General features: G+C 40.9%; 33 protein-coding genes, 1 tRNA gene and 1 riboswitch (1 of these 35 cut by a window edge). Of the genes, 18 read left to right on the forward strand and 16 right to left on the reverse strand.

Features of this window, described 5'->3' with window-relative positions; all coding sequences use genetic code 11:
- The 4 genes from NMU02_RS09530 to NMU02_RS09545 all read left to right on the forward strand — a co-directional run.
- Positions 1–271: the 3' portion of a hypothetical protein gene (locus NMU02_RS09530; RefSeq protein ID WP_255027621.1), read on the forward strand. The gene continues 221 nt to the left of window position 1, outside the view; the window shows 271 of its 492 coding nt (coding positions 222–492); its start codon lies beyond the left edge, outside the window; it ends in the stop codon at positions 269–271.
- 162 nt (positions 272–433) lie between these two features.
- On the forward strand, positions 434–3,406 hold the full coding sequence (locus NMU02_RS09535) for a SusC/RagA family TonB-linked outer membrane protein (RefSeq protein ID WP_255027622.1): 2,973 nt from the start codon (positions 434–436) through the stop codon (positions 3,404–3,406).
- A gap of 43 nt (positions 3,407–3,449) precedes the next feature.
- A complete protein-coding gene (locus tag NMU02_RS09540; protein WP_255027623.1) occupies positions 3,450–5,057 on the forward strand; it encodes a RagB/SusD family nutrient uptake outer membrane protein in 1,608 nt (535 codons plus the stop codon).
- Between the two features lie 19 nt (positions 5,058–5,076).
- Entirely contained in the window at positions 5,077–5,859 is a 783-nt protein-coding gene (locus tag NMU02_RS09545) for a SusE domain-containing protein (protein WP_255027624.1), read from the forward strand.
- 65 nt (positions 5,860–5,924) lie between these two features.
- Here NMU02_RS09545 and NMU02_RS09550 read toward each other — a convergent pair whose 3' ends face one another.
- From NMU02_RS09550 to NMU02_RS09565, 4 genes are all read right to left on the reverse strand, one after another.
- Entirely contained in the window at positions 5,925–6,548 is a 624-nt protein-coding gene (locus NMU02_RS09550; protein WP_255027625.1) for a hypothetical protein, read from the reverse strand.
- Positions 6,545–7,597, reverse strand: a complete 1,053-nt coding sequence (locus tag NMU02_RS09555) for an asparaginase (RefSeq protein ID WP_255027626.1) — start codon at positions 7,595–7,597, stop codon at positions 6,545–6,547. The genes NMU02_RS09550 and NMU02_RS09555 overlap by 4 nt, the downstream gene beginning before the upstream one ends.
- Before the next feature lie 125 nt (positions 7,598–7,722).
- Positions 7,723–8,646: a DMT family transporter gene (locus tag NMU02_RS09560; protein ID WP_255027627.1), complete on the reverse strand. Its 924-nt coding sequence runs from the start codon at positions 8,644–8,646 to the stop codon at positions 7,723–7,725.
- A 148-nt stretch (positions 8,647–8,794) separates the two neighbouring features.
- Positions 8,795–10,681 carry a helix-turn-helix domain-containing protein gene (locus tag NMU02_RS09565; RefSeq protein WP_255027628.1) on the reverse strand — a complete coding sequence of 629 codons (1,887 nt, stop codon included), beginning with the start codon at positions 10,679–10,681 and terminating at the stop codon, positions 8,795–8,797.
- A gap of 194 nt (positions 10,682–10,875) precedes the next feature.
- Here NMU02_RS09565 and NMU02_RS09570 point away from each other — a divergent pair, with 194 nt between their 5' ends.
- From NMU02_RS09570 to thrC, 4 genes are all read left to right on the forward strand, one after another.
- The gene (locus tag NMU02_RS09570; RefSeq protein ID WP_255027629.1) at positions 10,876–11,985 is read left to right on the forward strand and encodes a helix-turn-helix domain-containing protein; all 1,110 of its coding nucleotides are present in this window, start codon (positions 10,876–10,878) and stop codon (positions 11,983–11,985) included.
- Positions 11,986–12,640: 655 nt separating this feature from the next.
- On the forward strand, positions 12,641–15,076 hold the full coding sequence (thrA, locus tag NMU02_RS09575) for a bifunctional aspartate kinase/homoserine dehydrogenase I (protein ID WP_255027630.1): 2,436 nt from the start codon (positions 12,641–12,643) through the stop codon (positions 15,074–15,076).
- Between the two features lie 62 nt (positions 15,077–15,138).
- Positions 15,139–16,350, forward strand: coding sequence for a cofactor-independent phosphoglycerate mutase (locus NMU02_RS09580; RefSeq protein WP_255027631.1), 1,212 nt, complete (start codon positions 15,139–15,141; stop codon positions 16,348–16,350).
- Between the two features lie 5 nt (positions 16,351–16,355).
- Entirely contained in the window at positions 16,356–17,657 is a 1,302-nt protein-coding gene (thrC, locus tag NMU02_RS09585) for a threonine synthase (RefSeq protein WP_255027632.1), read from the forward strand.
- Between the two features lie 67 nt (positions 17,658–17,724).
- Here the strand turns inward: thrC and NMU02_RS09590 are convergent, their stop codons facing one another.
- Positions 17,725–17,952, reverse strand: a complete 228-nt coding sequence (locus NMU02_RS09590; RefSeq protein WP_255027633.1) for a hypothetical protein — start codon at positions 17,950–17,952, stop codon at positions 17,725–17,727.
- On the opposite strand from NMU02_RS09590, the gene NMU02_RS09595 reads away from it, so the two are divergent.
- The 5 genes from NMU02_RS09595 to NMU02_RS09615 all read left to right on the forward strand — a co-directional run bounded on the left by NMU02_RS09595 (position 17,951) and on the right by NMU02_RS09615 (position 23,352).
- Entirely contained in the window at positions 17,951–18,592 is a 642-nt protein-coding gene (locus NMU02_RS09595; RefSeq protein WP_255027634.1) for a response regulator transcription factor, read from the forward strand. The genes NMU02_RS09590 and NMU02_RS09595 overlap by 2 nt on opposite strands.
- A gap of 43 nt (positions 18,593–18,635) precedes the next feature.
- Positions 18,636–18,838: riboswitch (cobalamin riboswitch) on the forward strand.
- Positions 18,839–18,973: 135 nt separating this feature from the next.
- On the forward strand, positions 18,974–20,026 hold the full coding sequence (locus NMU02_RS09600) for a YncE family protein (protein ID WP_255027635.1): 1,053 nt from the start codon (positions 18,974–18,976) through the stop codon (positions 20,024–20,026).
- Positions 20,027–20,117: 91 nt separating this feature from the next.
- Positions 20,118–21,251 carry an ABC transporter substrate-binding protein gene (locus NMU02_RS09605; RefSeq protein ID WP_255027637.1) on the forward strand — a complete coding sequence of 378 codons (1,134 nt, stop codon included), beginning with the start codon at positions 20,118–20,120 and terminating at the stop codon, positions 21,249–21,251.
- On the forward strand, positions 21,248–22,291 hold the full coding sequence (locus tag NMU02_RS09610; protein ID WP_255027639.1) for an iron chelate uptake ABC transporter family permease subunit: 1,044 nt from the start codon (positions 21,248–21,250) through the stop codon (positions 22,289–22,291). Before NMU02_RS09605 ends, NMU02_RS09610 begins: the two co-directional genes overlap by 4 nt.
- Positions 22,291–23,352, forward strand: a complete 1,062-nt coding sequence (locus NMU02_RS09615; RefSeq protein ID WP_255027640.1) for an ABC transporter ATP-binding protein — start codon at positions 22,291–22,293, stop codon at positions 23,350–23,352. Before NMU02_RS09610 ends, NMU02_RS09615 begins: the two co-directional genes overlap by 1 nt.
- On the opposite strand, the gene lpxB is transcribed toward NMU02_RS09615, so the two are convergent.
- Positions 23,303–24,442, reverse strand: a complete 1,140-nt coding sequence (lpxB, locus tag NMU02_RS09620; RefSeq protein ID WP_255027641.1) for a lipid-A-disaccharide synthase — start codon at positions 24,440–24,442, stop codon at positions 23,303–23,305. The genes NMU02_RS09615 and lpxB overlap by 50 nt on opposite strands.
- A 158-nt stretch (positions 24,443–24,600) precedes the next feature.
- Here lpxB and NMU02_RS09625 point away from each other — a divergent pair, with 158 nt between their 5' ends.
- Positions 24,601–26,013, forward strand: a complete 1,413-nt coding sequence (locus NMU02_RS09625) for a choice-of-anchor Q domain-containing protein (protein ID WP_255027642.1) — start codon at positions 24,601–24,603, stop codon at positions 26,011–26,013.
- A 10-nt stretch (positions 26,014–26,023) separates the two neighbouring features.
- On the opposite strand, the gene NMU02_RS09630 is transcribed toward NMU02_RS09625, so the two are convergent.
- The gene (locus NMU02_RS09630) at positions 26,024–27,811 is read right to left on the reverse strand and encodes a DNA polymerase III subunit gamma/tau (protein ID WP_255027643.1); all 1,788 of its coding nucleotides are present in this window, start codon (positions 27,809–27,811) and stop codon (positions 26,024–26,026) included.
- A gap of 839 nt (positions 27,812–28,650) precedes the next feature.
- Here NMU02_RS09630 and NMU02_RS09635 point away from each other — a divergent pair.
- A complete protein-coding gene (locus NMU02_RS09635; RefSeq protein WP_255027644.1) occupies positions 28,651–29,535 on the forward strand; it encodes a hypothetical protein in 885 nt (294 codons plus the stop codon).
- 774 nt (positions 29,536–30,309) lie between these two features.
- Here the strand turns inward: NMU02_RS09635 and NMU02_RS09640 are convergent.
- Positions 30,310–30,792 carry a cytidine deaminase gene (locus NMU02_RS09640; protein WP_255027645.1) on the reverse strand — a complete coding sequence of 161 codons (483 nt, stop codon included), beginning with the start codon at positions 30,790–30,792 and terminating at the stop codon, positions 30,310–30,312.
- Between the two features lie 60 nt (positions 30,793–30,852).
- Here NMU02_RS09640 and NMU02_RS09645 point away from each other — a divergent pair, with 60 nt between their 5' ends.
- The gene (locus NMU02_RS09645; RefSeq protein ID WP_255027647.1) at positions 30,853–31,782 is read left to right on the forward strand and encodes a glucosaminidase domain-containing protein; all 930 of its coding nucleotides are present in this window, start codon (positions 30,853–30,855) and stop codon (positions 31,780–31,782) included.
- 63 nt (positions 31,783–31,845) lie between these two features.
- Here NMU02_RS09645 and proB read toward each other — a convergent pair whose 3' ends face one another.
- The 7 genes from proB to NMU02_RS09680 form a co-directional block, all read right to left on the reverse strand.
- Positions 31,846–32,949, reverse strand: coding sequence for a glutamate 5-kinase (gene proB / locus NMU02_RS09650; protein WP_255027648.1), 1,104 nt, complete (start codon positions 32,947–32,949; stop codon positions 31,846–31,848).
- 16 nt (positions 32,950–32,965) lie between these two features.
- On the reverse strand, positions 32,966–33,397 hold the full coding sequence (locus NMU02_RS09655) for a DUF695 domain-containing protein (RefSeq protein WP_255027649.1): 432 nt from the start codon (positions 33,395–33,397) through the stop codon (positions 32,966–32,968).
- A gap of 29 nt (positions 33,398–33,426) precedes the next feature.
- Entirely contained in the window at positions 33,427–35,082 is a 1,656-nt protein-coding gene (locus tag NMU02_RS09660; protein WP_255027650.1) for an AMP-binding protein, read from the reverse strand.
- Between the two features lie 46 nt (positions 35,083–35,128).
- A complete protein-coding gene (locus NMU02_RS09665) occupies positions 35,129–35,683 on the reverse strand; it encodes a helix-turn-helix domain-containing protein (protein ID WP_255027651.1) in 555 nt (184 codons plus the stop codon).
- A 132-nt stretch (positions 35,684–35,815) separates the two neighbouring features.
- Positions 35,816–36,280 carry a hypothetical protein gene (locus tag NMU02_RS09670; RefSeq protein ID WP_255027652.1) on the reverse strand — a complete coding sequence of 155 codons (465 nt, stop codon included), beginning with the start codon at positions 36,278–36,280 and terminating at the stop codon, positions 35,816–35,818.
- Positions 36,281–36,288: 8 nt separating this feature from the next.
- Positions 36,289–36,657 carry a hypothetical protein gene (locus NMU02_RS09675; RefSeq protein ID WP_255027653.1) on the reverse strand — a complete coding sequence of 123 codons (369 nt, stop codon included), beginning with the start codon at positions 36,655–36,657 and terminating at the stop codon, positions 36,289–36,291.
- Positions 36,658–36,694: 37 nt separating this feature from the next.
- Positions 36,695–37,246, reverse strand: coding sequence for an RNA polymerase sigma factor (locus tag NMU02_RS09680; protein WP_255027654.1), 552 nt, complete (start codon positions 37,244–37,246; stop codon positions 36,695–36,697).
- 201 nt (positions 37,247–37,447) lie between these two features.
- Between NMU02_RS09680 and NMU02_RS09685 the strand changes: the two genes are divergently transcribed.
- Positions 37,448–39,814 carry a TonB-dependent receptor gene (locus tag NMU02_RS09685; RefSeq protein ID WP_255027655.1) on the forward strand — a complete coding sequence of 789 codons (2,367 nt, stop codon included), beginning with the start codon at positions 37,448–37,450 and terminating at the stop codon, positions 39,812–39,814.
- 104 nt (positions 39,815–39,918) lie between these two features.
- Positions 39,919–40,006 (forward strand) — tRNA-Ser (locus NMU02_RS09690).
- A gap of 102 nt (positions 40,007–40,108) precedes the next feature.
- Here the strand turns inward: NMU02_RS09690 and NMU02_RS09695 are convergent.
- Positions 40,109–41,799 (reverse strand): fimbrillin family protein (locus NMU02_RS09695; protein WP_255027656.1); only part of this gene is annotated, 1,691 nt, incomplete at its 5' end.

A 41,799-nucleotide genomic window follows, 5' to 3' on the forward strand; every position in this document is an offset into this window, starting at 1 on the left:
AAAAAATATGAATCTGTTTTTCGACTCTCACGAAATAAATAAATTACAGGGATTACTCGAATCAAAACAATTCGAATACCTGCAAAAATTGAAACCTGCAGAAGGAAACAAAGCCGGAGTCAGACTCGATCTTCTTGTATCAGAAGATAAAAAATTCGCCGCAGCACAGGTATTTCAGTTTATCCCGTTTAAATACGAACCAGCCAGTGATTTAATAAATTTCTATGACGAAGACGCTGCAACTTTATCTAAATACATTCCCGCACAATAAGTAGGGAATTCACAACCTTATTTTTTTCCAATTCCACCCGAGCTTTACAGTCAGGGTGGAATTTTATTTTAATACTCCGAATCTTAAAAAGAGACCGAACAAAAACAAATTGTAACAACCAAATGTTTATGTAGGAAAAACAACCCATAAAACTTTTCTTACATGGAACACGTACATTTAAAAACGGGCTGGAAGATGTTCCTTACCCTGTTAGCAGGACTTTTCTTCGCCCTCGATGTCTCCGCCCAAAAAATTACCGTACAGGGTACGGTAAAAGATCAGGCTGGCGAGCCGGTTACAGGAGCAAATGTTATTGTAAAAGGGGAGACACACGGAACAATGACGGATATCGATGGTCATTTCCGCATCGATGCTCCGGGAAACGGTATTCTTACATTCTCCTTTATAGGTTATACAACAAAAGATGTTCCTATAGAAAACCGTACCCAAATAAATGTTATACTGGAAGAAAACGTATTCTCGCTGGGAGAAGTCGTTGCGATAGGATACGGTACAGTGAAAAAAAGTGATGCTACCGGAGCTGTAACAACAATAAAACCCGATGAGGTGAACAAAGGTCTGGCCACCTCAGCTCAGGATCTTCTCGTAGGAGCAACTCCGGGTGTTGTCGTCACCCTGAATGGGGGTAAACCCGAAGGAGGGGGCGATATCCGTATTCGTGGAGGATCATCACTGAACGCTACTAACGACCCACTAATCGTTATCGACGGAGTACCGGTAGATAATTCGGGTATTACGGGTATGTCTAATGCTCTAAGCATGATTCCCCCTGACAACATCGAATCGTTTACGATTCTCAAAGATGCGTCAGCTACTGCTATTTACGGTTCTCGCGCATCGAACGGAGTAATTATAATTACGACCAAAAAAGGGACCAGCGGACGACCGCAAATCAATTTTAACGCAAATGTTTCGGTAAATACTCCTCGAAAAAAAGTCGGAGTTTACGACGCATCGGAATTCAGAGGTATCGTTGCCGAACGATACGGAATGGGAAGTCAGGCTTACGCTTTACTGGGCAATTATAACACAAACTGGCAGGATGAGATATTGCGTACGACTGTCAGTTCAGACTATAACCTGAGCGTTGGCGGACAGTATAAGATACTTCCTTATCGCGTATCGGTAACCTATACCAATCAAAACGGTATCCTAAAAACTTCATCGATGAACCGTACTACTGCATCGATAACTCTTACGCCTAAATTTTTTAATAATACATTAAGTGTAACTGCCAATGTAAAAGGGATGTACATACGTAACCAATTCGCTGACGAAAATGCAATCGGAGTCGCTCCCAGTTTCGATCCGACTCAACCGGTTAAAGTCCCCGAACAAGAAATCGGTAACGGTTATTTTATGTGGTTGCGTCCCAACGGGTCGGTAATCGATATCGCACCTCTCAACCCAGCTTCGTTACTCGACGAACGTTCGATGGTTGCTAAAGTATACCGAAGCGTAGGTAACCTACAACTCGATTATGTCATGCCGTTCCTTCCCGAATTAAGGGCAAACCTGAATTTAGGATATGACGTATCAAAAAGTAACCAACCGAATAAAATGTATCCCAACTCACCCATTACTTACAAAGAGAATAAAAAATTGGGGCTGGGACAAACCGAAAAATTAAAACAATTCAAACGAAACGAATTACTCGATTTTTATCTGAACTATAAGAACTCATTCGATCAGATACGAAGCGACCTCGACGTAATGGCCGGTTATTCATGGCAACGTTTTTATAAAGACGGCAGTACCAACACGACCTTAATGCCCGACGATGAACCGTGGTTTTATAGCAGTTACGCCGACCATTTACAATTATTATCGTTCTTCGGACGTATCAACTATACATTTAAAAATACATATTTGTTAACGTTCACTTTACGTGGTGATGCCACTTCCCGTTTTTCGAAAGACCACCGCTGGGGAACTTTCCCATCGGTAGCTTTGGGATGGAAAATAATAAACGAACCGTTTATGCAGCGTGCCACCGATGTAATGAACGAGTTGAAACTCAGACTAGGCTACGGAGTTACCGGTCAGCAGGATATAAGTAACAGCTATTTCCCTTATCTTCCTTTATATTCGCTGGGTTACCCGACTGCCGCCTATCCTTTCGGAGACACGTATTATAATACCTTACGCGCCGACGGATTCGATCCGGATATTAAATGGGAAGAAACCACAACCTATAATATCGGCCTTGATTTCGGATTCTTAAATAATACCATCAATGGTTCTATCGATTATTACTATCGTAAAACAAATGACCTGATAAGCCAAATACCGGTACCAGCAGGTTCAAACCTGACAAACGAAATTTATACCAACATCGGTAGCTTGCGAAACGAGGGTATCGAATTCAGCATTAATGCCAAGCCTATCGTGACAAACAATGTACAATGGGATGTAGGATTTAATATTGCTTGGAACTCGAACAAAATTACCAAATTGAACCGGAACAACGATCCCGATTATTACATCCCGGTAGGTGGTATCAGTGGAGGAACAGGCAATACGGTACAGGCGCACAAAGTTGGTTATCCGGCATTCAGCTATCTGCTATACGAACAAGTTTACGATAAAGACGGGAAACCTATCGAAGGATTATATGTCGACCGTAATGGAGACGGGATTATCGACGAAAACGATAAACGTTTATATAAGAGCCGCGACCCGAAAGTCATCATGAGTTTCACGACAAAAGTAAATTTTTATCATTTCGACTTCAGTCTCGCTTTACGTGCCAACCTCGGGAACTATGTTTATGACAATGTATTGTCCAACAATTCGAGCTACTCGGCCATTTATAACAGTGCAGGATATTTAAACAACCTGGTAAAACGAGGACAAAAATTCCAGGGTCCACAATATATGAGCGACTATTATCTTAAAAATGCGGGGTTCCTTCGCTGCGATCATATCACGCTCGGATATACCTGGGATAATTTGTTGAAAAATAAGATGAACCTGAGATTGTACGGAGCCGTACAAAACCCGTTCGTAATCACAAAATACAAAGGACTCGATCCTGAAGTATTCTCGGGTATAGATAATAATGTATATCCACGTCCTACAACCTATATGTTAGGTGTTATACTCACTTACTGATAAACGAAGGAATAAAATACTAACAGATAAACGAGATCATATTATGAAAAGAAAATCGATATATAAATTTCTGGCAGCGATACTGCTTGTCGGTTCAGTCTCTCTTTCTTCGTGTATCGGAGACCTCGACCTGAAACCGATCGACGAAAACCTGATCCAGGGATCAGATTTTAAAAATCATCCCGAATATTATACCCAGATGCTTGCCAAAGTGTATGCCGGTCTGGCTGTTTCGGGGCAACAGGGACCCGCAGGAAAACCCGACATAAACGGATTTGACGAAGGTATGGCGCAATATTTACGTGCATACTGGAATTTACAGGAATTACCTACCGACGAAGCATTGCTCGGATGGAACGATGCGGGAGTTCCCGAACTCAGCACCATCAAATGGTCATCCTCAAACGGATTCGTATATGTCATGTACAGCCGACTTTATTTTCAAATTGCTCAGTGCAACGATTTTTTGCGTAACACAACCCCCGAAAAATTGGCTGAAAATGCAGTTAGCGATGTATTAGCCCAAGATATACAGAAATACCGGTCGGAAGTTCGTTTCTTGAGAGCTCTTTCTTACTGGCATGCCATCGATATGTTCGGTAATGTCGCTTTCGTAACGGAAAACGACAAAATAAACGAACCGACTCACCAGCGCCCCCGCAAAGATATCTTTACTTTCCTTTTACAGGAACTTACCGATATAGAAAATGATTTGCCTTTACAACCCCAATATGGTCGTTCGGGGAAAGCTGCACTATGGATGTTAAGAGCAAAACTTTACCTGAACGCAGAAGTTTATACCGGTAAGCAAATGTATGGAGAATGCGCTTCGACCTGTCAACAAATTATCAGTCAGTTCGGAAATGGAACAAACCACGGACTGGCACCAACCTACAAATTTCTGTTTTGCGCCGATAACGACCAATTTGCACGAGGGGGCGATAATGGGGAAATCTTAATGGTCGTACCCTACGATCGAGAATATACACGCACCTACGGTGGAACGACTTATCTTACGATCGGCTCTTACGGAGGATCGATAAACAGCGAAAACTACGGAGTGAACGGAGCATGGGCTGGTCCTCGCTCAACATCGACACTTGTAAATACAATCGGTCAGGGTGACGACCGTTATGCATTTTATAGCGACGGTGCCAATATCGAAAATACCGATTTGAGTAATTTTCAAGACGGATTTACGGTCGTTAAATTTACAAATCTGCTTTCCACCGACTGGGAGAATACTAGCAAACGGGCTTATCCGTACCCTGATACCGATTTTCCTATCTTCAGGCTGGCTGATACTTATCTTATGTATGCCGAATGCGCTTATAGAGGATATGCCGACCGCGAATTGGGTATGCAATATATGAACTATGTACGGGAACGGGCAAAAGTAACGCCTTATACCTCTCAAGACCAGATCACATTGGATAAAATACGTGACGAACGCATGCGTGAACTTTATTGGGAAGGTCATCGCCGTACCGACCTTATCCGTTTCGGATACTTTACTTCGGGAAGTTATCTGTGGCCTTGGAAAGGCGGTATCCTTACCGGCAAACAGGTTGATACCAAATATAACCTTTACCCCATTCCGGCTAAAGAAATAGCAGCCAATCCGGGTACTCAACAAAACTTTGGATATTAACCCCTAAATCATAAAAGAGATGAAAAAAGTTATTAGATATATTTTTATGACAACTGTGATCGCATTGGGGCTCACCTCCTGTAACGACGACACAAGTCCCGTACTGGATTATACCCGTGCACCGGAGATCGCTCCGCTCGAAAGCCCGGTAATCATTCTGAATGAAGCCAGCGAATCGTTTATTGCAGAAACATTTGCCTGGACAAAAGGTGAATATGGTTTTCAAGCCGCCCCATTATATGTTCTTCAACTCGATAACGACAAAAGTTTTCCCGATCCGGTTACACTTGCCGAATCCAATAAAGACTATGCAACCGTTACCGTCGGAAAACTGAATACAGCAGCTACCATTCTGGGAGGAGAACCGGGTACGCCAATTGAAGTATACGCCCGCTTACAAGCAAAACTAACGAACAATGTCGTAATGTATTCCGATGCCACAGATCTCTTAGTCACCACTTATCCTACGGTTGTCGATTACCCTAAATTATATGTCCCGGGATCGTATCAAGGATGGGATATAGCCAACGCTCCTACATTGACTTCGTGGAGAATGAATAATAAGTACGAAGGATATATCAATTTCGTTAATTCGAGCGATCCTACTGCAGCCATTACTTTTAAGCTGACAACAAAACCGGCCTGGGGACAAGGGAATGAATACGGTAGCGGAGGAGCACCCGGAACTCTCGAGCTGAAAGGTGGAGACATAAGCATTTCTCCCCAAGGATTATATCATTTAATAGTGGACCTGAATACGCTTACCTATACCGCAACACCCTCTACAGGACCTACTGAATGATAAAACATATACAAAAGAAGCCCCGTCTTTGTATGATAAATGACGAGGCTTCTTTTGTATATTCATTATCGTATTTTTATCGGTTGCAGTATTTCTTTTTCCCGCTCGAATACCTGATATAGTTTATCGACAAAGCCCATAAGTTCATTGCCTTGGGGATTCTTTATCTTCAGAAACAATCCATAAGCACATAGAGCGATTCCACAAGACTTGTATTTACGATTTATTGTTTCAGATACCTTTTTCAAATCGGTACCCGGTTTTGCAGTACATAATAAAATAATATCCGAACCGGGTCTTACCCCATAAATACATTTGTTATACTCACATAATAGATTCATATAAAAGAGGCTGTTACCCGCAGGTGTACCTCCTACCGATAACCATAGAGATAACTTATCTCCGACTTCTTCCCGATATGAGCGATAGGAAATTATAGTTTTTTTCAGATAATGATATTGTTTCAAAAGATTCCACGACCCGACAATGACAGTGAGTATACTCCCATAAAGGATGTTCACCAGTATACGAACTGCCCAACCGGACTCAATTCCTCTGTTAAACGAAAAAAAGAATATCGAAAAAATAGGGATAAGCATTATTAAGCCTCGTATAATTGCTTTCCGACTTAACCGGATATATTCTGCAATTCCCGGTATCTTTACATTATCCGAAAATATTTCATTCATAATTTACGCTCTCCCGGAATCGTTAATTCACCGATTAATGAACAATCCATGTGTTCTTTTACTTCTTTTGGAGTAAGCCCGTGTCCGAAAAGGAACATCAGTTTAGTAAGAGCCGATTCTGTCGTACAATCATATCCACTCACCACCCCGGCTTCTTTCAGTCTATTGCCTGTGCCGTAAAGATCCATCTGTACACTGCCGCTTAAGCATTGCGAAACATTTACAATCACAATTCCACGCCCGACTGCATCCCGTAACATATCTATAAACCAAGCTGCAGTCGGAGCATTTCCCGATCCGTATGTTTCCATTACGACGCCTTTCAAACCCGGAATATTAAGAATACCCTGTACAGTCTGGGAAGTAATACCCGGAAAAAGTTTCAACACAACCACATTCGTATCCATTAGGTAATGAGCCTTGAGCGGTTTACGTAGAACCGGCCGGTAAATAAGATTTACATCATACCGGATATGTACCCCGGCACGTGCAAGCGCAGGGTAATTAAACGAACGAAATGCATTAAAGTTTTCAGCACTCATTTTGGTCGTACGATTGGCGCGCATCAGATGATTCTCGAAAAATATACAAACTTCCGGAACCACAGGTAAACCGTTTTCCTTCGCTGCAGCGATTTCGATAGCAGTAATCAAATTTTCCTTTCCATCGGTACGCAACATCCCTATCGGTAATTGAGATCCCGTAAAAATTACCGGCTTTCCCAAATTTTCGAGCATAAAACTCAATGCCGAAGCCGTATATGCCATCGTGTCGGTCCCGTGTAAAACGACAAAACCATCGAACAAATCGTAATTATCTGAAATCATACGTACCAACCTTACCCAACAATCAGGACCGATTTCCGATGAATCGAGAGGAGGATCGAACTGTATCGTGGAAATAGAAAATCCCAAACGCTTCAACTCGGGAACATTATCAAGCAAATGATCGAAATTAAAAGGTTCGAGTATGCCGGTCTCGGTGTTTTCTATCATTCCGATAGTTCCGCCCGTATAGATAATGAGAACAGATGTTTTCGTATCGGTCATTATAAATCATATTTTATCATCGAATGACAAAAATATAAAAATTTATCCTGAATACAGGATTTGTTACTCAGAAAAAACGACGAATTATAGATTTTAAGCCCTAAAAAGTAGCAAAATGAAATTATTTATTTCCCCGATGACTTTTCAGCCAACATTTGTGCTCTCGATTTACTCTGTGTGACAATATATACTCCTGCAAAAACCAATATACCGGCAACCCCTTTAGTAAGGCCGAAAGTATCTAAACCTATGATCACGGCAACAGCCGTTGCTACCAACGGTTGTATATAATTATACATACTCAATGTTGTAGGCCGTAATGTTTTCTGCCCGACAGGAATCATCAGATAGGCAAAAAATGTAGCTGCAAAAACGACATAAGCTATACGCCACCAAGCTCCGGCCGGTAACTCACTGTAATCAACCGACGCCACATCCCGGTAAAGTACCGGAAGGCAAACAATCGCAGCATATAAAAACATCCACTTCATAAGTGTTACCGAAGAATAACGGGAAATAAGATTTTTGAAAACAGTAAGATAAATGGCAAACGAAATACAACTAACCACACACAACAGGTTACCAATCATATTTCCCGACCCCACTGCGGTTCCGGCATGTCCTGAAGAAATCAGTAAAATAGCTCCCGACATACCTACTACAATACCGACGACTTTAGTCCAGGTAATCGGCTCTTTCAGGTACATCGCCGATACGATCATCGTAATAATAGGAGCCGTAGTCGCGACAATCGCGGCATCGATAGGAGCAGTCATTTGCAACCCATGTAAAAAAAGCATCTGATTGAACATCACACCGAAAAACGCGGCAAAGAATAATAAAAGCAGATCTTTTCTCGTCACTTTTTCTCTTTTACAAAATAAAGACAATAACCAAAACGCAGTACATGCACCGATCAACCGAAAATAATTTAAAGCTCCGGCAGGAAGAAAGTCCGGCATCAGAGTTTTCGAGATAGGGGTATTCACACCCCATACTACATTAGCCATAAGTAAAGCTATATGGCCTTTCCATTTTTCAATTGTCATATCTAAGGGCTTTAAACGCAGAAATACAGGCAATACTTTACCGCTATTCTGCCACGCAAAGGTAAATTATTTTCTCTAAAGCAAACCAGTTTTTCCGAATCTGTCCGAATATCTTTTCCAAAGACTATAACAAAATAAAATATATTGTTCACTTATGATCTTTTTCCCACTCGACATATTGTTTAGGACTCATCGAAGTGTATTGCTTAAAAGACCGGTAAAAAGAAGCTAAAGAGGAAAAACCAGCCTCTCGGTAAAGTGCTTGAATATCGGTATCCTCATCGAGTCGTTCGATTACATAGCGTATCCGGTAACCATTCAGCCATTGATTGAAGTTTTTCCCCGAACGATTATTAATACAAGCAGACAAATAAGTACGATTTACGTTCATCAACCGGGAAAGAAATTCGAGAGAAAGTTCCGGATCGCGATACAAATATCGGGAACTCATCACTTCATCCGTTTTTTTAAACAAAGATTCTTCGGGATCGACCGTCTGGTCGCTCTGTTGCAAGCCTTTCTTTAAATTATCAATCTCCTGTTGCTTATTATATATAAGAGATAACTGTTGCCTTTTACGAGTATACATCCACCACAACATAGTCACAATACCCACTAATAAAACAATAAGAAACATGGATAACACAAGAGTTCTTTTCGAATATTCAATCTGCTTTTCTTTCCAGTCGATCGAATCGATAAACTCTTTATTCTTATAGCGTCGCGTAATCGTACCGAAATTCTTTTCTTTTTCCTGTTCGGTAAAATAATGCGTCAAAGAATCTCTTCTATCGAGTGCTTCAAACGCCTTAGCAAATTCACCCGAACTACGATAGAACGATGCATACACTTTTAATGCCTCTATCGCATTTTTCAGGTTATATCGTGCCAGTTCACTATATGCCATCGGACGCATTAAATCCAGAACACCCAACCCGGCCTCGGTCTTCCCATTTTTCTCTAACAAACGGGCATACCTTATACACATCGGAAACGAACAATAGGGTAAGTTAAGTTTACTCCCAAACACGCCGCTCTGCTTTTCTTTCGAAACTTTAAAATCAGATATGGCTTTACGGAAATATAACTCCGCTGAATCTATCCGTTCCTCCCTCACATAAGTATCGGCAATGCTTATATATACAGTCGACCGGCCAATCCGATTCCCCTGGTCAAGTACCTTGCGAAAATAATTACGGGCGATGTTATATTTATCCATCCCCACATAATTTTCGGCGATCTTAAAATTTACATTCTCCTGATTATCCTTTCCCAACAAAAATGAAAGTTTTTTCAGTAATCGCAATGATTCTTCATAATGGCCTAATGCATAAGCATCCATCGCCATTCCCGAAAGAATACCCAACTGTTTATCCTGTACTCCTTTTTTCTCCGACACTTCATAGGCTTTCCGGTTCATTTCCCAGCTTTTAGCCATATCTCCCATCAGATTGAATAAAACAGCTATAGCTCTCATTTGCGAGATCATTTTCAACGCATCATCCCGTTTGGTATAAAATGCCAATAATTCATTATGCAGGTTAATAACCGTTTCATACTGTTCCATCCACCTCAAATATTCTGCTTTACGTACCGTTATATCTTCCCACTCCTTTTCAGAAAGAGAATAACCGCTTTCCAATTCCCGACACCGGCGGTACCCTTCAGCAAGAGCATAATTTTCTAACCCGGGGACATATAGGTATAACTCTTCATAATAAAACACCACCATACGGTATAAAACGGCTTTTTTCTGTTTGGTATTAGCGATATCATATGCCTTAATGAGGCACATTTCTTTTTTTTTGAATTCGGATTCTTCTATAGCAGGCCTTTCGGATAGACGCAATAATACCGGTATAGCTTCCCGGGGTGATAATGTCTGAGCAGAATCACATATTATATCGAAATAAGGAGAAACGACCGTTACCGTGTCGGCCTGTTCCAATAAGGCAGCCTTCTTATTATCATGTCTGTTATTGCAGGCATAACAGAATAAAAACAATAAAAATATATTTATTACAGAATATTTCATCGATCAGGCTCTTATCAAAAATTGCAGAAAGCCGGACTTACCGGCAGAATATAGAAAACTCTTACAAACACCAGTCTGCCTTGCAAAAATAACCATTCTTTCGAAATCATAATACTCTCATATTCGTTTTATCGGTATATATTAAAACCTACCGTTCTATCTTTTTCCTATATTTGCCGGTACGAACTATAAACATGATAATTATTCTACTTAAAATATCAGCAATTCTATTATCATTAATTGCATGGCTGGGACTATGCTCTACAGGATTCATTATATTGAAATACCCTTATAAAAGAATATCTGATCCCATTCTAACCGGTATTCTTTTCGTATTATTATTTCTATGTACTTATAATAGTTTTTACGAAGGAATTACTCTTTTTCAAGGGATCTCCCTTATACCGGCCCCCAATTTATGGACGATGACTTTGCTGCCTCCTCTTATTTTTCTCTATATAAAGAAAAAAGCTTCCGGTAAAAATATCCACATAAAAGATGCCGCAAGACACTTTATCTTCCCGGTATTACTTTTTCTCTTTTATATTGTAAACGTATTTGCACAAAAAAACGAAGACCGTATAATTTATGCTTGGAGTGATATTATATACCGGACTGGAGATTGGTGGATTATCTTTCGCTTCACCTGCCTCGCTTTGTTTTTAGTCGAATGTATTTTTTACATTCCATATATAATAAAACTATGCAAAAGATTTCCCGACCGATCGCCAGAAATCAACATCGTCTCTATATTATCAATAGTAATATTATTCGAATTAGTTACCATACTTTCTGTTAGTTACATTCCCGAAATATTTTACAATATTTCCTTAATGGGACTATGCATTTATCTTATCATCAAAGTAACTCCTCATTCACAGAATAGCGACTTGAAAATACCAGTTATTTCCGACCATAGGGTAGTAATTTCCGAAAAAAAAGACTACAATTATGTAACCGATAATCTTACGGAAGCAATCAAAACATCGTTAGAAAAATTAATGAACGAATCTTGCCTTTATCGCAATCCCGAAATTACCATATCGCAGCTGGCATCTTTACTGGCAACAAACGAAACATATCTAAGTAGATACCTGAATAATCATCTGGGTAAAAGTTTTCCCGAATGGATTAACCATTTCCGTATAAAAGAAGCCGAAAAACTTCTTGAAGACAAACACCTCACCACTCTCGAAATTTCTGAAAAAGTAGGATTTCAGTCTCTTTCTACATTTTATCACCTATTTAAGGCAAAACATGGCATTCCTCCCGCACAATGGAGGAGAGAACACAACCGGAAATAAAACAACTACAAATATTTCTCGATTTTTATTCTCATATTATCAATTCTAATGATTTTTAAGGGCCAATATTGATTTTTAATTACATATATATCAATATTTTACATATTCTCAAATTAATTATTGAAATCCGTAATCAGATTAATCTTCAATATCTTTATTTTTGAATTACATAATACGATTAGGTGGTAAGAGTTTTTGCGAAGGACTAACGATTCGGACAACTTCCGGAAATATCAGCCATTTCGGATTTTATAAAATCCGAAATGGCTGATTTATTAATATGGCATCATATAGTTACTACAACGGACAATTTTCCGTCAATTCATCATAAAAAGAGTTTTTTTGTAGGAGAAATAAAAAATTATATATAATATTGCAGAGAAAATAAAAAATCAAAATACGGAAAAATGAGAATACGCCATTTATATATGTTCACTCTCTCCTCCATGATGACCCCTTAGGGGGTAGAATTCTTTTTTCCGTCTCTTTAACAGGTTAACGAATAATAATCGGGACTTGTATCAAAACAATCTTTATAAATTTGTGTGTTTGTCTGTTTTCCTTAAATATTTAAAGGTATGCAGACCGGGATAGCAGGACATATGAAAATATGCCTGAAATTTTATTATTTATTCCATTTATCAATTATATACCGATGAAAGTATTAAAATTCGGAGGGACATCCGTAGGTACTGTAGAAAGTATCAGAAGCGTAAAAAAAATAGTAGAAGCCTGTGAAGAACCGGCAATAGTAGTAGTATCGGCATTAGGAGGGATAACCGATAAACTAATAGAAACAGCCCGTATGGCAAACAACGGGAATAACGGCTGGATGACTAATTTCGAATATATTGTACAACGCCACCACACAGTCATCGAAGGAATCGTTCCTGATAATAAAAAAAAGGAAGTAACCGAAACAATAGATTCTCTGCTCGATGAATTAAAAAATATTTATCGGGGAGTTTCGCTCATACGCGATTTATCCACCAAAATATTAGATACGATCGTTAGCTATGGAGAACGTTTATCATCTTTTATCGTAAGTCGAGTTATAAAAGATGCCATACATTACGATTCACGTCAATTTATTAAAACAGAAATTCAATATAACAAACATATCGTCGATTTCGAACTTACCAACCATTTGGTAAGAGAAACATTTTCTGAAATCCCTAAAGTAGCTCTCGTGCCGGGGTTTATTTCCTCCGATAAAAAAAGCAACGATACCACCAATCTCGGGCGGGGCGGATCCGATTATACCGCAGCGATACTGGCAGCCGCACTGGATGCATCGAAACTTGAAATATGGACCGATGTCGACGGCTTCATGACAGCAGATCCGAGAGTGATCAATACGACTTATGTTATCGAACATCTGTCGTTTGTAGAAGCAATGGAGTTATGTAATTTCGGAGCCAAAGTAATTTATCCCCCAACCATTTACCCGGTATATCACAAAAACATTCCTATCGTAATAAAAAATACATTTAATCCCGAAGCTCCCGGTACGATGATTACACAGGAAGAAGACTCGAGTGAAGGGAAAGCGATTAAAGGTATTTCTTCGATTAACGACACCTGTCTAATCACCGTAACAGGATTAGGGATGGTCGGTGTTATCGGAATCAATTACCGCATATTTAAAGCTCTGGCAAAATCAGGAGTCAGTGTATTCCTCGTATCCCAAGCATCATCCGAAAACAATACTTCTTTCGGAGTACGAAACGCCGATGCCGACTTAGCGGTAAAAGTCTTGAACGAAGAATTCGCCAAAGAAATAGAAATGGGCGAGATCAGTGAAATAACAGCCGAAAAAGATCTTGCAACTGTCGCAATCGTAGGAGAAAACATGAAACATACTCCCGGAATTGCCGGGAAACTATTCAATACGTTGGGCCGTAACGGTATTAATGTAATCGCCTGTGCACAAGGGGCTTCGGAAACTAACATTTCATTTGTTATTGAGCTGAACAGTTTAAGAAAAGCCCTGAACGTAATACACGATTCCTTTTTCCTTTCTTCCACTCAGGTACTTAACGTTTTTATCGCAGGTGTAGGACAGGTTGGAAGCGACCTACTCGACCAAATAAAATTACAACAACCGAAACTGCTTAAAAACAAATCCCTGAAATTAAATATCGTAGGACTGGCCAATTCAAAAAAATGTATTTTCAATAGAGACGGTATCTCTCTGGATTCTTATGAAGAAGGATTAAAACAATCGGATATAAACGCCACTCCACAAGCGATACGCGACGGCATAATCAATATGAATATTTTCAATGCAGTATTCGTAGATTGTACGGCCAGCACAACTATTGCCAGTATTTACAAAGACTTGCTCAGCCACAATGTCTCGGTCGTAGCTGCCAATAAAATTGCAGCGTCATCATCTTACGAATCTTATGCCGAACTGAAACATATCGCCCGAAGAAAAGATGTAAAATTTCTCTTCGAAACGAATGTAGGTGCTGGTCTCCCCATTATAAATACGATAAATAACCTGATAAACAGCGGAGACAAAATACTACGCATAGAAGCTGTCGTATCGGGAACACTCAATTACATTTTCAATGTAATCAGTGAAAATACCCCGTTAAGTAAAGCAATAAAAATGGCACAGGAAGCTGGATACAGTGAACCCGATCCGCGTGTCGACCTCAGTGGTCAAGACGTAATACGAAAACTTGTTATACTGGCTCGTGAAGCCGGATATAAAGTTGAACAGGAAGACGTAGAAAAACATTTATTTATTCCCGATAAATATTTTAGAGGATCTCTCGAAGAATTTTGGACAAATATTCCACAACTCGACCCGACTTTCGAAAAAAAGAGAAAAGAAGTCGCCAATGCCGGGAAACGGTTCCGTTTCGTAGCAAGTCTCGAGAATGGGAAAACATCGGTAGGATTACAAACCGTAGATGACAAACATCCTTTTTATCATCTTGAAGGCAGTAATAACGTAATTTTACTTACAACCGAGCGTTATAATGAATACCCCATGGTTATTAAAGGATACGGTGCAGGAGCCATGGTAACAGCCGCCGGCGTATTCGCCGATATTATAAGTATCGCGAATATCCGGTAAAATAAATTTTTAATCATCTCCGGCAACGGTTTTCCGATATGCCGGACTTAATAAATCGGAAAATGAAATACATTATTGTATTGGGTGACGGTATGGCCGATGAGCCGATCGCATCTCTCGGAAATAAGACTCTTTTACAGGCAGTTGATACTCCTTATATGGACATGCTCGCCCAAAAAGGACGCAACGGATTACTTGAAACCGTACCTTCCGGTTATCACCCCGGAAGCGAGATTGCAAATCTTTCGGTTCTGGGCTACGACCTCGATGAGGTTTTCGAAGGACGGGGATCCCTCGAAGCTGCCAGTATGGGTATAGATATTGAAGAAAATGAAATTGCTATGAGGTGTAACCTCGTATGCATAGAAAACAATCTATTAAAAAATCATTCCGCCGGGCATATTTCAAATGAAGAATCGTGGGAACTCATCCGTTATCTCCAAAAGAATCTGGGAGGAGACGACGTTAATTTCTTCCCTGGTGTTTCATACCGTCATTTATTGAAAATGAAAGAAGGAAGCAAATTTATCAAATGTATCCCACCTCACGACGTACCGGGAACTCCTTTCAGAGACATTCTGATAAAGGCAGAAAAACCGGAAGGTCTTAGGACAGCCGACAGGCTAAACAACCTGATATTCAAATCGCAAGAAATTCTCCAAAATCATCCGGTAAATCAGAAACGAATAGCCGAAGGAAAAGATCCGGCAAATAGTATCTGGCCCTGGTCTCCGGGAAACAAGCCCCGAATGAAAAGTTTGTCGGAACTCTACGGTATAAAAAACGGAGTGGTTATTTCAGCCGTGGATCTCATTCGGGGAATCGGAATATACGCAGGACTGAAACCTATAAACGTCGAAGGCGCTACCGGATTGTATACCACAAACTACGAAGGAAAAGCCGATACCGCCCTCGAAGCTTTAAAAACAAACGATTTCGTTTTTCTTCACGTAGAAGCCAGTGATGAAGCAGGCCATGAAGGAGATATCGAACTTAAAATGAAAACGATCGAATACCTCGATCGACGTCTTCTGAAAAGAATAATTGAAGGGGCACCGTCGTTGGGAGAACCTCTTACGATAGGCCTCTTACCCGATCATCCTACACCGTGCCGTTTACGTACCCATACCGCTATGCCGGTACCTTTTGTTATTTATAAACCCGGGACTACTGGCGATGAAGTAAAAAACTTCGATGAAATCAGTGCCAACAAAGGCATATACGGCACCTTATCTAAAGATATGTTTATCAAAGAATTTTTTAAACAACTCTAAATACAATGTTATATTACAGTACAAACAAACAGGTAAAAGAAGCCACACTGGAAGAGGCCGTTGTAAAAGGCCTCGCCGGAGATAAAGGCTTGTATATGCCGGAGAAAATAAAGAGGCTTCCCGATGCATTTTACCACAATATCGGAGAAATGACATTTCAGGAAATCTCCTTTATTGTAGCAGAGGCATTTTTTGGCGATGATGTAGAAGCTGATGTATTGAAAGAAATCGTATATGATACTCTGAATTTCGATACACCTCTGGTAAACGTAAAAGACAACCTGTATAGTCTGGAGTTATTTCATGGCCCCACTCTTGCCTTTAAAGATGTAGGCGCCCGCTTTATGGCCCGCCTCTTGGGATATTTTACCAAAAATAAAAAACAAAAGGAGATAAATGTGCTGGTAGCTACATCGGGAGATACCGGGAGTGCCGTTGCAAACGGATTTTTGGCAGTAAAAGGAATAAATGTATATGTCCTGTATCCTAAAGGAAAAGTAAGTGAAATACAGGAAAAACAATTTACCACTCTCGGACAAAATATTACAGCCATTGAAATCGATGGTACATTCGACGATTGCCAAGCACTGGTAAAATCGGCATTCTCTGACGAAGAACTCAACACAAAGATAAAATTAACTTCGGCCAATTCGATAAATATCGCCCGTTTTCTCCCACAGGCTTTTTATTACTTTTACGCTTACGCACAACTGGAGCGACAAAATAAAAATAAAAACGTAGTCGTTAGCGTCCCCAGTGGGAATTTCGGAAACATTACAGCAGGCCTTTTTGCAAAAAAAATGGGACTGCCGATAAAACGTTTTATTGCAGCCAATAACCGGAACGATATTTTTCTGAATTATCTCTTAACAGGATGCTATACTCCTAAACCATCGATAGCAACGATTGCTAACGCAATGGATGTAGGAGATCCCAGCAATTTCGCACGTATACTCGATCTTTACAAATACTCACACAACGCAATTTGTAACGACATTAGCGGCTACAGTTATACCGATGAAGAAATCATGAAAACTGTTGCCGAAACCTACCGGGAAACAGGTTATTTGCTCGACCCACACGGAGCATGCGGATATCAGGCTCTTATAGACGGATTATGTCCGGACGAAACAGGCATTTTCCTGGAAACAGCTCATCCGGCAAAATTTCTCGATACAGTAGAAAATATTATCGATGATAAAATCACCGTGCCTATAAAATTACAGGAATTTATGCAAGGAGAGAAAAAAAGTATCGAACTTACTACGGATTTTATACCCTTTAAAAAATTTCTGCTCAGCAGATAACAAACTTTATCAACAGGTTATCGACAATTCTCGTTAACTTGTTGATAATGGTTAAACCGAATAATCCTCAACGATTAAGAATACGGTTACGGGCATTATCAGCCTTACAGGCTTTTGATTTTCCAACCCTTTTACCAGACGGAGATTTATGATTTCTTCCCGATGAAATCTTTTTCCCTGCGTTTTTATGATGACGACCGTTTTGTTTCAATCTATTAGTTTTTATTACCAAACACAAAGATATGAAATAAGGAAAATAACACAATATGTCCCATAAAGAATCAACACCATTCATGAAAACAATTATTCTGGCCGACAACCAGGCTATCAGCCGAGAAGGATTGAGGCATCTGATTGCAGAAATACTTCCCGATATAATACCATCGGAAAGTAATAGCAAAAAAGAATTACTCTCACTTTTATCTTCTCAACCCGAGGCAACCGTGATACTCGATTATACACTTTTCGATTTTTCGGGACCAGAAGAACTTATTAATATATGCGAACGATATACCGATTCTTCTTGGCTGTTATTTTCGGACGAACTAAGTGACGATTTCATCAACCGCATCGTAATAAACCACCGTTTCGGTTTTCTGCTTAAAGACTGTTCTAAAGAAGAGATATTGCTGGGATTGCAAAAGACTCTTTCAGGACATCGCTATATCTGTAACGAAATAAGCAATCAACTAATATCGAAAAACAATACGAGCATTCGGGCAGAACGGCTTACTGCAACCGAGACAGAAATACTGAAACAAATCGCTCTCGGCAATTCTACCAAAGAAATCGCAACCATACGACATCTGAGTTTTCATACGGTTAATACTCACCGGAAAAATATTTTCAGGAAAATAAATGTAAATAACATGCATGAGGCTACTAAATACGCCATGAGAGCCGGCATTATCGATATTGCCGAATATTGTATATAAACCTAATATTCAGGATTCATTGTCTTTCCAATAAAATAGCTTATATTTGTCAGCGATTTAAGGTGAGGATTTGTCGTAACGACAATTATCCTAAAAGGGAATCCGGTGAAAGTCCGGAACTGTACCCGCAGCTGTGATCTTCTAAAAAAGTATCGAAGCCCTGCTTAAGCCACTGCCGTAATACCGGTGGGAAGGTTCTTTCGATATGAAGACAGTCAGAAAACCTGCCTGAAAATCATTACTGATTCGAGACTTCGGGTAAAGGTCGGGAATAGGAGGTCACAACGTATTAAATACGTTTAAAAAACACATTTTATAACTTCCTTTCTTCATATTTTATCCGATCTTCTTTAATAAAAAACTAATTAACGGATAAAAGATATGAAAAAAAACAGACTCTCTTTATTATTTTTTTATTTGACATTAACATTCGCTTTTACTTCATGCAGCGATGACGAACCCAAACCCGAACCTTCAGAAAAACCTTTCGCAGGAATATACGTACTTAATACGGGAAGTTATCCGGCTAATAACTCCAATCTCTTTTTTTACAATTCCAATACGCAGATAGCCACAAAAGACATTTTTAACGCCGTAAACAACCAAGCTCTCGGAAAAACGGGAAACAACATGATCGTATACGGATCGAAAATGTATATTGCCATGACCGACCAGAATGCCATATACGTGACCGACCGAAAAAGTAAATTGTTGAAAACGATCGAAACATTAGAGAAACCTCGTTACTTCACCTCGGACAACGGAAAAGTTTACGTATCTTCTTTTACCGGCGTAGTAGCTTGTATCGATACAACGGAAATGCAGATTAAAAAGGAAATCCCAGTAGGGAAATATCCCGAACAAATTGTAATTTCCAATAATAAACTTTATGTGGCAAACTCGGATTACACATACGATCAAAGTCAGAAAACCGTATCGGTTGTCGACCTGACTAACGATACGGAAAATAAAATTGAAGTGGCCGTTAATCCGGCATACCTGGCTAAGAACAGTGCCGGAAACATTTATGTACTCGCTTTGGGTAATTTCTATGCGAACATTCCCGCCGCATTATATAAGATCGATGCATCGAACAATGTAACACCGATGAATATCACCGCTACGGAAATGACAATATGCAACGACAAACTTTACTTACTGAATACCGTTTACGATGAAACCGGATCTTCTTCTACGATCACCGTATTCGACACTCGAACCGATGCGGTAATACCTAACGCCTTTATCAAAGATTATTCCGTATTCAGTTCATCTCCTTATAAACTGAGTGCCGATGAAGTGTCCGGCGACATTTATATAACTTCACAAGGAACAGAAGGAGGAGAAGTATATATCTTCGACAGTAACGGGAATTTGAAAAAGAAAATGAGTACCGGTGGCGATTATCCCGTTTGTACGGTCAACGTCAGATGACTTGAATAAAAAATTTAAAATTCAAGATTAATATAAATCGGATTCTAAGTCACGAGAATTACCCAGATTTCCTAACTAAATGATTTACAACATGAAAAAATTAATCCTTCATTGGCCTGTCTTTATTCTTTTGGTCTTGTCATTATCGTGTCAAAACAAAAAAACAACTGAGAATGAGACGACTGCAGCCGGTACACATCTTTCATATGCAGAAGGGTTTAAAGTAAACCGGGGAGAAGGATATACCGAAGTGATTGTAAATGACCCATGGAAACCCGGACACATATTGCACCGTTATATTCTCGTACCACGGGAGAAGGATTTACCTGAAACTCTACCGGAAGGGACCTTGATTAGAACCCCACTCGAACGAGTATCGGTATTCTCTTCGGTACATTGCAGCCTGCTCGATGAATTAGGCGCTATCGAGAAAATAACCGGCGTATGCGACTCGAAATACATCGCTATTCCTTACATACAAAACGGATTAAGTATCGGTAGTATTTCCGATTTGGGGGTATCCATGTCTCCCGATGTAGAAAAAATCATCGATCTTAAAACCGAAGCCGTATTCGTTTCTCCCATGCAGAATATGGGATACGGCCGTTTAGAAAAGATAAGAGTCCCCCTTATCGAATGCAGTGATTATATGGAAACTTCACCGCTGGGTCGTGCGGAATGGATAAAATTTTTGGGATTATTTTTTGGAAAAGAACAAAAAGCCGATTCTCTTTTCAAGGCAATAGAAAACCGTTATAACACATTAAAAAAAGAAATTCCGACAACTCCCGAGAAAAAACCGACAGTGATTTCAGAAATGAAAACCGGGTCGGCCTGGTATGTACCCGGCGGACATAGTTACATGGCTCGTCTTTTTGCGGATGCGGGTGCCGACTATATTTGGGCGGACAATGACCAAAGCGGATCGATAGCTTTACCGTTCGAATCGGTATTCGAAAAAGGGAAGGAGGCTGATTTTTGGTTGATAAAATATAACCGGGCTCAAGAAATGTCTTATAATGACTTAAAAGACGAATATCCCCCTTATACCAATTTCGATGCATTTAAAAAAGGCAATATTTTTACCTGCAATACCGGGAAAGTACCATTTTATGAACGTATCCCCCTGCATCCAGACGAATTATTGAGTGACCTTATAAAAATATTTTATCCCGGGTCTCTGGCAAACGATACCTTACGATATTTTAATCCGATGAAAAAATGAAAAATCGTTTTGCTGGCCGCTGGAAATATCTGATCCCCCTGATCATTATTATCACTATTCTGATAATAAGCAATTTGGTAATTGGTTCAGTACACATTCCCATACGGGACATATGGGCCATCATTACCGGGGGCGAAAGTGAAAAAAGCAGTTGGGCGTTTATCATTTTACAATCGCGTTTACCACAAACAATAACCGCATTATTTTGCGGATCGGCACTGGCTGTTTCGGGACTTCTGCTACAAACTGTCTTTAATAATCCACTGGCAGGACCATCGATTCTCGGAATCAATACCGGAGCCAGTTTGGGGGTTGCCATCGTCATGTTATTATTCGGTGGAAGCATAGGAACCTCAGGTAGTATTACGTTATCGGGCAGTTTGGCTGTCGTTTTCGGTGCATTTATCGGCGCCGGCCTTATTCTATCGATTATTCTCTTTTTCTCTACTCTGGTACGCAGTAATATCATGTTACTTATTATCGGTATCATGATCGGATATATCGCCTCTTCGGTAATATCGCTCATTAACTTTTACGCAACAGCCGAAGGAGTTTATTACTACACATTATGGGGAATGGGCGATTTTTCGGGAGTATCACTCCCCCAACTTCCCTTTTTCTGCATATCGATTACGGCCGGCCTTATTTTAGCCTTGTTATTAATAAAACCGTTGAACGCTTTATTATTAGGTGAACGGTATGCCGAAAACCTCGGTGTTCCCATTCGCCGAACACGGTGGATATTACTTGTATGCACAGGAATTCTAACCGCAACGGCTACTGCTTTTTGCGGCCCGGTTTCATTTATCGGACTGGCTGTGCCTCACATGGCACGATTATTATTAGGTACCTCAAATCATAATATCCTGCTACCGATGACATTGCTAACAGGAGGAGCTGTCGCCTTGTTATGCAACCTCATCTGCGTTCTTCCAGGTGAAACAGGTATTTTGCCACTAAATGCTATTACCCCCATTTTAGGTGCTCCTGTCATCATTTATGTAATCATTAATCAAAAGAAAATACAATATTTTCACTAATGAGAAAAAAGCCCGTCATAACAGCACAAAATATAAGTATCGGATACCGACAAGAAAGAAAAAAAGAATCTCCGTTACATCGGGATCTTTCTTTTTTTCTCTACCAGGGAGAACTAACCTGTTTACTCGGACCGAACGGAGCGGGAAAATCAACATTACTACGCACCTTAAACAGGGCACAGCCTCCCCTACAAGGAGAAATCTTAATCGGAGAAAAATCATTACGTGAATACAGTGAAAAAGAACTATCCCGTTTGATAGGAGTCGTCCTCACTGATAAAACCTATGCCGGAGGATTAACGGTTTATGAGCTGGTATCTTTGGGAAGGCATCCGCATACCGGTTTTTTCGGAAAGCTATCTATCCATGACGACCGGATAATACAAGAAGCCATGGAACAAACCGGAATTACCTCTAAAGCGAACGAATACATCGGACGACTATCTGATGGGGAACGACAAAAGGCTATGATTGCCAAAGCTCTGGCTCAGGAATGTCCGATCGTATTACTCGATGAACCAACCGCATTTCTCGATATTCCCAGCCGAATAGAAATTATGAGTTTATTGCGTCGTATAGCAGGCGAACAAGGAAAAACAATACTAATGTCGACGCACGACACCGAACAAGCCTTATCTTTAGCCGACCGTCTTTGGTTACTTTCCCGCAAAGAAGGTCTCAATACGGGATTTACCGAAGACATGATTCTTTCGGGCAGGGTAGAACACCTGTTCGATCATCCCGGTATAACATTCGACCGGACCAACGGTAGTTTTCATGCCGGTTTACAAAAAGAAAAAGGCACCGAAATTACATTACATGCCGATGCAGAACCCAAATACTGGATCAGAAACGCACTGGAAAGAAACGGTTATCATATCAACGAAAATAAAAATAACCCGAATACAATAAACATTACAGCAATTTCTTCCCAGGAAATAATCTTAGAATTTCAAAATCATTCAGTACAATCGACTTCTGTTGAAGAAACAATCGACAAACTAAATGAAATCAATGCTTGTAATTCGTTAAAGTCTCTACCATCATTCGGGCAGCATTAGCAGGAGCACCCGGTTTCCCGAGCTTTTCAGCAACCAATCTGTATCCCAGCAACATTTTGCGGCGACCTTCGCCCTCATACAGTATTTTTCCGAGTTCTTTTCGTACGTTCTCCACAGTAAACAAATGGACTAATAACTCGGGGACTATTTCTTCATCGGCGATAAGGTTTACCAGCGAAACGAAACGGACATGCAGTATTCTTTTAAAAAGCCTGTATGTAAATTTTCCCCCTCCCATATGATAACACACGACTTGAGGCACGTTGAATAAGGCTGTTTCTAAAGTAGCCGTTCCCGATGTCACCAAAGCAGCCGAAGCCTGTTGTAACAAACGAAATGTGCTGTTAAAAACAACCGAAACATTTTTTCCCTCAGTAAACTGATTATAATATTCAGGCTCAATACCGGGAGCCCCGGCAACAATCATCTGAAAATCGGGAAAAGAAGAAGCCGCCTCAATCATTTTAGGTAGGTTTTCGGCAATTTCAGCTCTCCGACTTCCTGCCAATAACGCAATAACCGGCTTATCGGGAAGATTATTTCCCAATATAAAAGCATCGAATGTTTCATCGGCAAAAGGCCGTTCCGAAATTTCATCGACAGTAGGATTACCCACATAATCGATTTTATACCCGTGATTTTTATAAAAAGGAACCTCAAAAGGTAAAATAGAGTACATCTTATCGACATACCGTTTTATACTTTTTATACGATACTCCTTCCAAGCCCATATCTTCGGCGAAATATAATAAAATACGGGAATACCCAGCATTTCTTTCACGTATTTCGCTATTTTCAAGTTAAAACTGGGATAATCGATCAGGATAAGTACATCGGGATGCCATCGGGTAATATCTTTACGACATAAAGCCAAATTTTCAAATACTTTATTCAAATTCAAGAAAACCTGAACAAATCCCATATATGCCATTTCCCGATAATGTTTTACCAGTGCCCCCCCCTGTGCGGCCATAAGATCTCCACCGAAAAAACGAAACTCGGCATCTTTGTCCTCCTCTTTCAACGCGCGCATCAGAGCAGATGCATGTAAATCACCAGAGGCTTCACCGGCTATCAGATAATATTTCATAAATGCAAAACTTATCGATTACTTTATTTACAAATATACATTAAAGAAACGAAATCGGAAACGGAACCGAGCGATAAACACGATCAATAAAACATTCCTCCGTTTTTTCTTTATTACCGCTTGTACAATAACCGGGATATAAAATCGTTTATAATACTATGAAACGAATGCTTTTTTATCCCGTCATATTTATTTGTTCCCTACTGATCATGCTGCAGGGATGTTTCGATGACGAATTTACCACTAATCCGGCTAACCGTCTCAGTTTTTCTACCGATTCGGTAAAATTCGATACCATTTTCACCGAGAAAGGTACAGCAACGATGCGTTTCACGGTGTATAACCGGTCAAAAAAAGCCCTTAAAATATCCTCGATTACTCTTGCCGATGCCGAAAACTCAGGATTTTATATTAATGTAGACGGCCGTCCCGGACCCGACCTGTCCGACGTCATCGTATGGGAAAAAGACAGCATTATGATTTTTGTAAAAGCCAATGTAAATCCCACTCATAAAGACCTTCCCCAACAGATTAAAGATTCGATCGTATTTATTACAAACGGAGTACGACAAGACGTGAAATTGGAAGCCTACGGCTGGGATGCCATTGTCATGAAAGGGAAAGAACTCCCCGCAGGAAATACGACATTAAATGGAAACAAACCGTATCTTATTTACGATAGCCTCGTCGTAACCCCCGAAGCGACCCTCACTTTACAACCGGGGGCCAAACTCTTTTTCTACGATAAAGCGATGTTGCTGGTAAAAGGACGACTTGCTGCAGAAGGCACGGCACAAAATCCCGTACAATTTAGAGGTTATCGCCTGGATAAACTCTTCTCGAACCTGCCATACGATTATCTGGCCGGACAATGGGGCGGAATCAGATTCTTCAAGGACAGTTACGAAAACAAAATGAATCAGGTGAGGATGAGAGGTTCGAGCTACGGCATCGCAATCGACTCTTCCGATATCGACCGAACAAAACTCATTCTCAGCAACTCGGTAATACATAATTCCGCGACCGATCTCGTACAATCGAATTTCAGTAATATAAAAGCCTGGAACTGTCAGTTTTCAAACGCAGGAGGTGCTCTTATTCATCAAATCGGCGGGCGATCGGAATTTATTCACTGTACTTTGGCAAATTACTATAATTTCGACATTATCTCTTCGGCAATTCTCTCTTTCGAACATTTGATTGATGAAGGAACCAGTAATGTATCTGCAAATGCGACTTTCAAAAATTGTATTATTACAGGGAGCTACAGCCTGCTCTCCCCCACAGAAATAACAGATTCCGATATATCGTTCCTCAACTGCCTATTTAATGTAAAAGGTTCTGATGACCAAAATTTCAGGGAGTGCGTTTGGGAAGCCGATCCTAAATTTATCAACACCGGAAAAGATTATATTTTCGATTATCACATCGGAGAAGGCTCGGACGCTATAGGTAAAGGGAATCCCCAATTCTTGAATGCCGACTTGCGCTATGATCTCGAAGGTCATCTACGTCCGCAAGGGACAAACCCCGATTTAGGCGCTTATCAATATATAGAAAAAATAGAATAACACATTTGAATCAGGCAAGTTCGAGCCCGAATTTATCGGCAAATTGCTGAACATACGGATTTTTCCGGGCCATCAAATTTAACTTTTCTCGTTGACTGAAAGCTTTTTGCCGCTCTTGTCTTTGACTTTCTCTAACTGAAATCGCAATATGCGTATTTTTCAGTGTATTTTTTAAAAAAGTCATTAGTTGAGTTCCCTTAGCCTGCATCAAATCTAACTGAGCCTGATTATCTACAACAACTTCGAAATGAGTAGGATCGGTCATCACAGGACGGCAACTAATCATTGTATTTACCAAAACAGTTTCAGAAGGGATTGTCTTGGTAAACTGTATCCATGCACGCTGAAGATCATCATTCGAGAACGATTCGTTCATCTCTACGAGTTGCGCCTCTTTCGGCTTGTTATCTTCTTTAATTCCCTGAGGCTTTTTTATCGAGATTGTAGGCGGAGCCATACGTGTAACCGCCGTCTTTGAAATCGCCGCAGCCGGTTCGGGAACCGGAACAACCGCCTTCCTTTCTACCGGCTCGGAAACAGTTTGAGAGACTTGCTTCGAAATTCCGGCCTGAGGCTCGGCTACAGAGCCGCGATTATCGATTGTACCGGTTTTCGTACCGGCTATTCCACCTTCTGGATTAGAAGATCGGGAAGGAGATACTTTTCCGAGAACAGGATCTTGTGTCTTTTCAGTAGGAGGTATCGGTGACGAAAGCTGACATATCCTAATGAGCGTCAACTCCACCAATAATCGTTTATTGTTACTGGCACGATAAGCGAGATCGCAATCATTACTAAGTTCCATCGCTTTATACAGAAAACCTGTGTCACACTGCAGAGCCTGCTTCCCGTACCGTTCGGCCACAGAAGGTCCGACCTCCAATAATGAAAGAGTCGATGGGTCTTTACAAACCAACAGGTTACGAAAATGATTACTTAAACCGCTGATAAAATACTGGGCTTCGAAACCCTGGCACAATATTTTATTAAAAATAAGTAATGCATCAGGAACTTCATTCCGCAAAAACGCATCGGTAAGTCTAAAATAATACTCATAATCGAGAACATTCAAATTCTCGATTACCGCCTCATAAGTCACATTTCCACGAGTAGAACTTACCACCTGATCGAATATAGACAAAGCATCCCTCATCCCACCGTCTGCTTTCTGAGCGATAATATTCAAGGCCTCGGTCTCTGCCTGTATTCCTTCACTGGAGGCGACGTATTGCAAATGTTCAATGGTATCGGCAATCGTTATTCGCTGGAAATCATAAATTTGGCATCTCGATAAAATCGTAGGTAACAATTTATTCTTTTCGGTAGTAGCCAATATAAATATGGCGTGCCGAGGGGGTTCCTCGAGAGTTTTCAGAAATGCGTTAAAAGCAGCAGCGGAAAGCATGTGTACCTCATCGATAATAAAGACTTTATACTTGCCTATCTGCGGGGCCACACGTACTTGCTCGATCAGTTGCCGGATATCTTCCACTGAGTTATTAGAGGCGGCATCCAGTTCGGAAATATTATAAGAGCGTTGCTCGTTAAAAGCCTTGCACGATTCACACTCGTTACACGCCTCACCATTTTCAGTCGGATGCAGACAATTTATCGTTTTGGCAAAAATACGGGCACAAGTAGTCTTCCCTACCCCTCGTGGTCCGCAAAAGAGATAAGCGTGTGCCAATTTATGAGAATCGATCGCATTTTTCAGCGTCTGCGTTAAAGCCTTTTGTCCTACTACCGAACGAAAAGTAGAAGGCCGATATTTTCGTGCCGAAACAATATAATTATCCATTTTTCAAAAAATCCTTTCCGGGTTATTCCATACAAAGATAAGAATAAAAAGCGAGAGATTGAACAGAGGAGCGCAGGAAGGTTGTAAATAAGAGGTTTAAGAAATACGGACTATACGAACGAAACCAAGTATAACCACCGAAAAGCCAACTGAAACCTGAGTTACGTAACCATCCCGTTACTCTTACTCGGAAAAACGACATCGAGTATTAAAAATAATATCTATATTTGTTCACAACGATAAGACAATTGCTATATACAGGCTTTTAATAAAGAGAAACATGACTAATTATACGGGGTGACACCATCTTTCAAGCCACTGTGAAGACGCACATAAGTCACAACCAAATGTTAATATACGTTGTTTTATTGCATTTTTACATAAATTAATTTTATATTAAATACGTTTAGGGCTGGCAATTCCCGAACACGCAAATGTGACGTACAATATTAAATAAATAGAGTCTATAGCGCAAACACAAGTAGAGTGGCAAAAAGTATTTGCGAGAATTGGTTCAATCCGAATTAAAATCGGTGAAGGAGCTGCCGAGTTACATCAGTACAGCTCTGACAAACTACCTAAATCAGTGGAACGCATCCTGGATAAAATGAAATAGTAGGGCATTCCTGCATTTGCATTGAGTTTGAACTTAGGCAGTGAAACGAATTTGAAAAGTACTAAAACAGTCGTTTTCCGACCTTGTATGTATATACGGAGTGCTGTGGTACAGCGAACAAAATATCCTCATCGTCGATACAGCCGGCATGCTCTTCTATCCATAAAGCTCGGATGTGTGCCAAGAAATAAATTGAACAAATCATCTTTAAAGAACGAATAAAATGAATGAAAGAGAAGAACGTTTAAGACGCCTGTTTAAAGGCACGCATTACATATCACAAGAAATGGATATACGGGAATTAACTAAAGATTATATTGGCCCCCGGAATCGAATTTTTTTAAAAGCGGACGACGAGCAAATTATCTTCAACTACAGAGGAAGGAGAGAAGCAATATTTCTCATGTTTGGCGGTGGAGGGCTCTTATGGTTGATACTACCTTTTGTATTTGCTGAGCCAACGATGGGAGACGCAATTTACATTATAACTATCTTTATACTTTTTTCGCTTCTACCTTGCTTGTGGGTATTACCCCGCTCGTATAAAGTCTATACTTTTGACCGCATGACGGGAATGATGACCTTCCCCAATCCCCGTACATTAAAAAACTACGGACGAGATCCCGGAACTATTACCTTCCCCTTTTCCGATGCCCGTTTCGGAATGTTTCTAATGCAAGCAGGCAGACCACGCCGGTTAGCCATCAGCCACCCTGACGGACTTCGCAGTTACGGCATCGACTTTGTACCCTTTTTCGATGCACTACAAACACACTCCATCCTGGTATGGTATATGGATAAAAACAGACCGTTGCCCCCCGGAGAGCTGTTCGATCCCTATCGGGAGAAAGACTACGAACGACGCAAAGCAGAAGGGTTTCAGCCACCACTCTATCCGGCATCCATCGCTACACCCGAAAACACACCCGAACGGGAAAAGGAACGAATAAAGCGAGAAAAAAAGTATTGGCAACAAGTGGAACAGGAGTTGGAAGCCTTCAAACGGGAAGAACCCGAAGCATTTGAAGCATTCACGGGCGATTTAGGTAAGATACAACCCAACTTTTTAACAGAACGCCTCACTAAGTTATTTAAAATGCAGAAATAAGAACCAGATATGAGATACAAGAAAGCAGGTGAAGGATTTACCAAACAGATAACCCTTATGCCCCTTGAAATAGATATGAAACACATCTATCCGATGAAAAACACGCAACCATAAAATATCCGGATAACAAAAAAATGAGTGAAAGAGAAGAACGTTTAAGACGCCTGTTTAAAGGCACGCATTACATATCACAAGAAATGGATACACGGGAATTAACCTGGGATTATATTGGCCCCCGGAACCGAATCTTTTTAAAAGCAGACGACGAGCAAATTATCTTCAACTCCGAAATACCCCTATTTATTTCTTGATGGGATAGTTCAGAAACGCAAAAAACTCATCAAGAGTGATATTATAGAATTTGCAAAAAATTGTCAGAGAAGGTAAGGAAGGATAATTGATCCCAGCCTCATATTACGAAATGTTAAGTCTTGTAAGTTAATAATCTACTTCCAGAAATAGTCACGTTCTGAATGAAAAAAAATCATACATTCCACAATAAACTTCATTCGTTTTTCATCACTCAGCTGTTGTTTCCTCTTTTTCACCGTTGCAAAAAAATCGCAATCTGAATCTTTTTATACATGCACTAATGTACAAATTGATTTTTACCTATCTTTACAAATAGAGTTGTTTGATGATATGCAAATCATAGGACATCAATGCAGTCTGAATGTTGGCAAATCGTTACCCATAATTTTCAATATCCTTATAAATTATTATCATTCAGCCAGATACAAAAGGTCTCTTATTCTTGGCAAAGACAATAAAAAATCATCCTTCGAGACACGTCTTATCGAAATGTAACGGCAATAAATCTTTAATAGAGCTTACGATATATATACTTTCTTTTCCATACATCAATAATCGGATAGGAGTATCGTATCTATTTTCGGTTTCGAGAATTACCTGCCTGCAAGCACCGCAAGGCGCGGTTTGCGCATGCGTATATTCACCCTTTGTTTGCGCCGCCAGCGCCAAAGTTTTTACCGGCAGAGAAGGATAATTGGAATTAGCAAAAAACAAAGTGACACGCTCGGCGCATAAGCCCGAAGGATATGCTGCATTTTCCTGATTGTTTCCCGTAACAATCGTACCGTCAGACAATAAAGCAGCAGCACCTACCTGAAAATGAGAATACGGAGCATAAGAGTGGCAACTTGCCTCTTTTGCCTTATCGATAAGAATTTTTTCCTCATTACTCAATTCATCATAGGAACAAACTGTTATCTTTGTATTGATATTTAATTCTTTCATTACGTATTACGTTAAGTATAGTCTATTATACAAATATAAAAATAATAAGGATAAAAGACAATGAATAAAACGACTTTTCGACAGGTAATCTCCTGTCCGAAATCTTTACCTTTACTGATTACTCTTTTTTTGGTATCCTTTTGTATTTCGGTTACGGCACAGAACAAGAACCGCATTTATATGCGCTACATCGACCAATATAAGGATTTGGCCATAGAACAACAGCGAAAATATAAAATACCGGCCAGTATTACCCTTTCACAAGGTCTTCTCGAATCGGGTGCCGGCCTGGGACAACTTGCCAGCAAATCGAATAACCATTTCGGAATAAAATGTCATAAATGGACCGGCGCCCGTGTATATCATGACGATGACGCAAAGGGAGAATGTTTCAGAAAATACCGCCATCCGAAAGAATCTTACGAAGACCATTCGCTGTTTCTTACCCGCAATATGCGTTACGCCCGCTTATTTGAGCTAAAAAGTACCGATTATAAAGGTTGGGCCCGCGGATTGCAACAATGCGGTTATGCAACAGACAAAGCCTATGCCAGTAAATTAATACAGTTAATCGAACTCTACGAACTGTACCAATACGACCGCAAAGGAAGCCGTGATAAAATACCGAATACGACACAACAAATCGTTATCAGACGACCGGTTTACAAATCTTACGGTCTCCTTTATGTAGAAGCCCGTGATGGCGACAGTATGGCTTCCCTTGCCAAAGAACTGGGATTTAAGAAAAAGAAATTGTGCAGTTATAACGAAATACCGGAGGAATATCCTCTCGAAGCGGGAGATATCATCTATCTCGAGAAGAAAAATAAAAAAGCTGAAAAACCTTATTTGTTCCACAAAGTACGAGCAGGAGAATCGATGCATGATATCTCACAACGATATGGCATCCGAGTTAAAAATCTGTATAAGATGAATAAGAAAGACTCTGAATACGTACCATCAGAAGGTGATACGTTAAAACTGAGATAAAAAGGGGAAATAAACCGGGCAGCTTGTGTGAAAAAGGCTGCCCGGTTTATTTTTTTAATATATTCAATCAAGATATAAATAATCGTAATGGACTAAAGGTTTAGCCCCCTGACTTCCGACCAGTTTTTTAGCTTTCTCACTATCGAAAGCTACACGTCCCACTCCAATCGGTTGATTACAATGATCGAATATACGAACGATATCGTCTTTTTCAAAAACTCCTTCGATACGGGTAACCCCAATAGGTAACAAACTAACGGCTTTATCGGAAAGAAGCATCGCTGCAGCACCTTCGTTTATATGAATCTCTCCTTTAGCAAAACCTTCGGAATGAGCAATCCACTTTTTCATACTCGAAGGAGATTTCCCCGAATGAATAAAACGTGTACATACCGTATCGCTACCGACCCGAAGTAAATCGATCAGGATATCATCCCGTTTACCGTTAGCAATGATTACCGGAATTCCTTCATCGGCAACTTTTTGTGCTATACTGCATTTGGTCAACATTCCACCCCGACCGAAAGAAGAACGACTCGCTTGTATATATTCTGATAAATTATTTTTTTTACTTTTTATTTCCCGTATGACCGCCGCTCCCGGACTACCGGGGTCTCCATTGTAAATACCGTCGATATTACTGAGAATGATTAAGATTTCCGCATCCATCATCGTTGCGATAAGCCCCGAAAGCTCGTCGTTATCGGTAAACATCAGCTCGGTAACCGAGATCGTATCATTTTCATTCACAATAGGTATCACACCATTCTCGAGCATGACATCCATACAATGTTTCTGATTAAGATAATGCCTTCGGGTCGAAAAACTCTCTTTCATCGTCAATACCTGTCCACAGAAAATCCCATGTTCCTTGAATAACTCGTAATACCGATTAATCAGTTTAGCTTGCCCGACAGCCGAAAACAATTGACGAGCAGAAACAGCGTCGAGTTTTCCATGCTTTCTAATTTCACTACGTCCGGAAGCCACTGCCCCAGAAGAAACGAGAATCACTTCCGTACCCGCTTTATGTAATTCGGAAACCTGATCAGTTAAAGCCGACATACGAGTAACATCAAGAGTTCCGTCCTTACGGGTCAGCACATTACTACCGATCTTTATTACAACACGTTTATATTGGTATGGAGATGTACTATTCTCTTTCATCTATATTTTTTCTTAATTATCCGTAAGTAATCCCGAAAGATTTCAGCATACGGTTATATTCTTTCCAGTTTTTATCTTCGGTCGCTCCGATTTTAACAGGAAGAAGAGGAAATTCCCCGAAAGTAGCATTAATCTGATTAGACAAATCTTCTACCGAACGGGTATAATATACAAAAACAGCCTGTCTGCCTCCGGTATGTACAGCTGTCAGCCATGCAATCAACTCATCTTCAAGACGATCGGTCAATAAATTCATTACCTTATCGGTAACGGCCGTTTCTTCTTCAGTAGGCATTCCGTCAGCAGTTCCTTTATATAACCACTGTACTTCTACCCTCATCGGATAAAGTGTCGTATTTCGTTGATTACCCCTAAAAATGCGTCCACGGGTAATTATTCTACCCCGATCTGAATCCTGTTCGCCTATAAACCAATCATTTTTGGGCATAATACAAAAATTCATCTCATTCTAAAAAATTATTTATTATCTTTATCTCTAATCTCTACACGGCGTATTTTGCCACTGATCGTTTTAGGTAATTCTTCGACGAACTCGATCACGCGGGGATATTTATAGGGAGCTGTCACCCGTTTAACATGATCCTGCAATTCTTTGATAAGACTGTCGCCCGCCTTCGCTTTATAATCGGCAGCCAATACCACCGTTGCTTTTACTACTTGGCCACGTACCTCATCGGGAACTCCGGTAATCGCGCATTCGACAACAGCAGGATGAGTCATGAGTGCACTTTCTACCTCGAAAGGGCCGATACGGTAACCCGACGACTTTATCACATCGTCAGCACGACCGACAAACCAATAATATCCATCTTCATCGCGCCAAGCCACATCACCTGTATAATACACGTTATCGTGGTAAGCCTCCCGTGTTTTTTCATTATCCCGATAATATTCCTTAAATAAACCCAACGGTTTACCTTTTTCGGTACGTATAACAATCTGCCCTTGCTCGCCATCTTCGGCCCAACGACCGTCGGGCGTAAGCAAATCGATATCGTACTGAGGATTAGCAATCCCCATCGATCCGGGTTTCGGCTCCACCCAAGGATAAGTCGCGATGGTAAGTGTCGTTTCGGTCTGGCCGAAACCTTCCATCAATTTAATCCCGGTTATCCGGTAAAACTCCTCATACACTTTAGGATTGAGAGCTTCTCCCGCAATAGTGCAATATTTGAGAGAAGAAATATCGTATCGGCTCATATCTTCCCGGATAAGAAAACGAAAAACAGTCGGAGGTGCACAAAAAGACGTTATACGATATTTCTCGATCATTTCCAAAACATCGGCCGGTGTAAACTTATCGAAATCATAAACGAAAACATTTGCTCCGGCAATCCATTGTCCGTATAATTTTCCCCATACGGCTTTTCCCCAACCCGTATCGGCTAATGTAAGGTGCAGACTGTCTTCGTGAAGATTATGCCAAAAACTGCCGGTAATTATATGCCCCAGGGGATAGGTAAAATCATGTGCCACCATTTTGGGATTACCGGTAGTGCCGGAAGTAAAATAAAGCAGTGAGATATCTTCATTGCTATTTATGTGATCAGGCTTCACAAAAGGTGCAGCGGCCTCGATCCCCTTATGAAAGTCATCCCAACCTTCGGGAATCGATGGTCCGATTGAAACCCGATGCCGTAACGATGGGGAGTCCTTTACAGAACGATCGACATGTCCCGTAACAATATCTTCACCTACAGCCACGATCATTTTTATATCGGCAGCATTGCACCGGTAAATAATATCTTTTTCGGTAAGTAAATGAGTAGCCGGGATACATACAGCACCCAATTTGTGTAAAGCGATAATCGAGAACCAAAATTCGAAGCGGCGCTTAAGAATAAGCATCACCATATCACCGTGTCCGATTCCCAACGATTGAAAATAAGAAGCGGTTTTATCACTTTCCCGTTTAATATCGGCATAGGTAAAATCGATATGTTCACCTTTATCATTCGTCCAGCAAAGGGCTTTTTTATCCGGATGCGTTTTTGCCCATTCATCCACTACATCGTAACCGAAATTAAAATCGAAAGGAACTTTAACTTTAAAGTTCTGCATAAAATCTTCCTGAGAAGAAAACGAGGTTTTATTTATAAATTTTTCTAACATATCGTCGGGATTCTGCTTAATGCCGATAATCGGCAAAATCGGATAATTAAATAATAACAGCCAAAAATTTTACGGTCTTTCCATCGAGTGCTTTCATTCCATGAGGCCTATTAGCATCGAAATAAATACTGTCCCCAGGACCGAGTTCCAGCGTCTTATCCCCAATCTGCAATAATACGCGCCCTTCTATAACCAGATTGAATTCCTGTCCCGGATGAGTATTTAAATGCACCGGCACCGAATCGGCATTAGGTTCTACCGTAACGATAAACGGATCGGCCTTACGGTTCATAAAACCCGCAGCCAGAGACTGGTATTTATAAGCTTTAGTACGTTCTACGGCTGCACCTTTCCCGGCACGCGTCAGAAAATAAGCATTCATGCGAGGTTCGTCGCCAAACATCAGAGCAGAAAGATCTATTCCGTATTTAACGCTTATCTGATGAAGTGTACTGACCGGAATATCTTTTTCACCGCTTTCGTAAGCAAGATACTGCTCTTCTGAAATTCCGCAAGAAGCAGCCATTTCCCGTGCACCGATATCCAGGGCATCCCGTAAACCGGCTAAACGCTCGGCAATTTGCTTTATCTGATCATTCATGTTATTTAATCCTTATGTTTAGTTTACAAAGTTAAAGAAAAGAGTTATAAATACAATAATTTGTTTTTTTAAATAAATATCCCCCTACATCTTTATTTGAATGTAGGGGGATAAATAAACTTTCAATTTTTATCAGCGTTTTCTATTCGCTGCCTTCTGCCGATCGTTAAGTATCTTTTTCGAAAAAGTCAACTCGGCCTTACGATATAAAAATAATTTCTCGGGAGAAAGGAATTTACTAAACCTTTCATAATATTCTTTATCCAAAAGTGCTTCTTTAACGGGTAATTCGACCATTGCATCAGCCACAGCTTTATACTCGGCTTCCGATACTTTCGATTGGCTACGGCCAATGTCTCTTACTTTCATTCGAGTTTCCCGACCGAGTTTAAATTTTTTATACTGATACTCGTCGTATAACGGAAAAAATAATTTCTGTTCTGCAGGAGTAAGTCCGATTTCCTGGGTAAGATATGCTTTTTTCTCGGCCCGAAATTGTTCGAAACGTTGCTTTTGCGCATTATTCGCCGGACCTTGAGCATAAGAATAACCTGCCGAAAGGGTAATCAACAACAGAAAAATAATAAAGCGTCTCATTTTTTTATTTATTTACTATCGATATTTTCAGCCCAATATTCATACAATGAATAATCGTCGACCTGCGTATATAAAATATAATCATCGACCAGACTTTCGGGAGAAACAGTCGTAGCCATTTCACTGCCCGTATTCATTACAGAACCGTCGGAAGACCCGGTAACAAACAACCTTATCATCAGGGCAATGCCGGCAAACATGGCTGCCATATACACAAAAGGCTTAATCCGATCCCACAATGTAACGGATTTGACATTAAGCTCTTGCTCGGGCAACTGTTGCATCAACCGCTCGTTGAAAGACTCGAAATAACCTTCCGGGACTTTAAATCCGCTTTTCCGGTCAAACTGTTTCAATATATTCTTATCTTTTCCCATATATCTTGTCTATTAGACAGCAATTAATCCAAAAGGTTTAATCTTCGGACGACAAATATTCCTCAATTTTTTTGGCAGCATGATGGTAAGACGCTTTGAGCGCTCCAACCGAAGTCCCCAATACCTGAGAAATATCTTCGTATTTCATATCGTCGTAATAACGCATGTTAAAAACAAGGCGTTGTTTTTCGGGTAAACGAAGCAGGGCTTTCTGAAAACGCTTTTGCAGCTCGTCTCCATCGAACCATTCATCGGCTTCGAGACGATCGGTCAGAAACAAATCTCCGTCGTCTATAGAAATATTCTGTTGCTGTCGCTGGCGATTAAGAAAGGTTAGGCATTCATTTACCGCGATACGATATAACCAAGTCGATAACCGGGCCTCAGCACGAAAGTAAGCAATATTGGTCCAGGCCTTCAAAAAAGTATTTTGCAGAAGATCATCGGCATCATCATGCGATATCACCATTTTACGTATCTGCCAATACAACGGTTCACTATACAATTGTACGACACGACCGAACGCGCTACGACACGTTTCGGGACGTTGCAATTGTTCTATTATTTCCTCTTCGTTGTAAGGTTGCATTATAATCAGGGTAACAAAGCGATGACCGAAATTCAGATTCGGCGGCTAATTTACGACAAAAAAAAGAGACCGCCTTTTTTCTATTGCTAAAAATCACTACATATAGTGATTGTACGCATTATTTTTTAGCAATTTCTTTGTTAACGAAAAACCGGGAGGTTTATTTCCTGTTTAATGTTAATAAATAAGAACTACAAACTTATGAAAAAACGTTTACTGTCTTTTTATTTAATTTTATTACCAGCTACAGCTTTTCCGGTTTATTATGCAGATAAAACCGAGAACGATTCGTCTTCCTACCGGAACTTCTATCTTCACGAAATCGAAATCGTATCTAATCCCAAGACAGAACTTAAAGCGTTCGGATTCCCGGGATCTGTCTCGATATTCGGAGAAAACAAAATCGAGAGTATGAACGTAACTTCGATGAAAGACCTTTCGACTCTCGCTCCGAATCTGTTTATTCCCGATTACGGCTCTAAACTCATCTCTTCGGTATATATCCGAGGAATAGGTTCGCGTATAAATTCTCCGGCAGTGGGTCTAAACGTCGATAATGTCCCTTATCTCGACAAAAGTGCTTTTGACTTCGATTTCCTGGATATCGAAAAAATAGAAGTTTTACGTGGTCCCCAAGGAACATTATACGGTCGCAATACTATGGCCGGACTTATAAACATATACACCAAATCGCCATTCGATTATCAGGGGACCAAAATAAAAGCCGGCTATGGGAATTACAATGCATGGCAGGCCGCAATATCCCATAGTCATAAAATTAACGATAAGATAGCGTTTTCAATCAGCGGACAATATCGTAAAGACGACGGATACTTCAAGAATATAACGACCGGAAAACGATCAGACATTTCAGAAGTTGCCGGAGGTAGAGCACAGGTTCAGTGGAGAATAAACCGAAGATTGAAAATTAATTTTACTTCCGATTTCGAATACAGCAAACAGGACGGTTACCCTTACAAAATGTATGAAGAAGAAACAAATAACTGGCAAGAAATAAGTTATAACGATCTGTCCTCGTACGAACGAAACCTTTCGACCAACAGTATTTTCCTGCAATTTATACACGACCGGTTTATTCTAAGTTCTACGACCGGATACCAATATCTGAAAGACAACCTGCATATGGACCAGGATTTTACGCCTCTTTCGGTCTTTACCTTACAGCAAAAGCAGTTACAACATGCTTTTACACAGGAAATAGCGTTTAAATCACTATCGGAAAAACCATTACAATGGGTCGCCGGTGTTTTCGGTTTTTATCAGAACCTGCGCACCGACGGACCGGTAAATTTTAAAGAAGACGGAATAAAATATCTTATCGAAGGCCAGACGAACAAACAACTCGCTTCATTAAAAGAAAATAATCCCCGTATGCCGGATATCACTCTGGATGTGGAAAACGAAAACCTATACGTCGACGGCATTTATAAAACACCTACTTACGGTATGGCGGTGTTTAAACAGATGACTTACAATTTCCCCTGTAAATTATCGGGAACCGTGGGTTTACGCCTCGACTACGAACATACACAAATAAAACACGACACGCATTCTACCGCCCCCTTGCAAAGTCACATGAATATAAAAATGGGCCCCACTACGATTCCGGTTTCCCTCTCTCCCATCCCATTAGAATTAAACGGGAAAGAAGAAATGAATACGTGGGAATTATTACCGAAATTCGAACTGAAATATATGCCCGACGACAGATGGTTTGTATATGCCTCGGTAACTCGCGGATACCGATCGGGAGGTTATAATTTCCAGATGTTTTCGAACCTGATTCAGGATCAGATCAGAACTAAAATTATGGAAGAGGGGATGAGCCAGATTCCCGGAGGCGGAGGATCGATTCCCGGGAATGGGAATAATTCCGAGATCAGCGTAAACGATGTTATCTCTTACAAACCCGAGCATAGCTGGAATTACGAAATCGGAGGTCGCACACAACTATGGGAGAAACGCGTTTCGATAGACTTGTCGGCATTTTATATCGATTGCCGTAACCAGCAAATCTCAGTCGTAAGCGGCTATGGCCGTATCACTAAAAATTCGGGACATTCGTCGAGCAAAGGGTTAGAAGCCAGCCTTCGCATTACTCCCGTCGATAACCTGCAATTCGGTATAAATTATGGCTTTACCTATGCTAAATTCATCAATAACCACGATGGGGAAACCGATTATAAAGATAACTATGTACCTTTCGCTCCGAAACATACTCTGGCCATAACCGGAGGTTATTCGATACCCGTTAACTGCCGGTGGCTCGATAACATCAATATCAACGCTCAATATATCGGCCGGGGACGTATTTACTGGAACGAAGCGAATAATGTATCTCAACCTTATTATGACCTCATCGACGGAAATATTTCTTTTACCAAGGGGTGCATCGAACTGGGAATATGGGGTAAAAACCTGTTGAACAAACGGTATCAGGCTTTTTATTTCGATGTTATGAATGCCCAAGACCTTACACACAATAACGGATTCGTGCAGCAGGGACGCCCGTTTACTATCGGAGGAAATATCACCGTAAAATTTTAATCCCCATTATCGTCATAAAAGAAAAAGCCGGTAAATTGGCCAGATAAGGAAAAAAGATTATATTTGCACTGCTTTTGCGGTTCGTTTTACGAAACGATCTTCATGGAGTGATGCTCGAGTGGTTGAAGAGGCACGCCTGGAAAGCGTGTAATCGCCTAAAGCGGTTCGGGGGTTCGAATCCCCCTCACTCCGCAAATAAGGGTAAGTTATTTATTTTTAATAGCTTACCCTTATTTATTTTAATAAATGGCTTTAGAACTTTTTTATGCTCATACCTAAACACCCCCTCCGTCATTATTTCTTATTATCCCGCACACAGCGTACGCTCGCCAGCGTGGTTTTCTTGTTGCGGACATCCAAATTCGGTAGTTTGTTAACAGGAGCAGCGGTATCCGTGATATATATCGTCCAGGCCGTCGTAGCAGAGGCTTCGGTAGCCGTCCAGTAAGTATCGGTTGTATTTGCAGTGCCAAAATTCAGGCTCTCATACTTATTACCATACGTATAAGAAACGGGGATCATACGAAACTCCGATGCGCGAGGCAGACGCCAGTTGGTGAAACCGCCGCCCCGGTATTTGCGGCACAATTCTTTGGCGATGAGCGCCCCGTCGGCTCCTTCCCAGGGCACCGGTACGGTGCTTACATTCTCTTGGGTCATAAAAAAGTCGGCGGAAGGTTTTTCTTTTTCGTACACATTTTTGTCACCGGCTCCCCCTCGGTCCAATATCGCACCTGAATAATTTGCTTTATGCGCATCCGTACCGTCGACATAAATCCCGTTGTTACCGAGGGCTACCGTAGACAGCCAGCTATCGTATCTATGGTCGCCTATTGCGAGAGAACCCATGGTCGGGAAATAATTCCATTCATTTTGCAGCAAATAAGTGAATTCTATCCCCTTCACGCCGGAGGGAGGTATGCCGAAGTCGCCGTCGCGGTTGACGGTGTTCCAGTCGGTAAGGATGAGCCGCATGGCCGTATTGTCGTACACCACGTTGTAGGTATTTTTATACCCCGGGGCAAAACCGTAGTAGTCTTTTCCGTTACGCCGCTCGTGGTTGAGGTGGTTGCGCCGCAGGGGAAATATCTTTTTCTTACCGTTCACCGTGAGCGCGATCACCACCGTTTCGTCTTTGAGCGTATCGCTCATAAAGGCCGGCACGAAGAAATCACGTACTGAGGGATCGTTCAGATCAAGCTCCCATGTGCCTCCATACGAGAGGGGACCCGCCTGCGAGCGCAGCTCGGGGTAGTCGGCACCCGACACCGTATCGCCCGTGGCGGGGTTGATATAACCTTTGTTTTTTATCCACACGTCGCCCATATTGTCGAGATCGACCTGAGAGAGCTTGTGCCTATCTTTGTCGAGCGATTTGGTCACGTTTATCCGGATATAGGCGAAGGCGTGCTTCATCTTCAATTCTATCGGCTCTCCGTTTTCGGGCACTACGTAGGTGGTGTCGCAATAAATGTAATCAGGTTGACCATTATCATCCCCGCGGAGGTCACCGGTAAAATCGAAGCCGAGACCCTTTATACCGGGGATTTTCGAATCCAGAGGGCCGTAAAAAACGACCCGTATCTTTTTACCGGCATAGCACTCCGGTCTTACGGCTCCATCCGGCTTCTCAGCATAATATACCCAACGCGCATCGTTGAGGGTACCGCCCGTCGTTTTCACAGAACCGAAAAAGATTTCGCCGCCCTCCGGATACTGGGTGATGGTCATTCCCATCACTCCTATATAGGTTGTAAAGTCATACTCATAATCCCCACTCCAAATCGTATAGTCAGGATCATTCCATGGCATTATCGTCCTCGACCCGGCAGACGCGGGAATTTCTCCCGCCCCCTTTACCGATGCGGAGAAACGAAGGGGGACTAATTTCCCCGTGCCGCCGGTATCGACATCGGGTTCGTTCGAAAGATTTTCTACACACGAGACCGCGGGCAGGTACAGTAGCGTCACCAGCGCCACCGCAA

The organism is Coprobacter tertius, assembly GCF_024330105.1.
GTDB lineage: Bacteria > Bacteroidota > Bacteroidia > Bacteroidales > Coprobacteraceae > Coprobacter > Coprobacter tertius.

Coding starts and splice junctions, on each gene's coding strand:
- NMU02_RS09535 (WP_255027622.1), top strand. CDS start 434: ATGGAACACGTACATTTAAAAACGGGCTGGAAGATGTTCCTTACCCTG.
- NMU02_RS09540 (WP_255027623.1), top strand. CDS start 3,450: ATGAAAAGAAAATCGATATATAAATTTCTGGCAGCGATACTGCTTGTC.
- NMU02_RS09545 (WP_255027624.1), top strand. CDS start 5,077: ATGAAAAAAGTTATTAGATATATTTTTATGACAACTGTGATCGCATTG.
- NMU02_RS09550 (WP_255027625.1), bottom strand. CDS start 6,548: ATGAATGAAATATTTTCGGATAATGTAAAGATACCGGGAATTGCAGAA.
- NMU02_RS09555 (WP_255027626.1), bottom strand. CDS start 7,597: ATGACCGATACGAAAACATCTGTTCTCATTATCTATACGGGCGGAACT.
- NMU02_RS09560 (WP_255027627.1), bottom strand. CDS start 8,646: ATGACAATTGAAAAATGGAAAGGCCATATAGCTTTACTTATGGCTAAT.
- NMU02_RS09565 (WP_255027628.1), bottom strand. CDS start 10,681: ATGAAATATTCTGTAATAAATATATTTTTATTGTTTTTATTCTGTTAT.
- NMU02_RS09570 (WP_255027629.1), top strand. CDS start 10,876: ATGATAATTATTCTACTTAAAATATCAGCAATTCTATTATCATTAATT.
- thrA (WP_255027630.1), top strand. CDS start 12,641: ATGAAAGTATTAAAATTCGGAGGGACATCCGTAGGTACTGTAGAAAGT.
- NMU02_RS09580 (WP_255027631.1), top strand. CDS start 15,139: ATGAAATACATTATTGTATTGGGTGACGGTATGGCCGATGAGCCGATC.
- thrC (WP_255027632.1), top strand. CDS start 16,356: ATGTTATATTACAGTACAAACAAACAGGTAAAAGAAGCCACACTGGAA.
- NMU02_RS09595 (WP_255027634.1), top strand. CDS start 17,951: ATGAAAACAATTATTCTGGCCGACAACCAGGCTATCAGCCGAGAAGGA.
- NMU02_RS09590 (WP_255027633.1), bottom strand. CDS start 17,952: ATGAATGGTGTTGATTCTTTATGGGACATATTGTGTTATTTTCCTTAT.
- NMU02_RS09600 (WP_255027635.1), top strand. CDS start 18,974: ATGAAAAAAAACAGACTCTCTTTATTATTTTTTTATTTGACATTAACA.
- NMU02_RS09605 (WP_255027637.1), top strand. CDS start 20,118: ATGAAAAAATTAATCCTTCATTGGCCTGTCTTTATTCTTTTGGTCTTG.
- NMU02_RS09610 (WP_255027639.1), top strand. CDS start 21,248: ATGAAAAATCGTTTTGCTGGCCGCTGGAAATATCTGATCCCCCTGATC.
- NMU02_RS09615 (WP_255027640.1), top strand. CDS start 22,291: ATGAGAAAAAAGCCCGTCATAACAGCACAAAATATAAGTATCGGATAC.
- lpxB (WP_255027641.1), bottom strand. CDS start 24,442: ATGAAATATTATCTGATAGCCGGTGAAGCCTCTGGTGATTTACATGCA.
- NMU02_RS09625 (WP_255027642.1), top strand. CDS start 24,601: ATGAAACGAATGCTTTTTTATCCCGTCATATTTATTTGTTCCCTACTG.
- NMU02_RS09630 (WP_255027643.1), bottom strand. CDS start 27,811: ATGGATAATTATATTGTTTCGGCACGAAAATATCGGCCTTCTACTTTT.
- NMU02_RS09635 (WP_255027644.1), top strand. CDS start 28,651: ATGAATGAAAGAGAAGAACGTTTAAGACGCCTGTTTAAAGGCACGCAT.
- NMU02_RS09640 (WP_255027645.1), bottom strand. CDS start 30,792: ATGAAAGAATTAAATATCAATACAAAGATAACAGTTTGTTCCTATGAT.
- NMU02_RS09645 (WP_255027647.1), top strand. CDS start 30,853: ATGAATAAAACGACTTTTCGACAGGTAATCTCCTGTCCGAAATCTTTA.
- proB (WP_255027648.1), bottom strand. CDS start 32,949: ATGAAAGAGAATAGTACATCTCCATACCAATATAAACGTGTTGTAATA.
- NMU02_RS09655 (WP_255027649.1), bottom strand. CDS start 33,397: ATGCCCAAAAATGATTGGTTTATAGGCGAACAGGATTCAGATCGGGGT.
- NMU02_RS09660 (WP_255027650.1), bottom strand. CDS start 35,082: ATGTTAGAAAAATTTATAAATAAAACCTCGTTTTCTTCTCAGGAAGAT.
- NMU02_RS09665 (WP_255027651.1), bottom strand. CDS start 35,683: ATGAATGATCAGATAAAGCAAATTGCCGAGCGTTTAGCCGGTTTACGG.
- NMU02_RS09670 (WP_255027652.1), bottom strand. CDS start 36,280: ATGAGACGCTTTATTATTTTTCTGTTGTTGATTACCCTTTCGGCAGGT.
- NMU02_RS09675 (WP_255027653.1), bottom strand. CDS start 36,657: ATGGGAAAAGATAAGAATATATTGAAACAGTTTGACCGGAAAAGCGGA.
- NMU02_RS09680 (WP_255027654.1), bottom strand. CDS start 37,246: ATGCAACCTTACAACGAAGAGGAAATAATAGAACAATTGCAACGTCCC.
- NMU02_RS09685 (WP_255027655.1), top strand. CDS start 37,448: ATGAAAAAACGTTTACTGTCTTTTTATTTAATTTTATTACCAGCTACA.